Origin of the sequence: Rhodococcus sp. NPDC019647 (genome assembly GCF_044389235.1) — a bacterium.
Taxonomy (GTDB): Bacteria; Actinomycetota; Actinomycetes; order Mycobacteriales; family Mycobacteriaceae; genus Rhodococcus_F; species Rhodococcus_F oxybenzonivorans.
This window is the reverse complement of sequence record NZ_JBIRXS010000014.1, coordinates 1-55,305: the sequence shown is the minus strand read 5'-3', so window position 1 is coordinate 55,305 and position 55,305 is coordinate 1. Positions and strand designations below refer to the sequence as shown.

57 protein-coding genes and 6 pseudogenes are annotated in these 55,305 nt (G+C 66.0%); 35 read left to right on the top strand and 28 right to left on the bottom strand.

Annotated elements, in window-relative coordinates; all coding sequences use genetic code 11:
* Positions 1–167 precede the first annotated feature (167 nt).
* The gene (locus tag ACH49N_RS23180) at positions 168–992 is read left to right on the top strand and encodes an alpha/beta fold hydrolase (protein ID WP_011133506.1); all 825 of its coding nucleotides are present in this window, start codon (positions 168–170) and stop codon (positions 990–992) included.
* 240 nt (positions 993–1,232) lie between these two features.
* Here ACH49N_RS23180 and ACH49N_RS23175 read toward each other — a convergent pair.
* Positions 1,233–2,008, bottom strand: a pseudogene (locus ACH49N_RS23175) (IS701 family transposase); the annotation flags it as partial.
* A gap of 454 nt (positions 2,009–2,462) precedes the next feature.
* Between ACH49N_RS23175 and ACH49N_RS23170 the strand changes: the two are divergent.
* The gene (locus ACH49N_RS23170) at positions 2,463–3,812 is read left to right on the top strand and encodes a hypothetical protein (protein ID WP_358274832.1); all 1,350 of its coding nucleotides are present in this window, start codon (positions 2,463–2,465) and stop codon (positions 3,810–3,812) included.
* Between the two features lie 101 nt (positions 3,813–3,913).
* A complete protein-coding gene (locus ACH49N_RS23165) occupies positions 3,914–4,372 on the top strand; it encodes a hypothetical protein (protein ID WP_012687223.1) in 459 nt (152 codons plus the stop codon).
* On the opposite strand, the gene ACH49N_RS23160 is transcribed toward ACH49N_RS23165, so the two are convergent.
* Positions 4,319–5,041 (bottom strand): hypothetical protein, encoded by a 723-nt coding sequence (locus ACH49N_RS23160; RefSeq protein ID WP_012687224.1) that lies wholly within the window; start codon positions 5,039–5,041, stop codon positions 4,319–4,321. The two genes, ACH49N_RS23165 and ACH49N_RS23160, sit on opposite strands and share 54 nt — an antisense overlap.
* Before the next feature lie 321 nt (positions 5,042–5,362).
* Between ACH49N_RS23160 and ACH49N_RS23155 the strand changes: the two genes are divergently transcribed.
* Together ACH49N_RS23155 and ACH49N_RS23150 are read left to right on the top strand one after the other, a co-directional pair.
* Positions 5,363–5,620 (top strand): hypothetical protein, encoded by a 258-nt coding sequence (locus tag ACH49N_RS23155; RefSeq protein ID WP_012687225.1) that lies wholly within the window; start codon positions 5,363–5,365, stop codon positions 5,618–5,620.
* Positions 5,621–5,697: 77 nt separating this feature from the next.
* Positions 5,698–6,208 (top strand): annotated as a pseudogene (locus ACH49N_RS23150) (DUF6308 family protein).
* Between the two features lie 76 nt (positions 6,209–6,284).
* Here ACH49N_RS23150 and ACH49N_RS23145 read toward each other — a convergent pair.
* The 6 genes from ACH49N_RS23145 to ACH49N_RS23120 form a co-directional block, all read right to left on the bottom strand.
* Complete coding sequence (locus tag ACH49N_RS23145; protein WP_012687227.1) at positions 6,285–7,166, bottom strand: VOC family protein; 882 nt, start codon at positions 7,164–7,166, stop codon at positions 6,285–6,287.
* A gap of 7 nt (positions 7,167–7,173) precedes the next feature.
* Positions 7,174–7,653 carry a cupin domain-containing protein gene (locus ACH49N_RS23140; protein WP_012687228.1) on the bottom strand — a complete coding sequence of 160 codons (480 nt, stop codon included), beginning with the start codon at positions 7,651–7,653 and terminating at the stop codon, positions 7,174–7,176.
* 10 nt (positions 7,654–7,663) lie between these two features.
* The gene (locus ACH49N_RS23135; RefSeq protein ID WP_012687229.1) at positions 7,664–8,428 is read right to left on the bottom strand and encodes an SDR family oxidoreductase; all 765 of its coding nucleotides are present in this window, start codon (positions 8,426–8,428) and stop codon (positions 7,664–7,666) included.
* A complete protein-coding gene (locus ACH49N_RS23130) occupies positions 8,425–9,921 on the bottom strand; it encodes a 4-hydroxyphenylacetate 3-hydroxylase family protein (RefSeq protein ID WP_012687230.1) in 1,497 nt (498 codons plus the stop codon). Before ACH49N_RS23130 ends, ACH49N_RS23135 begins: the two co-directional genes overlap by 4 nt.
* Positions 9,918–10,832 (bottom strand): alpha/beta fold hydrolase, encoded by a 915-nt coding sequence (locus tag ACH49N_RS23125; RefSeq protein ID WP_358274836.1) that lies wholly within the window; start codon positions 10,830–10,832, stop codon positions 9,918–9,920. The genes ACH49N_RS23130 and ACH49N_RS23125 overlap by 4 nt, the downstream gene beginning before the upstream one ends.
* A 568-nt stretch (positions 10,833–11,400) precedes the next feature.
* Complete coding sequence (locus ACH49N_RS23120) at positions 11,401–12,042, bottom strand: GntR family transcriptional regulator (protein WP_012687233.1); 642 nt, start codon at positions 12,040–12,042, stop codon at positions 11,401–11,403.
* Positions 12,043–12,504: 462 nt separating this feature from the next.
* Here ACH49N_RS23120 and ACH49N_RS23115 point away from each other — a divergent pair, with 462 nt between their 5' ends.
* From ACH49N_RS23115 to dmpG (ACH49N_RS23100), 4 genes and pseudogenes are all read left to right on the top strand, one after another.
* Positions 12,505–13,017 (top strand): flavin reductase family protein, encoded by a 513-nt coding sequence (locus ACH49N_RS23115; protein ID WP_005253601.1) that lies wholly within the window; start codon positions 12,505–12,507, stop codon positions 13,015–13,017.
* Between the two features lie 54 nt (positions 13,018–13,071).
* The gene (locus tag ACH49N_RS23110) at positions 13,072–14,034 is read left to right on the top strand and encodes a 3-carboxyethylcatechol 2,3-dioxygenase (protein WP_012687235.1); all 963 of its coding nucleotides are present in this window, start codon (positions 13,072–13,074) and stop codon (positions 14,032–14,034) included.
* A 438-nt stretch (positions 14,035–14,472) separates the two neighbouring features.
* The gene (locus ACH49N_RS23105; RefSeq protein WP_012687237.1) at positions 14,473–14,685 is read left to right on the top strand and encodes a hypothetical protein; all 213 of its coding nucleotides are present in this window, start codon (positions 14,473–14,475) and stop codon (positions 14,683–14,685) included.
* A pseudogene (gene dmpG / locus ACH49N_RS23100) lies at positions 14,664–15,447 on the top strand (4-hydroxy-2-oxovalerate aldolase); the annotation flags it as partial. The gene ACH49N_RS23105 and the pseudogene dmpG (ACH49N_RS23100), both read left to right, overlap by 22 nt.
* Positions 15,448–15,999: 552 nt before the next feature.
* Here dmpG (ACH49N_RS23100) and ACH49N_RS23095 read toward each other — a convergent pair.
* Both ACH49N_RS23095 and ACH49N_RS23090 read right to left on the bottom strand, forming a co-directional pair.
* The gene (locus ACH49N_RS23095; RefSeq protein ID WP_012687240.1) at positions 16,000–17,811 is read right to left on the bottom strand and encodes an FAD-binding protein; all 1,812 of its coding nucleotides are present in this window, start codon (positions 17,809–17,811) and stop codon (positions 16,000–16,002) included.
* Positions 17,808–18,068 (bottom strand): rubredoxin, encoded by a 261-nt coding sequence (locus ACH49N_RS23090; RefSeq protein WP_005253614.1) that lies wholly within the window; start codon positions 18,066–18,068, stop codon positions 17,808–17,810. Before ACH49N_RS23090 ends, ACH49N_RS23095 begins: the two co-directional genes overlap by 4 nt.
* Positions 18,069–18,539: 471 nt before the next feature.
* Between ACH49N_RS23090 and ACH49N_RS23085 the strand changes: the two genes are divergently transcribed.
* Positions 18,540–19,232: a GntR family transcriptional regulator gene (locus ACH49N_RS23085; RefSeq protein ID WP_012687241.1), complete on the top strand. Its 693-nt coding sequence runs from the start codon at positions 18,540–18,542 to the stop codon at positions 19,230–19,232.
* Complete coding sequence (locus tag ACH49N_RS23080; RefSeq protein ID WP_012687242.1) at positions 19,229–19,900, top strand: V4R domain-containing protein; 672 nt, start codon at positions 19,229–19,231, stop codon at positions 19,898–19,900. Before ACH49N_RS23085 ends, ACH49N_RS23080 begins: the two co-directional genes overlap by 4 nt.
* Before the next feature lie 471 nt (positions 19,901–20,371).
* Here the strand turns inward: ACH49N_RS23080 and ACH49N_RS23075 are convergent, their stop codons facing one another.
* A complete protein-coding gene (locus ACH49N_RS23075; RefSeq protein WP_005253619.1) occupies positions 20,372–20,767 on the bottom strand; it encodes an SCP2 sterol-binding domain-containing protein in 396 nt (131 codons plus the stop codon).
* Between the two features lie 252 nt (positions 20,768–21,019).
* Between ACH49N_RS23075 and ACH49N_RS23070 the strand changes: the two genes are divergently transcribed.
* The 13 genes and pseudogenes from ACH49N_RS23070 to ACH49N_RS23010 all read left to right on the top strand — a co-directional run.
* Positions 21,020–22,426: a Rieske 2Fe-2S domain-containing protein gene (locus ACH49N_RS23070; protein ID WP_005569761.1), complete on the top strand. Its 1,407-nt coding sequence runs from the start codon at positions 21,020–21,022 to the stop codon at positions 22,424–22,426.
* A 3-nt stretch (positions 22,427–22,429) separates the two neighbouring features.
* Entirely contained in the window at positions 22,430–22,948 is a 519-nt protein-coding gene (locus ACH49N_RS23065) for an aromatic-ring-hydroxylating dioxygenase subunit beta (protein ID WP_005253626.1), read from the top strand.
* Between the two features lie 13 nt (positions 22,949–22,961).
* Complete coding sequence (locus tag ACH49N_RS23060; protein ID WP_005253629.1) at positions 22,962–23,234, top strand: hypothetical protein; 273 nt, start codon at positions 22,962–22,964, stop codon at positions 23,232–23,234.
* Positions 23,235–23,239: 5 nt separating this feature from the next.
* Positions 23,240–24,055 (top strand): 3-(cis-5,6-dihydroxycyclohexa-1,3-dien-1-yl)propanoate dehydrogenase, encoded by an 816-nt coding sequence (hcaB, locus tag ACH49N_RS23055; protein WP_012687243.1) that lies wholly within the window; start codon positions 23,240–23,242, stop codon positions 24,053–24,055.
* A 221-nt stretch (positions 24,056–24,276) separates the two neighbouring features.
* Positions 24,277–25,263 carry a dihydrodipicolinate synthase family protein gene (locus ACH49N_RS23050; protein WP_005570095.1) on the top strand — a complete coding sequence of 329 codons (987 nt, stop codon included), beginning with the start codon at positions 24,277–24,279 and terminating at the stop codon, positions 25,261–25,263.
* Between the two features lie 561 nt (positions 25,264–25,824).
* Positions 25,825–26,238: an SCP2 sterol-binding domain-containing protein gene (locus tag ACH49N_RS23045; protein WP_005253633.1), complete on the top strand. Its 414-nt coding sequence runs from the start codon at positions 25,825–25,827 to the stop codon at positions 26,236–26,238.
* A 105-nt stretch (positions 26,239–26,343) separates the two neighbouring features.
* Positions 26,344–26,799 (top strand): hypothetical protein, encoded by a 456-nt coding sequence (locus ACH49N_RS23040; protein ID WP_012687245.1) that lies wholly within the window; start codon positions 26,344–26,346, stop codon positions 26,797–26,799.
* Entirely contained in the window at positions 26,796–27,449 is a 654-nt protein-coding gene (locus ACH49N_RS23035; protein ID WP_012687246.1) for a hypothetical protein, read from the top strand. Before ACH49N_RS23040 ends, ACH49N_RS23035 begins: the two co-directional genes overlap by 4 nt.
* A gap of 10 nt (positions 27,450–27,459) precedes the next feature.
* On the top strand, positions 27,460–27,993 hold the full coding sequence (locus ACH49N_RS23030; protein ID WP_012687247.1) for a hypothetical protein: 534 nt from the start codon (positions 27,460–27,462) through the stop codon (positions 27,991–27,993).
* A gap of 48 nt (positions 27,994–28,041) precedes the next feature.
* A complete protein-coding gene (locus ACH49N_RS23025) occupies positions 28,042–28,746 on the top strand; it encodes a hypothetical protein (protein WP_012687248.1) in 705 nt (234 codons plus the stop codon).
* Entirely contained in the window at positions 28,746–29,393 is a 648-nt protein-coding gene (locus ACH49N_RS23020) for a hypothetical protein (protein ID WP_012687249.1), read from the top strand. The genes ACH49N_RS23025 and ACH49N_RS23020 overlap by 1 nt, the downstream gene beginning before the upstream one ends.
* A 52-nt stretch (positions 29,394–29,445) precedes the next feature.
* Positions 29,446–29,970, top strand: a complete 525-nt coding sequence (locus tag ACH49N_RS23015) for a hypothetical protein (RefSeq protein WP_012687250.1) — start codon at positions 29,446–29,448, stop codon at positions 29,968–29,970.
* 376 nt (positions 29,971–30,346) lie between these two features.
* Positions 30,347–31,003: pseudogene (locus tag ACH49N_RS23010) on the top strand (integrase); the annotation flags it as partial.
* 91 nt (positions 31,004–31,094) lie between these two features.
* On the opposite strand, the gene ACH49N_RS23005 reads toward ACH49N_RS23010, so the two are convergent.
* A complete protein-coding gene (locus tag ACH49N_RS23005; protein WP_012687255.1) occupies positions 31,095–31,826 on the bottom strand; it encodes a GntR family transcriptional regulator in 732 nt (243 codons plus the stop codon).
* Between the two features lie 52 nt (positions 31,827–31,878).
* On the opposite strand from ACH49N_RS23005, the gene ACH49N_RS23000 reads away from it, so the two are divergent.
* Positions 31,879–34,728, top strand: a complete 2,850-nt coding sequence (locus ACH49N_RS23000) for an FAD-binding and (Fe-S)-binding domain-containing protein (RefSeq protein ID WP_080512631.1) — start codon at positions 31,879–31,881, stop codon at positions 34,726–34,728.
* 86 nt (positions 34,729–34,814) lie between these two features.
* Here ACH49N_RS23000 and ACH49N_RS22995 read toward each other — a convergent pair whose 3' ends face one another.
* The 4 genes from ACH49N_RS22995 to ACH49N_RS22980 form a co-directional block, all read right to left on the bottom strand.
* The gene (locus ACH49N_RS22995) at positions 34,815–35,204 is read right to left on the bottom strand and encodes a hypothetical protein (protein ID WP_231869155.1); all 390 of its coding nucleotides are present in this window, start codon (positions 35,202–35,204) and stop codon (positions 34,815–34,817) included.
* A gap of 239 nt (positions 35,205–35,443) precedes the next feature.
* The gene (gene dmpG, locus ACH49N_RS22990; protein ID WP_012687257.1) at positions 35,444–36,463 is read right to left on the bottom strand and encodes a 4-hydroxy-2-oxovalerate aldolase; all 1,020 of its coding nucleotides are present in this window, start codon (positions 36,461–36,463) and stop codon (positions 35,444–35,446) included.
* Positions 36,460–37,443 (bottom strand): acetaldehyde dehydrogenase (acetylating), encoded by a 984-nt coding sequence (locus ACH49N_RS22985; protein ID WP_012687258.1) that lies wholly within the window; start codon positions 37,441–37,443, stop codon positions 36,460–36,462. The genes dmpG (ACH49N_RS22990) and ACH49N_RS22985 overlap by 4 nt, the downstream gene beginning before the upstream one ends.
* 5 nt (positions 37,444–37,448) lie before the next feature.
* Entirely contained in the window at positions 37,449–38,279 is an 831-nt protein-coding gene (locus ACH49N_RS22980) for a 2-keto-4-pentenoate hydratase (protein WP_012687259.1), read from the bottom strand.
* A 149-nt stretch (positions 38,280–38,428) separates the two neighbouring features.
* Here ACH49N_RS22980 and ACH49N_RS22975 point away from each other — a divergent pair, with 149 nt between their 5' ends.
* Positions 38,429–39,202, top strand: a complete 774-nt coding sequence (locus tag ACH49N_RS22975; RefSeq protein ID WP_012687260.1) for an IclR family transcriptional regulator — start codon at positions 38,429–38,431, stop codon at positions 39,200–39,202.
* A gap of 272 nt (positions 39,203–39,474) precedes the next feature.
* Here ACH49N_RS22975 and ACH49N_RS22970 read toward each other — a convergent pair whose 3' ends face one another.
* Together ACH49N_RS22970 and ACH49N_RS22965 are read right to left on the bottom strand one after the other, a co-directional pair.
* Positions 39,475–39,789 (bottom strand): ribbon-helix-helix domain-containing protein, encoded by a 315-nt coding sequence (locus ACH49N_RS22970; RefSeq protein ID WP_005264155.1) that lies wholly within the window; start codon positions 39,787–39,789, stop codon positions 39,475–39,477.
* Between the two features lie 61 nt (positions 39,790–39,850).
* On the bottom strand, positions 39,851–40,126 hold the full coding sequence (locus ACH49N_RS22965; RefSeq protein WP_005264154.1) for a hypothetical protein: 276 nt from the start codon (positions 40,124–40,126) through the stop codon (positions 39,851–39,853).
* A gap of 530 nt (positions 40,127–40,656) precedes the next feature.
* Between ACH49N_RS22965 and ACH49N_RS22960 the strand changes: the two are divergent.
* From ACH49N_RS22960 to ACH49N_RS22945, 4 genes and pseudogenes are all read left to right on the top strand, one after another.
* Positions 40,657–40,876, top strand: a pseudogene (locus ACH49N_RS22960) (response regulator transcription factor); the annotation flags it as partial.
* Between the two features lie 228 nt (positions 40,877–41,104).
* A complete protein-coding gene (locus ACH49N_RS22955) occupies positions 41,105–41,836 on the top strand; it encodes a hypothetical protein (protein WP_231869156.1) in 732 nt (243 codons plus the stop codon).
* A gap of 37 nt (positions 41,837–41,873) precedes the next feature.
* A complete protein-coding gene (locus ACH49N_RS22950) occupies positions 41,874–42,320 on the top strand; it encodes a hypothetical protein (protein ID WP_005264151.1) in 447 nt (148 codons plus the stop codon).
* Positions 42,310–43,194, top strand: a complete 885-nt coding sequence (locus ACH49N_RS22945) for a hypothetical protein (protein ID WP_005264148.1) — start codon at positions 42,310–42,312, stop codon at positions 43,192–43,194. The genes ACH49N_RS22950 and ACH49N_RS22945 overlap by 11 nt, the downstream gene beginning before the upstream one ends.
* A 162-nt stretch (positions 43,195–43,356) precedes the next feature.
* Here ACH49N_RS22945 and ACH49N_RS22940 read toward each other — a convergent pair whose 3' ends face one another.
* Positions 43,357–43,647 (bottom strand): DUF4193 domain-containing protein, encoded by a 291-nt coding sequence (locus tag ACH49N_RS22940; RefSeq protein WP_012687262.1) that lies wholly within the window; start codon positions 43,645–43,647, stop codon positions 43,357–43,359.
* A gap of 235 nt (positions 43,648–43,882) precedes the next feature.
* On the opposite strand from ACH49N_RS22940, the gene ACH49N_RS22935 reads away from it, so the two are divergent.
* Positions 43,883–44,014 carry a hypothetical protein gene (locus tag ACH49N_RS22935; RefSeq protein WP_358274845.1) on the top strand — a complete coding sequence of 44 codons (132 nt, stop codon included), beginning with the start codon at positions 43,883–43,885 and terminating at the stop codon, positions 44,012–44,014.
* Positions 44,015–44,249: 235 nt separating this feature from the next.
* Here ACH49N_RS22935 and ACH49N_RS22930 read toward each other — a convergent pair whose 3' ends face one another.
* The 8 genes from ACH49N_RS22930 to ACH49N_RS22895 all read right to left on the bottom strand — a co-directional run bounded on the left by ACH49N_RS22930 (position 44,250) and on the right by ACH49N_RS22895 (position 50,339).
* Positions 44,250–44,771, bottom strand: coding sequence for an RES domain-containing protein (locus ACH49N_RS22930; protein ID WP_231869160.1), 522 nt, complete (start codon positions 44,769–44,771; stop codon positions 44,250–44,252).
* A 201-nt stretch (positions 44,772–44,972) separates the two neighbouring features.
* The gene (locus ACH49N_RS22925; protein ID WP_012687265.1) at positions 44,973–45,479 is read right to left on the bottom strand and encodes a hypothetical protein; all 507 of its coding nucleotides are present in this window, start codon (positions 45,477–45,479) and stop codon (positions 44,973–44,975) included.
* Positions 45,480–45,892: 413 nt separating this feature from the next.
* Positions 45,893–46,528, bottom strand: coding sequence for a hypothetical protein (locus ACH49N_RS22920; RefSeq protein ID WP_005264139.1), 636 nt, complete (start codon positions 46,526–46,528; stop codon positions 45,893–45,895).
* Between the two features lie 397 nt (positions 46,529–46,925).
* Positions 46,926–47,438, bottom strand: a complete 513-nt coding sequence (locus tag ACH49N_RS22915; RefSeq protein ID WP_005264137.1) for a hypothetical protein — start codon at positions 47,436–47,438, stop codon at positions 46,926–46,928.
* Complete coding sequence (locus tag ACH49N_RS22910) at positions 47,435–48,028, bottom strand: hypothetical protein (protein ID WP_005264136.1); 594 nt, start codon at positions 48,026–48,028, stop codon at positions 47,435–47,437. The genes ACH49N_RS22915 and ACH49N_RS22910 overlap by 4 nt, the downstream gene beginning before the upstream one ends.
* A complete protein-coding gene (locus ACH49N_RS22905; protein WP_005264135.1) occupies positions 48,013–49,023 on the bottom strand; it encodes a nucleotidyltransferase in 1,011 nt (336 codons plus the stop codon). Before ACH49N_RS22905 ends, ACH49N_RS22910 begins: the two co-directional genes overlap by 16 nt.
* A 152-nt stretch (positions 49,024–49,175) precedes the next feature.
* On the bottom strand, positions 49,176–49,457 hold the full coding sequence (locus tag ACH49N_RS22900; protein WP_005264133.1) for a DUF3892 domain-containing protein: 282 nt from the start codon (positions 49,455–49,457) through the stop codon (positions 49,176–49,178).
* A gap of 147 nt (positions 49,458–49,604) precedes the next feature.
* The gene (locus tag ACH49N_RS22895) at positions 49,605–50,339 is read right to left on the bottom strand and encodes a MerR family transcriptional regulator (protein ID WP_231869157.1); all 735 of its coding nucleotides are present in this window, start codon (positions 50,337–50,339) and stop codon (positions 49,605–49,607) included.
* Between the two features lie 229 nt (positions 50,340–50,568).
* On the opposite strand from ACH49N_RS22895, the gene ACH49N_RS22890 reads away from it, so the two are divergent.
* The 4 genes and pseudogenes from ACH49N_RS22890 to ACH49N_RS22875 all read left to right on the top strand — a co-directional run.
* Entirely contained in the window at positions 50,569–51,768 is a 1,200-nt protein-coding gene (locus ACH49N_RS22890; RefSeq protein WP_050785292.1) for a type IV toxin-antitoxin system AbiEi family antitoxin domain-containing protein, read from the top strand.
* A 10-nt stretch (positions 51,769–51,778) separates the two neighbouring features.
* Entirely contained in the window at positions 51,779–52,696 is a 918-nt protein-coding gene (locus tag ACH49N_RS22885) for a nucleotidyl transferase AbiEii/AbiGii toxin family protein (RefSeq protein ID WP_005264128.1), read from the top strand.
* 775 nt (positions 52,697–53,471) lie between these two features.
* A complete protein-coding gene (locus tag ACH49N_RS22880; RefSeq protein ID WP_358274849.1) occupies positions 53,472–53,597 on the top strand; it encodes a hypothetical protein in 126 nt (41 codons plus the stop codon).
* 664 nt (positions 53,598–54,261) lie between these two features.
* Positions 54,262–54,426 (top strand): annotated as a pseudogene (locus ACH49N_RS22875) (hypothetical protein); the annotation flags it as partial.
* Between the two features lie 91 nt (positions 54,427–54,517).
* Here the strand turns inward: ACH49N_RS22875 and ACH49N_RS22870 are convergent.
* Entirely contained in the window at positions 54,518–54,640 is a 123-nt protein-coding gene (locus ACH49N_RS22870) for a hypothetical protein (protein ID WP_269454496.1), read from the bottom strand.
* Between the last annotated feature and the right edge of the window lie 665 nt (positions 54,641–55,305).

Here is a 55,305-nt window from a genome sequence, read left to right as displayed (position 1 = left end):
GATTCGCGGAACCCGATTTACACCACCCCATGGGACTCACCCTTGGAGTACTCGGTGGACTGACTTCGATGCGTGGGTATTCCGTAGTTTTTACGGATGTCCGGGATTGGGACCAAGCCCACACTGGTCAAAACAGCGCCACGGCAAGCTCGGTCGGAGGGAAAGTTATGAGCACGGAAGTGCCCCCAGAGGATAATTCAATCGTCGCGAACGGTATCAGGACGAACTACCTCGAGGCTGGTAGCGGTCCTCCTGTCGTGCTGATCCACGGGTCGGGTCCGGGGGTCACTGCCTATGCGAACTGGCGGCTCACGATCCCGGCACTCGCGGAACGGTTCCGCGTGCTTGCCCCCGATATGGTCGGGTTCGGTGGGACCGAACGGCCCCCTGGCGTGGTGTATGACCTCAAGACCTGGGCAGACCAGGTGGTGGGTTTCCTTGACGCGCACGGCATTGAGCGGGCGTCCCTGGTTGGCAACAGCTTCGGCGGGGCAATCGCGCTGCGGGTCGCCACGCAGCACCCGGAGCGTGTCGGGCGGCTGGCGCTCATGGGCAGTGCGGGTGTTTCCTTCCCGCTCACCGATGGCCTCGATGCGGCATGGGGTTACCAGCCATCGATTGAGAACATGCGTCGACTGCTCGACATCTTCGCGTACTCGCGCGAGCTCGTGACCGACGAGCTGGCCGAAGTGCGGTACCGCGCGAGCATCGAACCGGGCATTCAGGAGGCATTTTCCACGATGTTTCCCGAACCGCGGCAGAACGGCGTGGATGCACTGGTCACTCCCGAGGAGGACCTGGCACGCCTGCCTCATGAAACGCTCGTCATTCACGGCCGCGAGGACCGCGTCGTACCACTGTCGAGCTCCATTCGACTCATGGAAGTCATCCCCAAGGCCCAGCTACACGTCTTCGGCCGCTCTGGACACTGGACACAGATCGAATGGGCCGAGAAGTTCAACCAGCTACTCAACGACTTCCTCGCCAACTAGCCCAATATCGCATGCCTTGGGTTGCGTGTTCCCGTTCATTCCCGGCCCCCGGGGAGTGCGTGGGCTAGTACTGCAACGGCACTTATGGCAGGTGACCGCGGGTTCGATAGTGGGAGGTGCGGGCCTGGTGTTGTCGGCGTCTCCGCCAGTGTGACCAGGACCAGGTGTGCTCGTCGGGGTGGGCGTGTCGCAGGATCAGATACACGAGTAGGCGGCGGATCTCGGGTACCGTGTAGCCGATCATGTCCTGATCATCGGTTCCGATTCCCCTTTTATGGCTTCGGTTTTCGTGCCTGCGAGCCAGGCGAGGGCGAGCATCGACAGGGTGATGTGGGCGTACCAGGCCCGGTAGGTGCGTACCTAGACTGGTCGAGGCCGGCCTCGTTCTTGGCCTGTTGGAAGCATTCCTCGACCCGCCACCGCGAGCCGGCGACGGTGGCGAGTTCGGTGAGCGTGGTGCGGCGGGGTCCGGCGCAGATGTAGTACGCGATCTCGGTCGGATCCGACAGTGATCGGCGGGCGAGCAACCAGTGCCCGCGCCCGGGTGCCCAGGCGATCCGGATCGGGATCCGGACCCAGGAGTACTCGCGTCGGCCGTGGGCGCCGTCGCCGGCGGAGATGCGGCGCCACTGTTTCGGCGGGATCGCGGCGATCATCTCGTCGGCGCGGCCGGCGCGGCCATCCGGGGTGAACACGTCGCCGCCCAGGCGGGTGGCCAGCACGTAGGAAATGTCGCGTTCCTCGAGCCAGACCCGCAGGTACTTCACCTGCCCGTAGGCTTCGTCGGCGGTGGCCCAGGAGAATGGGACCTGTGCGTCGAGGGCGCGTTCGATCATGTGCTGCGCCAGAACGGGTTTGGTCGCGAACTTCACCTCGTCGCCGATCCCGGCGGCGCGGCACCGGTCCCGGTCGGAGGTCCAGGACTCGGGGAGGTAGAGCTCCCGGTCGATGAGCGCGTGCCCGGCGCCGGACGCGTAGGCGAGGAACACCCCGATCTGACAATTCTCCACGCGCCCGATCCTCGCGATGAGCGGAGGCGAACTGGCGGCGCGCGTATACGAGCTAGCTGCTGCCCCAGACCCTCGCAACGAATCAACCCCCGCCGTCATTGCAAGACATGCCGACGCTCTGGAAACGTATCTGCGACTGACCCTCTCCGAGTATGGATCCAAGAATCGCCTATTCATCCTCTTCGAGGACATCAAGCAACCACAACCGCGGCGCTACGCACAGGCGATGGTTCGTGCAATCGCCACCGCGTTCGACCACTGGGAACTCGACGACAACCTCGTCGAATCCATCCAGGTGCTAACCGGGGCACGCGCACCCCGTCCCGGTGCAGTCCACGACGACCACACTACCCAGACTGCGCACCAACAGACCATCGATATCGCACTCGATGCAGCGTGGGCCACAGCCACCATCGAACTCGCCCGAGTTTTACGCGCATCGTCGGCCCGCGACACCCTCATGCACATCGGCCGGGCCAGAACCGCTCTGGCGCCAATCACGGGTAACGAGGATGCGATCGATGCCATCGTTCTCGACTCGACGCTGAAGATCCTCAGTGACTTCCTTACTGGTGTTACCGAGTCCAGCACCGGCGAGTGGCCGATCGAACCTTCTGCGGTCGCTGAACTGGAACATCTCGTGACGCGCTACCGAATCGGTGCACACGGGCTCCACCACTGGGTGGGAGACCGCAAACAAAGTGTCCTCACCGGGTGGGGGCGCCTCGCCCAAGATCTGCTGTTCCTGCGAACCCACCTTGAACGCGCAAGCATCTACCGCGCAGCCGTCGTGCTCGACGACATCCTCGACATCTACACCGCCTCTCGGGCGGTCGAAGTCGTCGCCCGCGAATCCGATCTCGACGGTGTGCGGAGAATGCTTCAGCCGCCGATCGTCGGCAGCTTCGCTGCCCGCGCTGGATTACTCCGCAATCTCGAAGACCACGTCGATGAACTGCAAAAGTGCGTCGACAACCCGCAATCGAATAGCCACGGGCGGGCGGGGGAGGTTCTTCCTGTCGCGCGGATTGTCTTAGAAGCGGCCCGCGACCAGGTCGCGAAGCATGAGCCGCCGGGAAAAACTGTTGGGGCGTCGGCGCCGCTTCCGCCCCCGCTCGCTGACCTGTTCGGCGGCGGAAACGTGCCCAACGCTATCGCCGAACTCGATCCCGAAATCCTAAAGACCCTTGCGATCGGAATCACCGACGCGCGAGACTCCCGGGGCCCCTTCCAACATGTAGCCATCTCCGCGGTATGCGAGAGGATCAAAGACAACCTCAGCGCTAGCCCGGACTACAAGGGCGATATCAAGGACAAGGTCGACTACGTCCTCGAACTCCTCGTCCGATTTCTACACTCGCGCATCAACATCGAGAAAAAGTACAAACCCTACCTTTACAAGCCAAACGCGAGTGAAAACGACTTACACCTGGACCTGTTCGACTATCTCGTGGGTAGTGGTCTGGCCGGATTCGCCCAAATCGAACTAACGAATGTTGCCGGCGGTCGAGCCGATATTCAAGTCGGCTTCGGCGCCTTCCACATCTACCTAGAACTAAAGGCAGACGCGACCAAAGCACGACAGGCCGCCAAGACCGCCTACATACAGCAAACAGTCTCCTATCAAGGCGGCGACATTCGTATAGGATTCCTCATAATCCTCCGCCTCGGTGACGGCAAGGGCGCACCTCCACACCTCAGCGACCTGGTCACACACACCACCACGACAATCGCTGGAAGCGCCCACCCTCGCCACGTTGTCATCGTGGAACTGCCCGGAAACCGCACGGTTCCCTCAAACATGAAATAGAGCGACGACATCCGAATAACTTTCGGGCTCAACGCCGCGCGGCACGGCCGCGCGTTCGGAGCTCGGCCACGCCGAGGTCGTTTACCATCCCCGCGGAATCGGTGTGGCAGGCCACCTCGACGGTGCTGGCGGTCCTGGGGACCTACCCGTGGCGGTTGCGGTCGCTGCGGGTGCTTACCACCGCCGATTTCGACCGCCTCACCGACGCCTTGGACCTCCCGCCGCTCGGGGAGATCTTGACCGCCGACGAGATCGCGCGGTTCGTGGTTCGGGTCGCGTACCCCACGTGTCCGGTGGTGCTGGTGGACGAGGAGCTGGCCCTGATCGCCCCGGCGCGGGCCTACGGTGATTGGCTCGGCGCGCTGGGCCTGCCGGATCTGGCGGGGAAGGCCCGCACGCGCCTGCCCCGAAACGACCGGATTCGGCGCGCGCACCGGCCGCGGCGACAGGAGACCGCCCCAGTACGGTTCCCCGCCGCCTGCCCCGCTGTCCCCAGGGATGCTCAGCTACGCCTCTTCTGTGGGGGAGGAATCGTCTCGGGCGTCCTCGACGCGGGTTGATTCGATCGACAACTGTGCGCGGCTGAGTTGAGCGAACGCATCGGTGCGGTCGTCGGTGAAGAGTGAATTGATTATTTCGGGGCTGAGCGAGACCCCATCCTCGATGAGTTGCTTGGTGACGTGGGCGCGTATCAGCTTCCGAGTCTGGATTTGGTCTTCGTAGTCATCGTTTGAAAGGCGCTTTCGGCGCCGGTCTTGTTTCCAATCGCGGATCAGTACAAGGATCCGGTAGAGAATTTCGCCAGCGGGTCGTATGCCTGCAGCGCTGATGGCGGTGAGTACTGCGTCGAGGGGGTTGGCATAAGTGAGGCTGGTGACGTATATCTCCCCGTCGGAGGCCCAGCCTCGTTCGTTGATGATTCGACTTATCTCTGCCTCGACGGCATTCCTGGCAAGATCCTGTAACGGACCTAGGCTTAGGAAGTAAACCTCTCTTTCGATGTCGGCGAGATTCTTCCATCCGCTGGGAGGGTTGAACCTCTTGTCGACCATCAGTCGATACCACAAATCTTCTGAGTTGAACCTATAGAGCATGTTTGCGCGCGTGATCTGTTTCTCCAGGTCAGTGCTCAGCGCGCAAATGGTGTTGAGATCGGATAGGGCCGCGCTGAGGATCTGGATGGGAGCATTCGGTCCCAGGTTTATCGACACAGCGATTCGTGTGGACATCTGACGAACGTACTTCGGTCAGGTGTCAGGTGGGCCCTGGATGGCACCGATACCTGGGTGATCGATCTCGCCGTTGACGGAGACGGGCTGGTCTGGAGCTTAAATCATGCCCGCAACGTCGAGGTGGGAGGGCGAGAACCATGCCTGCCCCCGACCCCCGGGTGCTGGCTGTTTCGGGTGGTCCGGGCGGCGGGTTCGCAGTCCTCGAGCGGTCCATGCCGTCGAAGAAGCCAGTGGTGGTGCACTCGCCTTCAGGCCATCCTTTGCGCGCATCGATCACCGCGCATTCCTATCACTGAACTGGGCAGATGAAACGTCCCTGTGACGTCCGAAGGGCCACGCCCACAACGCGATACTGTCCACACAACGTCCGCCGACGAGATCGCCCGGTTCGTGGCGCGGGTCGCGTATCCCACCAGTCCGGTGGTGCTGGTGGACGAGGAATTCGCCCTGGCCGCCCTGGCGCGGGCCTACGGTGATTGGCTCGATGCGCTCGGCCTGCCGGACCTGGCGGAGAAGGCCCGCACGCTTCTGCCGGAGACCGCCGGCGGCCGCGCCGCGGCCGGACACCGCCCCTGATTCCGGGCCCGGCGCGTAGCGCCCACCTCGGTTCGGTTCCCGGTCGCCGGCACCTGGGGGGTGAGGGGGTGCGGGGTATGACATTGCGGCTGCCGACCACCCTCGCCACCGACTCGGACGCCGCGGCGATCGAGGCACTGACGAAGTATTACGACCGCCCGTACCTGGGCGACGACGCCTACGTCGGCGCGCACTTCGACTCCTGGTCCAGCACCGGTAATCGGGCCGGGGAGGCGGACCGGTTCACCGCGGACGACCTGGTCGCGGTGACGTTCCTGTCCGTGCAGGTCCCCCCGAAAGCGGCGCGGACGATCCTCGACACCCAGTCCGAGGCGCTGAACGCCTTTCTGACGGCGATAGGCCCGGACCGGGACCTGGTTCGACGAACCGGAACCGCTGACCCCGGGATGGCCCGCCTGGGACCTGGAAACGGCCCTGTGGGCGCTGCCGGGGATTGGACGAAGGAAGGCGACGAAGTTGATCGCCCGCAAACGTCCCCGGCTGTATCCGATCTGGGACTCACGGAGAAGTCCGCCAGCTCGCGGGTCTCCTCACCTTGGAATGGGCGGATCGGGATCCGCCCCTTGATGCATTGATCGACCTGTGCAAGGCATTGGTGCCGGTGCCGCCGCTGACGGGGAAGGTCAAGGGCGGCACCGGTTCCCTAGGAGGCGTGTCCGAACGACTCGGGTGGGGTCAGGCCCCAGGGGCTGAACGCCTTCGGGAAGTTGTCCCACATTCCGGGCGCACCGGGGCGCACCCGGGGCATTTCCGCGGACAGTTCGTAACGGTTACCCGCGACCCAGAAATATGTGTAGAGGTTGGCGCCCACACCGTGACGGCCGGGTCCGGTCTCGATCGGCACACCGTGCCGTGCGAGTTCGTCAGCGGCCACCTTGAGGTGGTCGAAGGACTCCATTCCCAGGGCATAGTGGTGCAGCGACTTTCCGGGCTCGGGTGTGGAGATGATTGCCACGTCGTGGTGCAGGTCGCTGGCGCGGAGCCAGGCAGCACCCATCACGCCGGGTGCGGGAGCGAAGATGTCGGAGATCTGGAAGTCCAGGATGTCGACCATGAACTCGACCAGTGGTTTCGGGTCCTGCGCCTGGAGTGTGATGTGGTCGAAGTCCAGTGCCCGGATCCCGCCGCGATGGGCGGCTCGCGCCGGATGAATGTACTGCGGCCCCTCGGCGTCGGTGAGCAGTGACAGCTCCATCACGTGGCCGGTCGGCGTCCGGAACTGCAAGGACTGGCTCACGCCGGGATCCTCGTCGCTGCGGGTGCTGTGTTCGACGCCGGCGTTGGCGAGGCGTTTGCCGTAGTGCTCGAGGTCGTCGTGCGAGTCCACCCTGAGGGCGAACCGGCGAACGCCGGTGCCACCCGAGGTCAGTACCAGGTCGCACCTTTCGTCGACGCCCGCGGTGAGCCGGACGGAACCGTCGGACCGGCCGAGTTCCTTCATGCCGAGCACGTCGACGTGAAGGCCGACCGCTTCTTCGAGGTCGCCTACGGCGAGTTCGGCGTGGGACACCTGTGAGATTCCCATGATTGGATCAACTCCTGTCAATGTTGTCGTGGTAGGCGATATTTCCGGCGCTCTCCCGCCGATTGATGCCGAGGCTGTCGAGCATCCGCGAGTTCTCTACGAGGATCATTCGGACGTTCGTCGTGCCGTCGTTGTAGTGCCGGTGCCAGACCCATGGCGGGGTGTAGACGAAGTCCCCTGCCGTCCAGCGCAGGGTCTTCCCGCCGATCTCGGAGTAGCCGCTGCCGTCAACGACGCAGTGCACGGATTCGTGCAAGTGCCGCTGAAGGTCGGTCGCCGTTCCGGCCGGAATCTCCTGGAGGTAGAACTCCATGGACTTCGCCGGCACGTCCGCGAGTACCCCGACCCGGCTGGGGTTGCCGGTGATCTCCTCCTCGAGCCAGCGCGCGCTGTCCGGGCCGGTGACCAGGCCGTCCGGCAGCGAACGCTCCGGGTCGAAATCCTTCATGTCGTGCAGCTTTTCCATCCACACGTCGAAATTCGTCATTCTTTCCGCCTTAGATCGAGGTCATTCCGCCATCGACGACGTGCGTCGACCCGGTCTGGAAGCTGGCGCGCTCCGAGCAGAGATAGGCCACGAGCTCACCGATCTCCTCCGGCCGCCCCCAGCGGCCGACGGGGAGCTCGGCGGCGAGCTGCCGCCGCTCCGTTTCCTCCACTGAGGTACCCGCCGACGTGGCGGCCGCCGCCACCAATGCCCTCCGCCGCGTGGTATCGACGTGCGCCGGGGCGATGACGTGGGTAGTGATCCCGTTCGGCGCAACCTCACCCGCGAGGGACCGAGCCAGCGCCGCCACGCCGGCACGCATCACGTTGGACGTGTGCAGGCGGGGCAGTGGCCGCACCACACCAACCGAGGTGAGGTAGATCAGCCGACCCCACTCCGAGGCCAACATGCCCGGCAGGACCGCGTTGGTCAGCGAGATGGCACTGTCGAGGATCAACCGGTAGGCCGACTCCCAGTCCGCTTGTGCGAGTTCGGTGGCCGGAGCGGCCCGCGAGCCGCCGGTGTTGGAGACGAGGATGTCCACACCGCCGAGAGTGTCGAGGGCAGACCGGACCGCGCCGGTGGCGGCGCCGGGCATGGTGAAGTCCGCGATCGCCCAGCCCGCCGCCCCGAGGTCCCGGGCGACGTCGGCCGTGTGCGGTCGGGTTCCGGTGATGAAGACTTCCGCGCCGCCCGCCCGCAGCGATGCCGCGACGGCGGCACCGATCCCGCTCGACCCGGCGGTCACCAGCGCCCGCTTGCCCGTGACGGTCATGCCGCGGCGCCCCCCTCGGTGCGGTCCGGCTCTGCGGAGCCGGCGGTCCGTGCGTGTTCGGCCGAGGTGGCCAGCAACCCGTCGATCAGTCCCAGCGGTTCCGTCCAGTCGTACTGGTTGAACTGGGTGTTGATGCGCAGGAACATCGGATCGCCGGCGTAGAAGCGTTCATAGAGTTCATGGCGTCCGCCGAAGGCGGAGACCGCCAGATCCGCTGCCACCTTGAAGACGGAAATGCGGTCGACGCTGCTGTTGTCGGGGCCGCGGTAGAACTTGGCCAGGTCCGACGCGATGGGGGAGTCGAACGCACTGACGTCGGCCGGCTGGTAGAGCAGTCCGCCGGCGAGGATCTGCTGGAGGATCTCGCGCACCCGTGGATACCAGCGGTTTCCGGAGTTGCGGATGGCGTACAGCGGCCGGAGGTCGGGGAAGAGGACACCGTCCTGGTTGGGCGTGGCGCCGGCCTCGGACGCGAGGATCGCGGCCCTTGTCAGTTCGATGTAGGTGCTGATCTCCCCGAGGGCGTCCCGGACCTGCGGGAACTGATCTGTCTTGACCACCTCGGTGGCCCGCTTCGCCAGCCCGGCGACGAACTGCAGCTTCGCCATCAGGCGGACCGAGGTCTGGGCTCCGGTGAAAGCGTTGGAGTTGATCTCCCAGATCCGGTTGACCCGCTCGTAGTCCTGGTTGATGAAGACCCGGTCCCAGGGCACGAGCACGTCGTCGAAGACGACCACCGCGTCCATCTCGTCGAACCGGCTCGACAGCGGCTGGTCGAACGCATTGCCGCCGCCGAACGGCTCCCGGCAGATCAGCCGCACGCCGGGTGCGTCGGTCGGGATGGCGAAGGCGATGGCGTAGGGCTTCTCCTCCGGGGCGAACTTGCGCAGCGAGAACGGCCAGACGAGGATCTCGTCGGAGTAGGGTGCGGCCGTCGCCAGCATCTTCGCGCCGCTGACGATCAGGCCCTCCGCGGTCTGCTCCTTGACCCCGAGATAGGTGTAGGGGTCGGGCTGCTGTGACGCGGGCTTGGACCGGTCCACGGGCGGGTCCGCGATCGCGTGGGACAGGAACAGGTCGTTGTCCCGCACGTGCCGGAAGTAGTCGCGTACCTTGTCGGCGTTGTCGCCGAAGAAGTCGGCATTGGCGTTCCAGGCCACCAGCATGGCGCTCACGAAATCCGTGGTGCGACCCATCATGCCCAGGGTGGAATCCGCCCACTTCTTGTGCATGGCGTGTCGTTGCTCCAGGTCCTCGCGGGAGCGCGGCTCGAGGAACTGCACTCCGACCGGGCCGTCGCCGTCGGCGGGTTCGAAGAGCATGTCCTCGTTGCCGTCCTCGAACTGGAGGTCGTACAGGCGGGCGATCTCGGCGGCGGCACCGGCCGTGGCCGGGTGCCCGACGACATCGACGATCTTCTCCGATCCCACCCACAACTCGGGACTGTGCGTGCGCAACCTCTCGAGGTACGCTGCGCCGTTTCGTGCGGTCATGACTTTCCTTTCAAGAATCGAATGTGTGCCTCGTTGAACTCGTCCGGTTTCTCCCACTGCGGCCAATGCCCGGCCCCCTCGATGACTTCCAGGCGACTTCCCGAGATGAGTGTTTCGAGCAGGGAGGCCTCTTCGACGGCGGCGGTCGGGTCGTGGTCGGTCCACAGCAACAAGGTCGGGGCGAGGATGCGGTCACACCATGTCGGTGACCACACGAAGGGGCGCCGGTACTCCCAGTCCTGCACCGCAAGGATGTTGGCCATCGCCGTCTCGAAGCCGGACTGGGAATAGATCCGCAGCCGCAGGCCCACGAGTTCGTCGGTGACCAGGGACGTGTCGTGGAAGAGCCACTCGACCCTGGCTCGCACGGTCTGCGGGCTGGCCTCACGAACCGCCTTCATGCTCGATTCCTTCAGGCCGGCCATCACCTCGGGCTTGTTGGTGATGTTCCCGGGTGTGTTGAGGACCATCCCGCGGACGCGAGTGGGGTGGTGCGCGGCCGTCCAGGCCGCGACCCAGCCGCCGAGGGACTCGCCCGAGAGGTCGGCCCGGTCGATGGACAGCGCGTCCATCAACGCCACGAGATGATCGCTGAGATAGTCGATGGTGTACGGCCGGTCGGGCTTGTCCGAGTAACCGTGCCCGGGCATGTCGTACAGGACCAGATGGAAATCCTTGGCCAGATCCCGCACGTTGCGCGCGTACGCCTCCAGGTGCCCGCCCGTCCCGTGCACCAGGATCAGGCTCGGTCCGCTCCCGGCCTCCACGACCCGCGTCGCGACTCCGTCGACATCGACCGTTCGTTGAACCAGGTCGACACCCGCGAGGTCTCCCCAGATGCTCACATGCTCTTCCACGGCAATCCTTCCTGTTGCAACCAGGCCCGGCTGGTTCGGCTCGGCGGCAGTCATGCCGCCCCGATACATTTCGCCGGCCGGATGCCTATCCCCGGTACCTGACTGATATCCGACCAGTGACTGCGATCACACGTAACATGCTGGCATACTAAGATCTCAATGACAAGATGCTGTTTTTCCGCCGCGGTGTCGCGTGGGGCCGCCAGGCGGATGCGGTGACCGACACAGCGATGCCCCACACATGCTTGCGCCGGTGCAGACAGCGGAGCGGCTCCGCGCCCTGCCCGGGCTCGGTGTCCGCGGGCGGATGCGGCGCACGGGGTAAGCCGTGCTTCCCCGGCCCGCACAGCGGAGTGTGCGCGCTACTCGCGTTCTGCTCTCGGAACGATCTCGGCGGTCGCCTCAGAGATCATCGCCGTCGACCTCCCCGTGTTCGCCCTGACGGGCACGCGCCATTCGGCCGGATTCAACTCACGGGGCGGGGACGCCGCTCGGGTCGGTCTTTCTCCGGCACTCCGGAGCCTGATGGCGCTTCGCCGCCCGGCTACGGCTGGGCCGCGGGCTTACACCCTGTCGAGGGTGACCCGCTGCCTCGCCTGCCGTGGACGTGACCGGCGAGTGGCTAGATGTGAACGCCCATCCAGAATCGCGAGAGATGCCCTTCCATGAGCTCTCGCGCAAGCCCTGGTTCCCGGCGCGAGATCGCCCCTGCAATGTCGGAGTGTTCACTCTGAGATCTGCGCAGGTCCGTGCTGACTCGGTTCTTCTGGATGTAAAAATCGCTCAGATCCCAGGCGTGTTTGGCGAGCTCGGTCAGTCGCTGGTTGCCGCTGGCTGCCAGCACGGCGGAGTGGAAGTCGCGGTTCGCGGCCGCGAAGGCCGCCGCATCGTCCGCCTCGGCTGGGCCGGCGCAGCGGCCAAGTGCAGCATCGATGTCGGCCAGTTGCACCTCGGTGGCGTTGAGGGCTGCCAGCTTGGCGCCCGCACCTTCGAGGATTCCGGCCAGGGCGAAATGCTCACGGACCCTCTCTTCGTCGGGGATGATCACCCGGCACCCCACCTGGGGGATGATGGAAATGAATCCCTCGGACGCCAGCCGCATCGCAGCGTCCATGACCGGCCGGCGGCTCACGCCGAACTCCTGAGCGAGTTCGTAGGTGCTCAGGACCTCCCCGAACTGGTAATGCCCTTGCATCAGCCGGGTGCGGAGGGCGTCGTAGATCTGGTCCGTCTTGCTCCCCGACGCGGTCATGGTCATGGTCATGGAACATCCAGCCTCTCGACGATCACTGCACGGGACCAAACCGATGAGGGTTGACCCTGTCAGATTCTAGTATTTCAATACCATATCTCGCTCGAGAATACGGCTCACACGATCGTACTCGAGGCGCTCGATGATGCGGTCCAACCGAACGCGGCGACGGAACAGATGGCGCCCAGAGGATCCATCAAACGCCCTCTGGGCTAGGTGAATGCGGCCGACCGTGGGGCTGCCTTACCGGCGGTCGACGACGACGTAGATCGCCGGTGGACCGGAACAGCTTCCGGTCGCCTTTGACGGAGAGGCTTGTCAGGTCGATCACACACCCCTAAGCTGACATACTAAGATCTCAGTTCGAGAGGTGGAGCAATGAGCACATCGACGTCGACTACTACTACTACTACTACTACTACTACCGGCCCGGATGCGGCGCCCCCTGTGGAACCCCGGCGTTTCCGTAATGTCATGGGGCGCTTCACCACCGGAGTGACGATCATCGGTACCAAACACGCCGATGGCATCCACGCCATGACCGCCAACGGATTCATGTCGGTGTCTTTGGACCCGGCTCTGGCGATGGTGTCCATTGCTACCAAGGCGAAGATGCACGAGATGCTGCTCGCCAGCGGCCGCTACGGGGTGAGCTTTCTCGGTGCCGACCAGGAAACCGTTAGCCGGCACTTCAGCGGGCGCCCCGACCTCCTTCCGGATTTCAGCTTCGACGAGATCGCCGGTGCCCCCCTGGTACGGGGCGCCCTGGCTCGCATCAGTGTCGAGGTGGTCGACGCCCACCGCGCCGGGGACCACACCCTCTTCATCGGGAAGGTCCACCATTTGGACGACGCCCCGGGCGACCCACTCGTTTTCTACTCCGGCGGCTACCGACACCTACTGCGCGCAGCGCACGACACCGAATACTCCGACGCCTGGTCCGGCTTCTGCCTCGAACCGACCGGCCCGCTCACCCTTGCCGGCTGAGTGCTGGCCCGCCGCTGAGGCGAAGACCATATTGTTCACCGAAGGGAACCGATAATGACGCTCGCGCTGGTCTGCACGTCACACAGTCCGCTGCTGGAGTTCAACAACCCCCCGCCCGAGGTCCGCACAGAGGTGGACAGGGCCTTCGCGCAGGCCCGGCAGTTCATCGAAGACTACGACCCCGACCTCGTCGTTTCCTTCGCCCCCGATCACTACAACGGGTTCTTCTACAAGCTCATGCCGTCATTTTGCATCGGCTTCGAGGCCTCGGGCGTGGGGGACTTCGGCAGCTCCGCCGGCCGGCTCGACGTGCCCTCGGCGCTTGCCGAGCAGATGGCGCAGTCGGTGCTGGACCAGGGCGTGGACATTGCAGTCTCCCTCGAGATGGAAGTCGACCACGGTGCGGTCCAGCCCTTGGAAATCCTGCTCGGGGGCATCGCGACGAAGCCGGTGATCCCGATCTTCGTCAATTCCGTGGCGGCACCGTTCGCGCCGATGAAGCGAATCCGCCTGCTCGGCGAGGCCGTGGGCACATTCCTGAAGAATTTCGACGGGAACGTTCTGCTCCTCGGGTCCGGTGGTCTGTCCCACGACCCGCCGGTACCGCGGCTCGAGGCAGCGACCGGGGAACAACGGAAGATGTTGCTGGGTGGCCGCCACCCCACCGCCGCGGCGCGAGCGGTCCGCCAGCAGCGGGTTATCGACACCGCCAAGGCCTTCACCAGGGGTGAGGCCGGCATCATGGACCTCGCCCCGGAGTGGGACCGGCAACTTCTTGACATCCTGGCCTCCGGGGAGCTGGAACGGCTCGATGCGTGGACCGCCAAGGAGATGGCCGCCACGGCAGGCAACTCCGCCCACGAAGTGCGCACCTGGGTCGCGGCCCACAACGCCCTGAAAGCGGCCGCCGGCCAGTACACGGTGACCTCCGAGTACTACCGGCCCATTCCCGAGTACATCGCCGGGTTCGCCGTGACCACGGCCGTACCCGTTCACACGACCGCCGGCCTCACGTAAACAGCGGTCGCTGCCGGAACGGTGCGCGCATGAATGACGCCGACACGCCGGAACACCATCGACCAGGCGCAGCCGGCCGACCTCGGCGCTCTCGCCGCGATCTCCTCGCTGCCGCAAGCAGGCGTATCCCGATCTCCCCGCTCTCCGAACGCTGTCCGGGCTGACCATCGACGGGGCCTACCTGGATCCAGACCAGCGTGCGCGCTCACCTGCTCGGCTCGGGCAGAATGCTGTGTGGGCACAAAGTGGGGGTGACCTCGCAGGTGATGCAGCGTCAGCTCGGGGTCGACCAGCCGGACTTCGGATTCCTGCTCGACGAGATGATCTTCGAGTCCGATCGGTGCGTTCCTGCGGACCGATTCATCACCCCACGTGTGGAACCCGAGGTGGCATTCATCCTCCAGGAGGATCGTGCGGGCGCGGGCCTCACCATCGAGGATGCTGCAGCCGCAGTGGGCCGGATCCGACGGACTGGCCCGGGCTACCCGTCTCGGAGTGCCCGCTACCGCTGCCGGTGTCGACGGTCTCATCGGCATGCCCGGCTTCGAAGACATCGACATCGTCTTCGACGTCACCTCGGCTGTAGCGCACATCGCGAACGCAGAAAGACTCGCCGGGTACGGGAACAAGCTCTCACGACGGCGCGGCTGACCACACTGTTGCTGCCCGGTATCGGAACAATCGACGAGCTGAAGCTCGTGCATTCACTCGGCGTTAGATCGGTCCGCGTCGCCACACACGCCACCGAGGCGGACGTCTCCGCGCAGCACATCAGCGCGGCACGAGAATTGGGCATGGACGTTTCCGGGGTTCTGATGATGAGCCACATGGCGTCACCGACGCACCTCGCCGAGCAAGCCAAGCTGATGTAAGCCTACGGCGTCCACTGCGCGTACATCACCGACTCGGGTGGCCGTCTGACCATGAACGACATACGAGCGCGGATGCGCGCTTACCGAGAGGTCCTCGATCCCGAGACGGAGATCGGAATCCACGCACACCAGAATCTGTCACTGTCCGTGGCTAACTCCGGGGTTGCGGTCGAGGAAGGAGCTGCCAGGGTCGACGCATCCCTGGCCGGGCAAGGAGTTCGAAGCGGGCAACACCCCCATCGAAGCGTTCATCGCCCTCGCAGACCTGACCGGATGGAAGCACACCGGTGATCTGTTCAAGTTGCAGGACACGGCTGACGGCATCGTCCGGCCGCTGCAGGACCGTCCGGTGCAAGTGGACAGGGAGACAATCACTTTGGGCTACTCGGGCGTTTACTCCAGCTTCCTCCGGCACGCGGAGCGTGCGGCCACCACCTACGTACTCGACACCCGCGAAATCCTCGTCGAGGTCGGGCGGCGCGGACTCGTCGGCGGTCAAGAAGACATGATCGTCGACATCGCACCCGACCTCTCGGCCTAGATCTTACGGGGCTTCGCCCGCCCGACGAGTCGTGTGGTGGCGGCTGCGCTCAGGGGCACCGGCGGGTCGGGGTGGTGACCCTGGTCGACGACGTCGATCGGGTGCATGGATCGTCGTAGCGGTTGGTTGGCCTACTGGCCGCCCGACCCACCGGAGCCCACCATCACCGAGAAAAGCCGCGACGCCGACGGTCGGAGCTATCCGTGGAGCGTCAGGTCCACTGGCATGGTCAACCACTACTACTTCTACTGCGTCGCCGCCGACTTCGGCCCGTTCTTCCTCGAGTTCTGCTCGTCCTTTTCCTGCAACGCCAAACTCTGTATCAACGGCCGCCACTGGGCCCAGCGTCAGGCCGCGGGGGCAGGGCTCGGGTTCACCGCACTGGCACTCGACAACGGGTTCGCCGCGGTCGACGATCCGGCCGTGCTGCAGGCGATCTGCGACCGGCTCACCGGGGCACGGATCGATGCGCTGCTGCGCAAGTGGCTGGCGATGCTGCCCGATCCGTTCACCGGCGCCGACCGGGACGGTGAGCCAGTTCCGGAGGAGGGATTAGTGCACCGCCGCGACAAGCTCCAACAGATCAGCAAGTACCGGTTCGATATCCGCGGTGACGACTGCGTCGGCGAGGCCGGACAGTTCGTCGAGCTGGGCGTCGGGGTCTACCACGACGATCTGCCCTGCTCCACTCACCGCACGGAGGGTCCCGGGGTCGTGTCTCCCCAGGCCCAGATAGATCGAGGGGGCGATCGTGCGGGCGAGTGGCCCGATCTCGATCTGCCGCGGTGCGTCGCCCGCGGCCACCGCCGCTGGGGTGGCCGCCACCGCGCCGCCAGTCGCCTGAGCCAACCGCTCGGCCGCCCGGCGCGTCGCCGCATCGAGCCCGGGGCCCAGGCCGATGACCACCCGCGCCGCTGTCAGATGGGGAGCGTCGGGATTCTCGACGCGCCGCTCGATCGGCGTGCACCGGTCGTCGGCGGCCTTGGCGGCCGGCCCGAGGACGTCGACCTGCGGATCGCCCTCGTCTCGGACGGCGGCGACCGGGAAGGACCCGGGGCGCAGTGTGCCCATCGATGGGGTGGTGTGCGCGATGACAGGCGCGAGCACGTTCCCCGCGAGCGCCGGCTTGAGCCAGAGCAGGTCCGGGTCGTCGCTGTCCGCGCCGCGTACCTCGAGCGCGACGAAATCCCCGGTGAGCCCGAGGCCCAACCGGGCCGCGACGCGCGGCGCGTAGTCGCGGCCCCGGGCGCTGAACGGGGCGATCACCGCGAACGGCGAGCCGGCGATGATCGCCGCACTGAGGGCGCTCGTGAACGGCTCCGTGGCGTACTCCTCGAGCCCGGCGTCACCGAGCACGATCACCCGGTCCGCCCCGTGCGCGTGCAGGACGCGCGGCGCGTCGCTGCTGTGCGCACCGGGGAGGACGGCAACGGTCGTGGAGTGCAGCTCGGCAGCGATCGAGCGGGCGCAGGCGAGGGCCTCGAGGCTGGTGGGGTGCAGCCCGCCACCCGGCAGCGGCTCGGCGACCGCCCAGATCTCCCGCGGCGGGGATGCCGGACCGGCAGCGTAGGTCGCGGGCCGGAGGTCCTCGCGGGCCGCCGCGAACGCGGCGGCCAGCATGCTGGCGGCGGCGGGGGCGTCGGCGCCGTGCTCCGTGGAGCGCATACTGCGGCCGGGACGGATCTCGACGACGAAGGTCGGCGAGCCGCGGGTCCCGAAGTCGCGGGGCCCTCCTCCGAGATCATCGGCGGTGACCGTCTCGATGGCCGCGGCGTCGGCGGCGTCGACGACCCAGGGCGGCTCGATTCCACGTCCGACCGACACCAACCCCGGCAGCTCGATGGCCCAGTCCTCCGTGCCGACATCGGTTTCCACCTCGGCCCGGATGCGACCGTCGTCGCCGGTATGCAGGGCCACGACTTGCGTGAGTTGCGGCAGCCCGGCCAGTTCGGCGACCTGCGGACCGACCTGTGCGGTGGCGCCGTCAAGCGTCCAGCGGCCGGTGAGGACGAGGTCCGGCGCTTCACGTTCGACGACCCGGGTGATCGCGCGCGCCGTCGCCAGCGTGTCGGCGCCAGCGAAACGCCGGTCGAGAAGATGGACGGCGCGGTCGGCGCCTCGGCGTAGTGCGTCGACGAGGGTGGCCTGGGCGGCGGGCGGCCCCATCGTGACGGCGACCACCTCCCAGCCGAGCGCGTCGCGAAGCGACAGCGCGTGCGCGAGAGCACACAGATCGGCGGGGTTGGTGATCGCGGCGTCGGAATCGCGGCGAATGCGCTTGGTGCGTTCGTCGAAGGAGACCGCCCCCGGGGCGGGTACCTGCTTGAGGCAGACGAGGACGCGGCCGCTGCCGGAAGCGCTCATCCCAGCTCTCCCGTCACGAGGTCTTCGCTCACATCCTGGTATTCCTCGCCCGGCCTGAGCTTCCGGAATTCCTTCTTGCGCGCCCCGCAGACCGGACAGACCCAGTCGTCGGGGATGTCCTGGAAGGCAGTTCCCGGGGGGATGCCACCGTCCGGGTCACCCAGCTGGGGGTCGTACACGTCTTCACAGACCTCGCAGACCCACAGCTCGGTTGCCGGGTCCGCCTGTGTCTCTTCCGTCGCGATCAGAATCTTCATGAACCCTCCACGGTGCGTTTGATACTAGTATGCTAGCGCGCTATTGGACATAGTGGAAGGCAGTTTGCCACAGACCTCCCCGTCGGTGGACACGGCTGGTCCACGGATCGGGGGTGGGGACTCGGCAGGCATCGTGCGGCGCTCCGGCGGGCGCACGGATGCTTGCTCGCGGACGTCGATCACCCGGGAGGCCCTCGACCTGGCCTCGGCGAAATCACACCCCCGCCACGCACCCTCGGCTCGGTTGTCCCTAGCGGCGCGGCATCGAAGAAGCGTTGCAGAGCTTGATGTTCCGGCGCGTGTGACGTTCATGGTGTCGGCCAAGCCGTCGGCGTGGGTTCGGGTGATCCACCACACCGCAGTGGCATCAACCGCACCCAACTAGCGTAGTAACATTCTAGCCGGATCGGGTACGCGTCCACCGGTGCAATACACTGGAGTGAATCGATCACTTCGCACACCTAGGATCCCATGGTCAGTCAGCGCCTCAATCGAAGCGGTCAAGCGTATGAGCAGCTCACCGCGGAGATCCTCCGCGGTCGCTGGCAGCCGGGCGACACGCTCTCGACTTACGCGCTGTCCGAGGAGCTGCAGATCAGTCGCACGCCGGTGTCCGAGGCCCTCAAGCGACTGGAGTCAGAGGGACTCGTGGAGATCATCCCGCAGGTCGGGTGTCGCGTTGTTCGGCCGAGTTCCACGACCGTCACCGAGCTGTTCGCGATACGTGGCGTGCTCGAGGGCCTCGCCGCCGAGGTGGCCGCCAAAGCGATGAGCGCCCAGCAGCTCGCTGAGCTCGGTGGCGTGCTCGAGCGGATGGAAGCGGCCATTGATCATGGGGACGAAGTGGCCTACGGTGACCTCAACTACGAGTTCCACCTGAAGATCATCGAGGGTAGCGGCATGCCGCGGCTCATCCAGACCGTCGAGGGCGTGTGGTCGCTGCTGCGCTATCAGCTTGCGCGGCTTCCGTTCACGGGCGACCAGATGGGGGAGTCGATGACGGAATCCAGAACCGAGCATCGGGCCATCTTCGAGGCGCTCGAGCGACGTACCGCCAAGCGTGCCCGGACCCTCGCAGAGCAGCACACCCGTCGGTGCGGCGACCGCTTCGTCGCCTACCTGGAGGGTGTCGCCGCCCCGCGGCGAGGAGGAGAGAAGCCATGACCGAGCTGTCGGCATTGATCGCTCGTGCCCTCGACGACATGTGTGAGTACCAGGAGCGCTTCACGCGCGACCCGGGCCATGCCCAGGTGTCGCTCGCCGGCATTCCACATGCCCTGGTTCCGACCCACGTCGTGGCCAGCGACCTGCCGCGCGAGCTGGTCGAGATCCTCGGTGCCGAGCTGGCACCCGCGGTGATGTACCGGTTCGGTCGGCTCATCGGGCTCAGCCACGCGGCGGCGTTCTTCGCGGACCGCAAGATCGGCATGACCGAACCGCAGTATCGCGTGCTTACCGGCCCGTTCCACTTCGCATGGGCGGGCTACGGAGACGTGCAACTGCTCCTATGGGAGCCCAAGCTCGACGAGGACTTCCTCGTGCTGTGGGAGTCGGACAACTCGTTCAGTGCGCGAGAGGCGCTGAACGACGGGCACCGCAGCCGGGCCTGCCATCTCCAGGCGGGATACGCGGCGGGCTGGGCCTCGGAGGCGACAGGCCTCCCAATCGATGTGCAAGAGATCGCCTGTCGGGCAGAGGGCGTGTCGTACTGCCGCTTCGCGATGGCCCACCGCGATCGTGTGTCGCTGTGGATGCGCGATCCGCGCCTGCACCGCCCGACCAAGCAGTACAAAGTGATGCCGGCCAGTATGCCCCGCGCCGCGTCCGTCTGACGACGCGTCGGCAAGGTCGCCGGCTGACGAGCGGCGACCCCTTGCGTGCGCCACAGTTCATGCGAGCCCTGGGTACTGGAGCTGACCACACGCCTTTCACCCTGACGCAGCAGCGTCCAACCGCGGCGCGCGCAAGGGAAAGACGAACGATGTGGGCAGCCGACGAGCACGGGCACGCGCTCCGCCAACGAGAGGTCCGCACCGCCCGCCCGTCGCTTCAGGTTGGAATGATCAAGGGCCGCAGCGGGTCCCAACCTCGCTGCGGCAGGGCGAGGAAACGCGCCCTCGGCATCATCGGTGGAGTGCCGTCCGTACACGACCCGCGCATGTCCAATGCTGATGATGTGACCTGGCCCAGGGCGGCGTCCCGGTCGCGCGTCGACCGGGACGGTCCTCATCTGCTGTTCCGCGGCGGCGTCGGATGCTCGATGCAGGGCGGACATTTCACCGTCGTGCGCGAGGGCTTTCCGGTTACACCGACCAGTCGGTGCCGTCGATCTGGCCCATCATCTTCATCGCTGCTTCCAGGGATGGAAGGTTCGCCATAGCGACCGACATGGGGCCGCGGAACTTGACCTTGCGGGTGACCATCGCCTTGGCTGCCGGGAGTTCGCCCAGGCCGAGGCGCTGCCAGGTGTCCGTATTGGCTGTCAGCACGAACTCGGGCTTGACGCCGTCAGCCGGGGCGCCCGCCCGGACGACCTCGCCGAGGACCACCTGGATCTGACCTGCGCGGCTCTCGTCCTCGGCGAGTCGGTACTCGATGACCATGCTCAGTTTCTTGAGTCCCTGGCGTGTCGCCTCGGTGTTGTTCCACAGCTCGCCGTATGTCTGCATCCACTCGGGGGAAAGGACGGGTGTTGTCATGTTGCGCTCTCCTTGTTGGTGGCCCACGACACACAATCCGGTCGTCGGTGACCTACGACACAAAAATACGTTGACCGATGTGAGCAAAGATACTAACATGGTAGAACGTCAGTCAAGTAGCTGGCTTTGCGCGGGATCGAATTCGCTTCGTAGGACCACACTTTCAGGGTTCGATGGCCCGCACTTTCAGGGTTCGTAGGCCCGCACTTCCAGAAGGAGAAAGAGAATGTCTGACTCGAGAAAGCCGAAAGCATGCTGAGCAACGAACTCCGGCAGACCCTCCAGAAGGGTTTGCACGACGTGAAGTCCGACTGGACCGTCCCCGCCTCGATCATCAACGATCCCGAGGTGCACGACGTCGAGCGCGAGCGGGTCTTCGGTCACGCGTGGGTCTTTCTCGCGCATGAGAGTGAGATCCCCGAGCGCGGTGATTACGTCGTGCGGTACATCTCCGAGGATCAGTTCATCGTCTGCCGCGACGAGGACGGCGAAATCCGCGGGCACCTCAACGCTTGCCGCCACCGCGGTATGCAGGTGTGCCGCGCGGAGATGGGGAACGCCTCACACTTCCGGTGCCCGTACCACGGCTGGACCTACAGCAACACGGGAAGTTTGGTCGGCGTGCCGGCCGGCAAGGACGCGTACGGCAATCAGCTGAAGAAGTCCGACTGGAACCTGCGGCCGATGCCGAACCTGGCCACCTACAAGGGCCTGATCTTCGGCTCGCTGGACCCGAACGCCGATTCGCTGGAGGACTACCTCGGCGATATGAAGTTCTACCTCGATATTGTTCTGGACCGCAGTGACGCCGGGTTGCAGGTCGTCGGCGCCCCGCAGCGGTGGGTGGTCGACGCGAACTGGAAGCTCGGCGCAGACAACTTCGTCGGCGACGCCTACCACACCATGATGACCCACCGCTCGATGGTCGAGCTGGGGCTCGCCCCGCCCGACCCGCAGTTCGCGCTCTACGGAGAGCACGTCCACACCGAGCACGGTCACGGCCTGGGCATCATCGGTCCGCCGCCGGGTATGCCGCTGCCGGAGTTCATGGGCATGCCGGAGAACATCGTCGAGGAGTTGGGGCGTCGGCTCACGCCGGAGCAGGTCGAGATCTTCCGGCCCAATGCCTTCATCCATGGCACCGTGTTCCCGAATCTGTCGATCGGCAACTTCCTGATGGCCAAGGACCACCTCTCCCCACCGACGCCGTTCCTGACGCTGCGCCTCTGGCACCCGCTCGGACCGGACAAGATGGAGGTGATGTCGTTCTTCCTCGTCGAAAAGGAGGCGCCCGACTGGTTCAAGGACGAGAGCTACAAGGCCTACCTGCGCACCTTCGGGATCTCCGGCGCCTTCGAACAGGACGACGCCGAGAACTGGCGCAGTATCACCCGTGTTCTGGGTGGTCAGTTCGCCAAGACAGGGGAGCTCAACTACCAGATGGGGCGCGGCGTTCTCGAGCCCGACCCGAACTGGCCCGGACCCGGGGAGGCCTACCCGCTGGACTACGCCGAGGCCAACCAGCGCAACTTCCTCGAATACTGGATGCAGCTCATGCTCGCGGACACACCGCTGCACGCCGGCAACAGCAACGGCAACGGCAAGGTGGAGACGTCGGCGCCGGCCGCCCCCAAGACCCCAGCGAAAGCGGAGGCGTAGGCCATGAGTACGCAGACACAGATCTCGGCCACCACCGTCCGTGAGATCACCGACTGGCTCTACATGGAGGCCGGGCTGCTCGACGCCGGTAGGTACCGGGAATGGCTGGACCTCGTCGCCGAGGACCTGAGCTACATTGTGCCCCTGAGGGTCACCCGGGAGCGTGAGGCCGTGACCGACGTCGTCGAGGGAATGACCCACATGGACGACGACGCGGACTCGATGGAGATGCGCGTGCTGCGCCTCGAGACCGAGTACGCGTGGGCAGAGGACCCGCCGTCGCGCTCACGGCACTTCGTCACCAACGTTCAAGTCGCGCCAGGCGATAGCGAGGACGAGTTCGAGGTTACCTCGAACCTGCTGCTCTACCGCACCCGCGGTGACGTTGCTACCTACGACGTCCTCTCGGGCGAACGTAAGGACGTGCTCCGGCGCGCGGGCGACGGCTTCCGTCTCGCCAAACGTGTTGTGCTGCTTGATCAGACCACGATAATGACACACAACCTCGCCCTGATCATGTGACGGAGGAGCCTACATGAGCATCATCCACAACGACCGCGGAGAACCGATAATCCAGATCGCCAACGAGTTCACGGTGATCCAGGTCGGCTACACCCGCACCGGCAGTGGTGAGCGCCTCGTCATCACCTCGCCGCGCCTCGGATTCCAGACCCATCTGGATCCGCTGCAACTCGAGAGCCTCACCTGGCAGACGCCGGACATGTACTCGGCGCTGCTCGACACGCCCTACGGACCGGGCTCGGAACTCAAAGCGAGCCCCCTGTCGGCTCTATTCAGAAAGGACTGATTCCCTTGGGATTCCTGGACGGCAAGGTGGCGCTCGTCACCGGCGGCGGATCGGGTATCGGCCGCGCTGTGGTCGAGCTCTACGTGCAACAGGGCGCAAAAGTGGGGATCCTCGAGATCTCCCCGGAGAAGGTGAAGGACCTGCGCAACGCACTGCCCGCCGACTCCGTCGTGGTGACGGAAGGCGACGCCACGTCGATGGCCGACAACGAACGCGCCGTCGCCGACGTCGTGGACGCGTTCGGGCCGCTCACCACGCTCGTCTGCGTGGTCGGCGTATTCGACTACTTCACCGAGATTCCGCAACTGCCCAAGGACAAGATCAGCGAGGCGTTCGATCAACTCTTCGGCGTCAACGTCAAGAGCAACCTGCTCAGCGTGAAGGCGGCGCTCGACGAGCTGATCGAGAACGAGGGCGACATCATCCTCACCCTCTCCAACGCTGCGTTCTACCCCGGTGGCGGCGGCCCGCTGTATGTGTCGTCGAAGTTCGCCGTACGCGGCCTCGTGACCGAGCTCGCGTACGAGCTGGCGCCGAAGGTGCGCGTCAACGGCGTGGCACCAGGCGGCACCATCACCGAGCTGCGCGGCATCCCCGCTCTGGCCAACGAGGGCCAACGTCTCAAGGACGTGCCGGACATCGAGGGTTTGATCGAGGGCATCAATCCGCTGGGCATCGTCGCCCAGCCTGAGGATCACTCATGGGCATACGCGCTTCTCGCCTCGCGGGAGCGGACCTCGGCGGTGACCGGCACCATCATCAACAGCGACGGCGGTCTCGGGGTCCGCGGTATGACGCGGATGGCGGGTCTCGCGCAGTGAGGGTCGGCGCGTGGGCGGGCCACTCCTCCCACGCGCCGTGACGGGTTCGGGCGTCCACCAGCACGGCGACGGTCCCCGCCGTCGGGCTGGTGTCCGCTGCGATCATTCCTGCCCAGCCCGACCGTTCCTGACCTTCAGCGGCCACCGTGGAGGGGGCGCTTCCCGAACCGTTAGGACGTCAACGACGACATTGGAAACGACACCTTCACATCGGAGATGGCATGGCACAGAAATTCGGAGTCAATGACCTGCGCGGCGTCGTCGCGGTCACGCCGACCCCGGCGCTCCCCGGCGCGGGGGAGCTCGCCGGGCGCGACACGGTCGACCTCGAGGAGACGGACCGGATGATCCGGCGGCTGATCGCCGACGGCGTCGACGGCATCATCACCAACGGCACGCTCGGCGAGATGGCAACCCTGACCCTCACCGAGTGGCAGGCATTCACACGGCGCGTGTCCGAAGTCGTGTCCGAGGTCGCCCCCGACCTGCCGCTGTTCATCGGGGCGACCACACTGAACACCCGTGACACCGTCGACCGGATCCGCTTCCTGGAAGATCTCGGGATCCAGGGGGTGTTCCTCGGTCGTCCGATGTGGGGCGGACTCGGCGCCGACACGATGGCCGCCTTCTACCGCGATATCGCCGACACGTTCCCCGACATGGCGATCGTGCTCTACGACAACCCTGAAGCATTCAAAGGCCCGATCCCATCACCGGTCTACGCCGAGCTCGCCACGCTGCCCCAGGTCATCGGCGCGAAATACATTGCGCTCACCCCGAAGTTCGCGGTGGACATCGCCGCGGTCGACGGCAAGATGCGGCTGCTGCCGCTCGAAAGCGACTGGCTGGCGACCCGCACCCTCTACCCGGACGAGGCGCTTGGCTGTTGGAGCAGCAGCGCGCTGTGCGGCCCGGAGCCCGTGCTCGCCCTCCGGGACGCACTCGCATCCGGAAACCTCGATGCGGCGCGACATCTGACCCATCGCATCGACTGGACCTACGAGCCGTTCCTCGCCCGTACCAACTTCCCCGAGTTCTCCAAGTACAACGTCACCCTGGAGAAGCTCCGCTTCGACGAGGCTGGCTACATCAACGCCGGGCCCGCCCGTCCCCCATTTCTGACAGCACCCGAGGCCTATGCCGAGGGCGCGCGCGAAAACGGACGTCGGTGGCGCCATCTCGTCGACGAAATCACCACCACGAACTAGCGGCCCGTGCTAGAAGTTCTTTAATGGTACGCCTGGTCCAGTTTCCCCCAGCAGATACCGCGTTCGCGACGTAACCGATGCCTCGACTCGGGACCTCGCCGAAAGCCTGGAAGGTTCGATAGATGCCCGTACTCATCCTTCATGCTGCGATCGCATGCGCCAGACTGCTGACGCCCCGGCGTCCCACGGAGACGATCCAACGCATGCTCACGAATATCGCGGTCGCGCTGGCCACTACGAGATGGGTGGCCATGGCTGCGAGCGAACAGCAGGAGGGCCCTGTGTCCATCTCGATTGAGAGATAGACCTTCCGAGTTCGAACAGCACGACCCAGTACGCCGACCACTGCCTGGATCGCGACAATTGGTCGGCGATGCTCAAGCTGGACGGAGAGGCGCGAGGCCGTGATGCCTTCGCTGGTATGAACGGTCTCAGGGTGATTGAACGGTGGGTCCAGGGAGGCGCCGTGTCCCCTTCGGCGGCACGGCAGGTCCGCACAATCCGCGCAGCACGACCAGCGTAATTGCCGCGCTGGCCATCAAGGACAAGGAGATTGGATCGATGACCGACAAGCTGAAGCTCTTCTCACAGGAGTGGTGTGACGCAGCACTCGACGCGGTCAATGCCAACGATGCGGTGTACGAGGGTTTCAAGGATCCTGACACGTTCACCAACAAGTTGGAATTCGGCGTCATCGGCCGGGACGATGTCGCCTGCCATCTCGAATTCAAAGAGGGCAAGGTCGTCTCGTTTACGCCGCGGACGTTCGACGAGAGTGAGCTGTGGCTGATCATCAACGGCAGCCTCGAGACCTGGCAGGCCGCCGCCGCGGGTAAGGAAGAAGGCGGAAAGCTGCTGATGAAGGGGCAGATCAAGTTCGCCAAGGGCCCGATGTCCGCGGCGATCGAGAACGCGGGAGCACTCAACAACTTCCTGCTTACCTGGGGTCAGGTCCCCACCGACTGGGACGTCTGATCCCACGAAACTCTCGCACGGGGCACGCGCCCGACCCCTCATCCGGGTGAGTCGTCCGTGCAGGACCGCACGAAACGCCGTCACCCTGTCTGAAAGGCCCACTCCATGACTACTGTTGAATCCGGCGCGTACCCCGTCAGTTTGTTCGATGGTGAGGACGCGAATGGCGTCGCCAACATCGTCGGGATGTTGCTCGGGCAGAACCTCGAGAACTTTCCGTCGCGAATCAAGTTCGCACGCAAGATCGCTCGACCGGTCTCCATTATCAGCACGGACACCGACAGCGCCTGCACAATCGTGTTCGGCACCGACGAGGCGGTCGTCTACAACGACGTCGTCGGGAAACCAGCCGTGACCGTCATCGCCACCGTCGATCAGATCCTGGATGTGTCACAGTTGCCGATGAAGGCCGGCGGGCTGATCCCGGTGGGTTTCTTCACCGGCCGGGGCATGACGGTGCTCGGGGAAATCGTGAAGCACAAGCTGGTCGTGAAGGGTCTACTCACCCACACCGTGACCGCGCTGCGCACCATCGCGTTGGTCTCGGTGATCGAACCATGACCTCGCTCTCGGGCCGCAGCCGCCCGGCCAGTCACGCCTCCGAGGACCCGGCGATGCAGTTCGAATTGCCCTATGCGGACGACGACGTCGTGCAGGGCGGGGAACCGCCTCGGGCGTCGAAGGCCACGAACATCGCCAGGGGGTTGCTCCTGCTCGCCCTGATCCCGGTCTCGGTGTTCTACCTGGGCCCGCGGATCTACAACCTGACCGCCACCCCCTACCGCCTGGACCAGGCGGTGGTTTCCGCCGGGAACTACAACCCGGCGCTGGACAAGATCGTCGAGCACGAGAAGGTGACCCTGTCCGCGTTCGCGTCGCTGGAGAAGATGAAGACCGCGCTCGCGAGTGTTCTCGTCACCGATGCGACCGTCACCGCCGAGCTCCATACCTTGACCGGTCAGATCAGCGGCGATGTGCAGGCGACGCTCGATCAGGCCGGCGCGAACGTGACCGACCTCATTGCCTCCCTCGACACTCTGACCACGCACATCAACTCGTTGCAGCCTCCCGTCGACGGCGCCACCGCGGCCCTCGCGGCCGACAGCGCCACGTTGGGGGTCATCCTCGACGACGCCCGTTCGACGGCGGCGAAGGTGCACAACGCCCGGGTCTCCGCGGAGGAGTCCGCGAACGACCTGTCAGGAAAATAGGAGAAGTTCTGTGATTTTCTTCGGACGCCGCGGCGGTCCCGCCCGGATGGTTCTGGCGATCGTGGCGGTCGGTGTACTCGGTCTGCTCACGTTCGTGGTGTTCAACCTCAACACCCGCCTCGACAATCAGCAGCGCGCCAACGTGACGAGCATCGCCGCTTCTCAGGACATCGTCGACGTCAACGACAAAGTGACCGGCCAACTCCGGCAACTGACCGAGCTCACCCACACGGCACAGACCGCGCTCGATGCCACCTCCGCGCTCGGTCCACTGCTGACGAAGTTGGATGAGGCGATCGCCCCGGCGGCGGCGATGCTGGCCAGCAGCACCGCGGGCGCACAGATGACCAACGACCAGCTCACCAACATCCAGTCCATCCTCGGCGAGGTCCAGAACACCGTGCTCCCGTTGGTGTCCTCCGCGGAAGCGTTCGGGGAGCAAGGCAACCAGCTGCTGGTGATCGTGCAGGGGCTGGTGAGCGACCTGAGGGTCTCGGTCGAGGCGGCGAAAACGATCAACCAGATGCTTCCACTTCCCGGCTGAGCACCCTTTCACCGTCGACGATCCGACACTACTTCCACTGGACGTGATATGCAGCAGCGCAACGATCTACCTCCCGACGTTCTCCCACCCCGAGGTGTGACCAAATATCAGCGATTCGATGTGCCCGCGGCGGCGCTGCCCTACCGGAAAGGCACCAAGCCGCATCGGCCGGATGTGCTGGTGCCCGCGATCCCCGACGCGACCGGGTTCTCGGTGGCAATCGAGTGGCTGGGCCGCCTCGCCGCGGTCATCGCCGTCGTCCTGTTCGCACTGGTGGTGGCCTCCATCCACAAGGGGCTGCAGGTGCAACACAGCGCGCGCACCGTCGTGGACAACTTCCGCCTCACCAACGACTTCTTCGCCCAACGCGCGGACCTGACCGCGCCCGCCACCGCCCGCAAACAACTCGACGAACTGACAGGAGTCTTGACCCAGCTCAACACCGCGACCGCGACCGACGTCGACCACCTCGACGCCCTCCTGCCGAACGCGCGCACGTTGCTCGCCGCCGGCCAAGGTGACACACAGATCGCCGGCCAACTCGAGGGGGTCGCCACCACATTGCAGGGCTCGGCGGCATCCCTGCATCAGATATCGGCAGGCGCGAACACGACCGTGACCGGCGTCGACAACGAACTCACCCAGGCACTCGACCTGGTGAACCAGCTCAACGCGGAACTCACCCGCACGACGAACAAGCTCGCGCTCGTTCCCGCCACCGACGCCTTCATTCCTGCCCCCGGAGGGAACTGATGATCACCAGAAAGTTGTGGACCGCGATCGTACTCGTGCTGGGTGCGGGGTCGGCGGTGGTTCTGTGCGCCCTCAACGGGTTCTTTCCCGCGCTGCGTGATGTGAGCGATCCGCTGGGGCGGCCGTCGAAACTCAGTCTCGAGCTGATCGATTCCGCAGGCCAATTCGACACCCTGACCGCGATTCTCGTCCCCAAGCACGCGCGTCTGGCCTCCGACATCCAGACCTTGACGCCGCTCGCGAACGATCTCGAAGGACTCACCGACAAGGCCAGCGAACTCTCCGGTCAAGCCAAGACACTGAACGCCTCCACCAGTACCGTCAGCGAGATCGCGGCGCCGCTGCCCGACCTCATCGTGAAGGTGACCGGTCGTGCCGACACCGCGAGCCCGACGGTGGCCGGATTGTCCACTGCGGTGGGATCGGTTACCACCCAGCTGGAGGCGATCAACCACGGATTGACCACCGTCCAGGGATCCCTCGGTGCGCTCGGCCCGAAAGCCTCCGCCATCTCTGCGACCCTCGCAATCGTTCGGGAAGAGGCCGCACACGTGCAGGAGTTCGGCCCCCTCCTCGCGGTAATCGGCCCCCCGGTCAATGACCTGAACCTCCCCGCCCTCGGTGTCGCACCCGCACCGCCCTCATGACCGCCCGCACCGGCTTGTGGCCGACCACTGAGCGAGTGAAAGGCAGAACTTGATGTTTCGGCTCTCCTGGGCGATCGCCCTGTCCTTTACCATTGCGGTTCTCGCTGGCATCCTGATCGTGACGCGCGATCTGAGTATCTCGAACGACATCTTCAAAGAGGGAGTGGCACAAGCGAAGATCGTCGACAGTACAACCGACCAGGCACTGGACGGTGCGCAGCAGTTGCCCCCCGCTGATCAGGCCCTCCACGAGGGTCTACCCCAGGTGGTGGGGGTACTCGACTCCCTCGCCAGAGCCGACCGGACTCTGGGTTCGCTCGGTGATCACTTGCAGTCTCTGGGGGACGCCTTGAAGTCCGCGGACGCCCCGCTCGGCGGGATCATCGATGCCGGCCAGTCCGCAACCGATCAGGCGAACGCGGCGGCCGCCCCGGCCGCGGACATCGTGAACACCCTGTCCGCGGCCGATACGAAGGTTCAAGCCTTGGGCCCGTTGCTCGACCGATCACTCGCCCTCAGCCAGACGATCGACTCGAAACTGCGCATCGCGCTCACCCTGCCGAAAGTAGGAAACTGAGGTCCGACGATCCGATACGCAGTCCGAGCGGTCGCGCTCCCCGGCTTCTACGGTAGGCATCCACGGTGAAGCGAATGTGCGCCCCTCTCCCGTGCTCGTCGCGCAGGAGCGCATCCTCGAATCAATACGCTCACAACCTATGTCTGCCTGGGCCGAACAAGAACTCTCAGCGTCGACCTTCTACGACTTCACAGAACTCGATCGTGCTCGCGACTGTGTGCCGGGAGTGTCGGCGAGATGAGCAACCTGCGATTCCATTCGCGTAGTTGGTCGATTGTGTCTTTGCCTTGCTAAAGCTAAAGAGTCGGCCGCACTCAATTGGACATAGCGGTTTCCCGCCGGACCGCCTGGGGAGCTGAAGGACTGGGCGGAAGACACTGGCTGGGCGGCCGAGGTGTACGAGCGGCGTGAGAGTGCCCTGATTTTGATGGGGTTCACCGGCGCCTTCTGGCGCAGCGAACTCGTCGCCCTGAACTGCGGCGACGTCAGCGTGCACCGGCTAGACGGTATCCACATCCGCCTGCGCCAATCGAAGACCGACCAGGAGGGCGCCGGATCGGTCAAGGCGCTGCCGTTCACCACCTCGCCCCAGTGGCACACCGTGCCCACACTTCCGGTGGGCGCAGGTCGTGGCCGCCTTCGACACCGCCAACCGTCCCGGGGTGATCCGGATGCTGCGCCGCACCGCCGTTCGACAACCAAGTCTGCCGCGGCGCGCTGCCGCGGATGAGGGCCCGGTCGCCGTTGTTCCGGTCGATCCGCAAGAACGGCAACCTCGGGGGCACCGCCCTGTCCGGGCGTCGGTGCATGCGGCAATCCGCCGCCGCGCCGCCCTGGCCGGGTACGACGAGAACATCGTCGCCCAACTCGGTGGGCACTCGCTGCGGGCCGGGTTCGTCACCCAGGCCTTCCGCAACGGCGCCGACGCGCACGCGATCATGCGCCAGACCGGGCACATCCGGCGACCGTGGAGATCTACGCGCGGGAGAACGCCCCGCTGATCGGCAACGCCGTCACTGAGATCGGACTCTGACGCCGATGAGCACGGACTGTTACCCGCAAGCACCGGCGGGTAACAGTCTGGTGGTCGCGGGACGGTACGCCCCGTCTGGGGACGGCTACCGTCAGGAATTGACGGTAGCCCAGATCTCCTCCGTGGACAGGCTCGGGTCGTCAACGCTGCGGATAGATTGTGTCACCAGCAGTCTTCCTGTGTTCTCCAGATGTGCCCGCATGGCCGCCTCTGCCTCGACTGGATTGCCGGCGATGATCGCGTCGATGATGGGCGCGTGCTCGTTGTCGATGTCGGTGAGTGTTCTGGTCTTGTCGGCGGTGTTGGCCCCGAGTAGCCGGGTGGTCTCGCGAAGGGTCTTGACGATCGCGCGGGCTCGGGCGTTGTCGGCGGCGTCGAGAATCAGGTCGTGAAGCCCGAGATCATGATGGGCGAACTCGTGTTCGTCGCCGCCGGCGGCGGCGTCCTGCATCAGGCGTCGTTGCCGCTGCAGTGCGTCCGAGAGCGTGGGGTCGGCCACGGCTGCGGCCTTGCGGACCGCGGGTAGTTCCAGGGCCAACCGGACTGCGAAGATCTCCGCGATCTCCTTCGGCTGGGGGAGAAGAATGCGGAAGCCCTGGCGTGCTTCGAACTTGATGACTCCCACTTCTTCCAGGCGCAGCAAAGCGTCCCGCACCGGGGTTCGGGAGATCCCCAGACCCTCGGCGAGTTGGTAGACCGAGTACTTCACTCCCGGTTTCATGCGGCCGTCGTCGATGGCCGCCCGCACCGCCGCGATCGCCTGCTCCATCCGTCGTCCCGCGAACGGGGTGAGCGGTTCGAGTTCGAGCGCTTCGTCTGCCACCCGATCACTGTAACAACACGGGGCTGTTCGTAGCATGCTAGGTGCATGTAGCATGCTACGAATGATCTCCGCTGAATCACTGGCCGCTGAGCTGCGCAGTTCGGGAGTGAGCGACGTTCTCTCCGACGGCACCACCCGCGCTGCCTATTCGTCCGATGCGTCCCTGTACCGGGTGCGACCGCTGGTCGTCGCGCGGCCGCGCCATGCCGACGAGGTGGCGGCCGCCCTCGCGGTGTGCCGCCGAGAGGGCGTGCCGCTGACCTCTCGCGGTGGCGGCACCTCCGTTGCAGGTAACGCTGTCGGGACCGGACTGATTCTCGACTTCAGCCGGCACATGAACCGGGTGCTGTCGATCGACAGGGACGCACAGACCGCCACCGTCGAGCCGGGCACGATTCAGACGGTGCTGCAGCAGGCCGTCGCACCGCAGGGCCTACGATTCGGGCCCGACCCATCGACGTTCACTCGATGCACCATCGGCGGCATGATCGGAAACAATGCCTGCGGTTCGCGCACGCTCGGATACGGCCGGACCTCGGACAACGTGAAGGGCTTGCACGTTCTGACCGGGACCGGGGAGTCGTTGCAACTGGGTTCGGCCGGTGAGGTGACGGCCTCCCCGGCGCTGAGTGCACTACAGCAGGTCACCCGCGCCGGTTTGGCGACCATCCGCACCGAGCTCGGGCAATTCGGCCGTCAGGTGTCCGGATACGCCCTGGAACACCTGTTGCCGGAAAATCGGTTCGACGTGACCCGCATGCTGGTCGGCACGGAGGGCACCCTCGCGGTGGCAACCCGCGCGACGGTCCGCTTGGTGTCCGAGCCCGCCCACCGCGTCCTGGTCGTGCTGGGGTACGCCGACATCGCGTCGGCGGGTGACGCGACCCCGCTGGTGCTGAAGTTCGATCCGACCGCCTGCGAGGGTATCGATTCCCGGATCGTCGACGTGGTGCGCGAGCGCCGCGGTCCGGATGCGGTTCCGCCGTTGCCTGCGGGGGCGGCCTGGTTGTTCGTCGAGGTCGTCGGCGACGACCTCGACGAGACGATCGCCAGGGCCCAGCAGGTCGGACGGGACTGCGGAGCCGTGGACAGCCTCGTCGTCACCGACGAGGGCCGCACGGCCCAGCTGTGGCGGATTCGCGCCGATGGCGCCGGACTCGCCGGCCGCAGTCCTGCCGGCCTTCCCGCACACGCAGGATGGGAGGACGCGGCCGTGCCACCGGCCATGCTGGGCGACTATCTACGCGACTTCGACGCCCTGATGGACGAGTACGGCGTTACCGGCCTGCCGTACGGGCACTTCGGTGACGGATGCATGCACGTGCGCATCGATTGGCCGCTCGACAAGCCCGGCGGGGACCGCATCTTCCGGGACTTCCTGGTCGCGGCGAGCACACTCGTCGCCGGCTACGGCGGATCCCTGTCCGGTGAGCACGGGGACGGCCGCGCCCGCAGCGAACTATTGCCGCTGATGTACTCACCCGACGCGATGAAACTCTTTGCTGCCGTCAAGCACGTCTTCGACCCGGACAACATCCTCAATCCCGGAGTCGTGGTCGACCCCCGCCCGGTCGACGCGGACCTGCGCATTCCCGCAGCCCCACTCCTGCGCCGCAACCTGGCCCTGGCCTATCACCACGACGACGGAGATTTCACCCAGGCGGTGCACCGCTGCACCGGCGTCGGAAAATGCCGGGCCGACAACACCGCCACCGGGGGAGTGATGTGCCCGTCGTATCAGGCGACCCGGGAGGAGAAGGACTCCACCCGCGGCCGCGCGCGCGTGTTGCAGGAGATGATCAACGGCACCGACATCGACGGTGGCTGGCGATCGCCCGAGGTTCACGACGCCCTCGACCTGTGTCTGTCCTGTAAGGGGTGCTCCTCGGACTGCCCGACCGGTGTCGACATGGCCGCGTTCAAATCCGAAGTGCTGCACCAGAGCTACAAGGGCCGCATCCGCCCCGCCTCGCACTACTCGCTGGGATGGCTTCCGCGTTGGGCGAAGATCGCCAGCCACGCGCCCGGTCTGGTCAACGCCACGATGCGCGTTCCCGGCATCGGACCGCTGGCGTTGTCGTCGGCCGGAGTGGACAAGCGCCGCACCATTCCACCGTTCGCGAAGCAGACGTTCCGGTCCTGGTTCAAGGCCACCGAAAACGACCGTGCCACGACCGGTGACCCGGTGCTGCTGTTCGTGGACTCGTTCACCAACTACTTCACCCCCGAGGTCGGGCACGCCACGGTGCAGGTGCTCGAAGCCGCCGGCTACCGGCCGCAATTGACCGACAAGCAGCAGTGCTGCGGACTCACCTGGATCTCCACCGGGCAACTCACCGCGGCGAAGAAGATCCTCGGCCGCACCGTGGACGCACTGTCCGGTAGCGCCGCGGCCGGAATTCCGATCGTCGGAATGGAGCCGTCCTGCACGGGTGTGCTGCGCTCGGACGCCGCGGAACTGCTCGGTAGGTCGGCGGCCGAACCGGTCGCCGACGCAACCCGTACCCTCGCGGAACTGCTGACGGAGCGCGGCTGGGAACCGCCGTCGCTCGAAGGCAAGTCCGTTGTCGCACAACCACACTGCCACCACCATTCGGTGATGGGGTGGAGCCCGGACGCGCAACTCCTGGAGAAGGCCGGTGCACAGGTGCAGCGGTTGGGCGGATGCTGTGGTCTCGCCGGTAACTTCGGTGTGGAGAAGGGACATTACGAGGTGTCGGTGGCCGTGGCCGAGCAGCAGTTGCTCCCCGCGGTGGCCGGGGCGGACGCGGACACCACCATCCTCGCCGACGGATACTCCTGCCGGACGCAGCTGTCGGATCTGACCGACCGCCGCGGTGACCACCTGGCGCAATTGCTCGCCGCGCAACTCGAAGGTGGGGCCGCGCGCCGGCGGGACTGACCCTCGTCGACCGCTGGACACACGGAAAGGGGCGGTGGCGGAGACCACAGTCGGTCTCACTCGCCACCGCCCCCGGCGGTCGTGCGTTACCCCGGAGAAGACTCGGTGATCGTGTGCGGAGCAGGATCGGAGATGTTGTGCGCGAGCGGATTTTCCGGATTGATGCGGCGCCGAATCTGGTAGGCCACCAACGCCAGGATCAGGGCTGCGACACTCAGCGAGATCTGCGAGCGAGAGGACTCGACGTAGAACATCGACACCAGCACCCCGACGATGCCGGCGGCCGCGAGAACGGACAGGGTCGGGAACCACCACATCTTCAACTTGAGCTGCGCGACCTCGTCACGGCTCATGCTGCTGCGCAACTTGATCTGCGACAGCGCGATCATGAGGTACACCATCAGGATGGTGGCGCCGGACGCGTTGAGCAGGAAGGCGAAGACCGTCTCGGGCGAGAGCCAGGGTGTGCGCACCACCAAACGTGCGGTGAAGAAGTTTCGACACCAACGAATCGCTCGACGACGCGACCCGGCAGGGCATCGACCACGCCAACGCCGCCGCACTGTTCACCCGCTGAATCCCTGCAGCTGCCCGTCCCCTCGACACTGTCGTCACGGTGACGGTCGCCAGCAGATCCCGCCGCCGCGTACCGGAACAGGTATCTGCATGATCGTGCCGTGACGGTAGACCTCGCCACCGTCACGGCGCCGCAGTCTCAGTTGCCGCCTGCTCGGCTACGCAGGTCGAGGGCGATGTCGACGATGAGGTCTTCCTGTCCGCCGACGAGGCCGCGGCGGCCGACCTCGAGGAGGATGGTGCGCACGTCGATGCCGTACCGCTGGGACGCGGCTTCGGCGTGCCGGAGGAACGACGAGTACACACCGGCGTAGCCGAGGGTGAGGGTTTCCCGGTCGACGCGCACGGGCCGGTCCTGCAGCGGCCGGACGAGGTCGTCGGCGGCGTCCTGGAGGGCGAACAGGGCGCTGTTGTGCTTCCAGCCCTGCAGGTCCGCGACCGCGATGAACGGTTCGATCGGGCAGTTGCCGGCGCCGGCGCCGTGCCCGGCCAACGAGGCGTCGACCCGGGTGACACCCTCTTCGACGGCGACGACGGAGTTCGCGACCGACAGCGACAGGTTCTCGTGGGCGTGGATCCCGATCTCGGTGCCCTCGTCGAGCACGTCCCGGTAGGCGCGGACCCGGTCGCGGACCCCGTCCATGGTCAACCGGCCACCGGAGTCGGTGACGTACACGCAGTGCGCGCCGTAGGACTCCATGAGCTTGGCCTGGGCGGCGAGCTCGGGTGCGGTGGTCATGTGACTCATCATGAGGAAGCCGGACACGTCCATGCCGAGTTCCCGGGCCTTGCCGATGTGCTGGGCGGCGACGTCGGCCTCGGTGCAATGGGTCGCGACCCGGACGGACCGCACGCCCAGTCGGAAGGCGTGTTCGAGTTCGGCGATGGTGCCGATGCCGGGCAGCAGCAGGGTGGTCAGCCGGGCGTGGGTGAGGTTGGCGGCGGCGGCTTCGATCCATTCCCAGTCGGTGTTGCTGCCGGGGCCGTAGTTCAGCGATCCGCCGGCGAGTCCGTCGCCGTGGGCGACCTCGATGCCGTCGACCCCGGCGGCGTCGAGCGCGGCCACGATCTTTCCGACGTCGTCGGGGGTGATGCGGTGGCGGACGGCGTGCATGCCGTCGCGGAGGGTGACGTCTTGGATGAACAGCCTGGTGGTCATCGGGTGGCTCCCTGGGTTGCCGCCGGGGCGGCGATCGTGTCGGCGACGGACTCGGCGTAGCGGACCGCGGCCGAGGTCATGATGTCGAGGTTGCCGGCGTAGGCCGGCAGGTAGTGTGCGGCGCCTTCGACTTCGAGGAACACCGACACCTGGTGGGTGGGTGCCGCCGTGTCCCCGGACGCGAGCAGGGTGTGCACGGGTTGGCCGTCCGGGACCGGGGTGATCTGGACCTGCTGCTTGAGCCGGTAGCCGGGCACGTAGGTCGCGACGTGCTCGACCATCGCCTGGATCGAGTTCCGGATGGCGTCGTGGGTGGCCGGGTCGCGGGCGGAGATCAGGCACAGGACCGTGTCCCGCATGATCAGCGGCGGGTCGGCCGGGTTGAGGACGATGATGGCCTTGCCGCGGCGGGCGCCGCCGACGGTTTCGATGGCGTGGGAGGTGGTTTCGGTGAACTCGTCGATGTTCGCCCGGGTGCCCGGTCCCGCGGACTTCGAGGCGATGGAGGCAACGATCTCGGCGTAGGCGACCGGTGTCACGCGGGAGACGGCGGCGACGATCGGGATGGTGGCCTGACCGCCGCAGGTGACCATGTTGACGTTGGCGGCGTGACGGTGTTCGTCGAGGTTGACCGCCGGCACCACGAACGGGCCGAGGGCGGCCGGGGTGAGGTCGATCAGCCGTTTGCCGAGCGGTTCGAGCAGGGCGGCGTTGGCGGCGTGTGCCTTGGCGGAGGTGGCGTCGAAGACCACGTCGATCTCGTCGAAGTTCGGCAGCTCCAGCAGGCCGTGGACGCCGACGGCGGTGGTGGGGACGCCGAGGCGGCGGGCGCGGGCGAGGCCGTCGGAGTCGGGGTCGATGCCCACCATCGCGCCCATCTGCAGGACGTCGGAGTGGCGGATCACCTTGATCATCAGGTCGGTGCCGATGTTGCCGGATCCGATCACCGCGACGGTGACCTTACGGGTGTTCTCGCTCATGGTGCTCACTCCTGGGTGAAGGTTGCGGTGACCGATCCGAGACCGGTGATGTCGGCGCGGACGGTGCCGGCGCTGTCGATGGCGGCCATCGGCCCGAGGGCCCCGGACAAGATCACCTGACCGGCCAGTAGTGGTTGGCCGAACTCGCGGGCGGTGCGCGCGAGCCAGGCCAGCGCCCGCACCGGGTCACCGAGGCAGGCGGCACCGGTGCCGGTCGACACCTCGGTGTCGCCGATGAACATCTGCATCTGCGCGGCGACCGGGTCGAAGGAGTCGAGGGTGCGCCGATCGGCACCGAGGACGAACAGCCCGCTCGACCCGTTGTCGGCGACGGTGTCTCCGAAGGTGATGTCCCACCCGGCGATTCGGCTGTCGACGATCTCGAGGGCGGCCACCGCGTAGTCGACGGCAGCGCGGATCTGGGCGTCGTCGAGCGGCCCGTCCACCAGATCGCGGCCGAGGACGAACGCGATCTCCGCCTCCACCTTCGGCTGCAGCAGACGAGACAGCGGGATCGGGCCGGCCTCCGCGCAGCGCATGTCGTCGAACAGCACCCCGAAGTCCGGTTGGTCGACGCCGAGCTGCTGCTGGACCGCCGGGGAGGTCAGCCCGATCTTGCGGCCCACCACACTCGCACCGGCGGCGATCCGGTCCGCGACGATCCGCTCCTGGACGGCATACGCCGCCGCGACGTCGTCGGCACCGATCAGGTCGCGGACCGGGGTGCACGGCGTGGAAGTTGCGGCGGCGGTGCTCAACCGCTCGGCAGCGACGGCGATAGCGTCGGCGGTGGCTCGCGCCGTGGGGGGCAGGCTGGTGCCCTGAGGTGTGCTCATCTGACTTCCCGATGTGATCGTGGCGAATGGACTGTGGGTTCCACTGTCGCCGCGGGGTGATCGTCCGCCAAGCATTGCGTTCCACTGAGCCGAACACGCGCCGTATCGTGGACGACGTCGCCGGTAGCAGCGGAAGGGAGGAGCCGGCAGTGTCCGATCAGGAGTTCGACCGCACGACGGTGCTGGGCAAGGTCATGATGGTGCTGCATGCGTTCACCATCGACGACTCGACCCTGTCGCTGGCCGAACTGGTCCGGCGGACGTCCATCCCGAAGGGCACGCTGCACCGGGTCCTCTCCGACATGGTGGCGGTGCGAATGCTGGACCGCACCGATGCCGGTTACCGGCTCGGCGGCTCGTTATTCGAGCTGGGCATGCGGGCGTCGGTCGAGCGCAGCCTGCTCGAGGTGGCGATCCCGTTCATGGAGGACCTCTATGTCCGCACCCACGAGACGGTGCACCTGGGGGTCCTCGACGGGACGGAGGTCGTGTACCTGTCGAAGATCGGCGGCCATCGGCAGGCGAGCGCACCATCGAGGATCGGGGGCCGGATGCCGGTGCACTGCACCGCAATCGGCAAGGTGCTGCTCGCCCACGCCGACAACGCCCTACGGGAGCAGGTGCTCTCCGCTCCGCTGGCCCGCTACACCCCGCGGACCATCATCCTGCCCGGATCGCTGCGCACCCAGCTCGACCGCATCACAGAAGAGGGCATGGCCTACGAATACGAGGAATCCGCCACCGGAATCGTGTGCGTGGCCGCCCCCGTCCGCGACGGCGAGGACGCCGTCGCGGCGATCAGCGTGACCGGCCCGTCCCACCGCTTCCGCCCTGACACGCACGCCACGTCGGTCCGCGCAGCGGCTGACGGCATCGGCTTGACACTTTCTCGCCGTACTCAGCTTGTTGCCGACACTCGATGAAGTTCGTACCACTCTCTGCGTCTTCAGGAATCCAGTGACCCGTTCCGACCCCGTCTGGCCCAAGCCACACTTGGCATGAAACCGCCGCAGCGGCCGCGGGTGTATAACGCCGTCACCTGAGGGAGAGCGTGTCCGCGTGGATAATTCGTGGTCGTGGCGACGCGCGGTGTGCTGCGCGGTGGCTCACCGAAGCGAGGGACGAGGGCAGAGCGAATCTAAATTTCACGCCCACATTGACCGCCTCGCTGATACGGGTCGGTCGCGGGTTGTGGTCAGGCGGAGTGCCTCTGGATGTACTCCTCGACGGCCTCACGCATCAGTTCGCTGGGCTTACGGTGCTGGCGTTCAGCGAGTTCGTCGAGCTTGTTGCTCAGCGGCGCCGGCAGTCGGACCTGCCGCTTGGGTGATTCGCCGCTGGCGCCGGCCAAGGACGGACGGCCGGCGCCCACCCTCTCGAGCAGTTCGCGCCCCGCTGCGGCGGCCTCGGCGCCCCGCTTGGCAGTGGCCGAGTTCTTCGGCAGCGTCATCTCGTGCTCCGCCCACTCGGCGAGCCCGTCGTAATCGGAGTTCTTATCGTTGCTGTTCATCGGTATTTCACCCCTTCGAGTGTGGTTGGACCGGATGCCTGCGCAACCGGGGATCGGGCGGTCACGGCTGGTCCTTCATGCGGTCGAGATGCTTCTGCCGCGCCTGCATCACATGGAAAACCACCATGCCCCGCGGCGGAACGATCTCCACCATGACTTCGAGCAACGGACCCCCAAGTGTGCGCGGAGGACCGATGAACAGCCAAGGCTTTGAGTGCCCGGGAACGCGTGGTTCGTCGAACTCTTGCTCGACGTACACGGCGTTCTCGATCGCGTGCAACGCGTCGTCGCGGTCGATGCCGTGTTTGTCTGCGCTGGTCGCCCATTCGATCGCCACATCAATACTGTACTACAGAAATAGGTATTCTGTACTACGAAATTACAAGTTCGACCCTTGGATCGAGTGAGAAACCGCCTGTTGGAAAGCCGTTGGGTCATCGGGCGTGAGGTCTCGTTGCGGCAGGTCCCGCACCGTCTGTCGTCTTGGAGTTGGTCGAGGGGCTTGGCCTTCGCGAAATCGCGCTACTGGTTGCTAATGGCGCCCTGCGTACGAAGTTCTTCTCGTCTGCTCGTGGCGACGATCTGCGGTCGTGCAGTCCACCCGTGTTTCGTGGGGAGCGGTTCGTGGGGTACATGATGTTCCTGGTGGTGGAGGGGAACTACTCACCGTCACTTGCCTGCTCGAGGCGCTCCCGCTGTCGTGGAGCCGTCGATCCCCGTCCAGCGGATTCACACACGCACTAGTCGGGTGGGACTTGCTCGGGTAGCGCTCAGGGCGTGTCGGCCGGCTCGTCGTAATGGTTCTGTGACCTGGTGTGACGACATGTCCCTGGTTTGTGGTGTGGGGGTGCCGGCGACGGTCAGCACTCCGCGGGATCGGGGCCCACGAGTCTGACCCGCCGGGAACAGCAGATAGCCGAACTTGTCGCCGAGGGCTTCACCAACAAGTCGATCGCCGACAGGCTCGTCATTTCGCAAACGCACCGCGCAGGGGCATGTCGAGCGCGTACTCTCCAAGCTGGGATTCGCCTCTCGTACTCAAATCGCGGCCTGGATCATCGTGCAGAAGCAGGGCCAGAAGTCCTGATCGCACCGAGCCGAGGCCGACTCGGCGTCCTTCGCCGAACCGAATGGGTCGATCATCGGCAACAAGCAGATGCGCGACGCGTTGTAACACGACATCGCAGGCGAAGAGTGAATCAACCTTTGTAGCAACAATATTCGGACACCTATTCGCTAGAGCGTGTACGCGAGGTTGTGTCGGTCTGGGCGTGGCGCCGGGGAGTTGGCCGGCGCGGTGGTTAGGCTCTGGGAGGTGAGCGGTAGTGAGCGGGTGGTGATGTTCGACATCGATGGTGGGCTGGCGGACCTGTCAAAATTCGCTCACATCTTGGCCGGCGACTCGGCGGCGAGTCGCCGACGGGCATGGCAGCGGTTCTTTGAACATGTCGGGCAAGCGGCGGTGGTCGAGCCGGGCCGGGACCTGGTGGAGGCGGTGGCCGGTCTGGGATTCGTTCCGGTGTACTCGACGACCCGACCGGTCTCGTGCGCGGGGCAGACCCGGTTGTGGCTCGGCGAGCACGGATTTCCGCAAGGGCGAGCGTTGCTGTGCCGCTCTCGTGATGATGTCCGGCCGGCCGTGGAGGTCAAGGCTGGCCATTGTCGGGCGGTCGGGCGGTGGTTGTCGGCGTTCGTCGACGACGAATCGGAGGTGGTGGACGCACTACGATCCCGCGGTGTCCATGCGCATTCGTTCGACGGTTTGTCCGAGCTCGGGGTGCGCGAGTTGCGAACGACGCTGTCCGCGGGGACAGGCGCCACGCTGCCCGTCGTGGGCCGCGCCGACCGCGCGGCCACGATCGCCGTGGTGTCCGCACCGCAAACGCGGCACGATAAAGCGGGGAACGGACTGAGCAGGTGTGCCGGCAGGGCTGAACCACGGCGGAACTATGCGGGCGGTGCTCCGCGTACACGACGGCGCTCTTGTGTCGCAGTGTGGCCGGGTAGCCGCCGAGCCGCTCGGCCGGCGAGGCTAACTCTGCGGTGATACAATTTTGTATAACTGCAGTTGGAGGTGGTGCACGGTGGCGTTGACGGATGTGGAGCGTGATCTGCGGGCGATCCCGGCGGAGAAGGAACTGCTGCAGATCAAGTTGCTGCGTGCGGTGGCGCACGCGACGGACAATCAGGTGCCGCAGCGGGTGATCGCGAAGAACCTGGCCGTGACGCAGCCGGAGGTCAGCCGGATCGTGAAGAAGCTGCGGTTGAACCCGTCGGCCCGGGACCGCTCCCCGCGGGAGGTGCTGCTCGAGCATGCGGCGAAGCGGATCGATCATGATCGGATGATGGCCGAGTTGGTGGCCTGGGATTACACCTTCGGGCATGTCCCGGCTGACGACCCGCTCGGTGCCAGTTATCTGAGGGGGACGTGGGATCAGATCGAACGCTCCCGCGACCTGCTCGGTGACGACGACTATCGGGTGCTTCTCGCGGCCACGGCCGACCGGCGTGCGCGGGCGAATGCACTCTGATCCGGCCACCGCGGTCGCCGCCGAGATCGAGGCCTGGTGCCGGCCCGGCGGGAAACTCGACAAGGACGGTGCCCGCGCCTCGATCCATCTCTTCGGCCCGGTTGCCCGTCGCCGCACGCGGGATGCGATCGTCGATGCCTACCTGGCCGAGCAGACCAACGTCGGTGTCGGCCGTCAGTTCCTGGCGTTGGCGACCGCCGGACCACCGGGGGTGGGGAAGTCGTCGAGTATCAACCGCCGGCACCTCGCCGGGCAGGGATGGCGGGTGCTCGATGCGGACAAGCTCAAGGACTTTCTGCTGCGGGACGCCGTCGAGCAGGGCATCTACACCGACCTCCTAGAGATCGACCTCGCGGACGGGCACCGCCTGATGCCGCGTGAACTCGCCACCCTGGTGCACACCGAGTCGACGAAGCTCCTCGACATCATCACCGAGATCTGTCTGGCCCGTGGGGAGAACCTGGTCCTCGAGGGCACGTTCAGCTGGCCCGGCCTCGGCCCGCGGCTACTGAGAGATCTCGCGTACGCGGAGTATGAGAAGTTCACGATCCTCGACGTCGAGGCACCGGCGCACATTGTGCGGGCCCGTGCCCTCACCCGTTGGTGGCGGGGCAGGCAGGAAGCGCTGCGTGGCGGTGACGGGTTCGGTGGCCGGTTCACCCCGGGGTTCGTCATCGACGCCCTCTACGCCGGCGACTCCGAAGAGACGGTGTGCGCGCGTAACGCGCGGGCTGCGTTCGATCATCCACTGTCCGCGGAGATCCCGACGGTCGAGCTGCTCGTCGAGCACGCCGATGATGGAGATGAGACGTGGGTGAAGGAGAACGGTGTCGTGGTCTACCCGCAGATTCCGGCCGACCGACCCGAGCCCTGACCTTTCCGTCCGTGCCACGTGCCACCCGCCAGGATTTGAATCCGCAACGCCTCGGCCGCGAGCCCACGGGCGACGTGAGAGGTTGCTCGGCGACGACGATGACGTCCGAATCCGGGAAGCCGGGATTCCGGAGATGCGAGGCACTCCGATTGATCGACGTTCTCAGGCGCAGTCCCGGCAGATCAGCTGCTGATGTTCGGCGAGGCGGCTGCGATGGTGGACCAGAAAGCAACTGGTACAGGTGAATTCGTCCGACTGCTTGGGGATTACGCGGACGGTGAATTCTTCACCGGACAGGTCGGCGCCGGGCAGTTCGAAGGACTCGGCGGTGTCGGCGTCCTCGACGTCCACGGCGGGGGACTGGGTGTCTTTCCGGCTGGCGGTCAGCTGTTCGAGGGACGTGTCCGGCTCGTCGGATTCGGTGACTCGGGGGGCGTCGTAGTCGGTGGCCATGACTGCTGCTTCCTCATGCTCTGCGGGTTTGGACCCGCCACACTAGAGGGTCCGGCGGCGCGACAGGCTCTCGGGGTGCGGCGTGCGGGGGCTCAACATCCTGGGCGGTGAGGGGATTTAGGCGTCGGTTCGGCTCCGTATACTGGTTTGCCGTCGTCTGGGGCGTGCAGGTCGTTGCCGGTGCTTCCATGCGGTCAGTGCGCGTGTCGGTGCTCGCGCTCGCTAGCTTGCTCTGATGGGAACCGGGACTGGGAGACTTCCTGTCATGCAGCAACTTCTCGCCGATCACGAACCCCTCGTCACCGTGGTGATGGTTGTGGTCGTAGTAGCGCTCGCCGCCGCCGCGGTGTGGACGATCTTCCGCTGACCGGCACGGTGCCGGATCGTATGGCGCGGCGACCTGCACCCAGGACCCTGCGTGAGAGCGCCGGCCACCGCCCGGGCGACCAGATCGTCGGCTGTTCCCGCCGAACTCGGCGTCGGGGGTCTCAGAGTCCACCGGAGAGCTGCTCGACCTCCTCGTGGACAGTGCACTCCTTCACGCGATCGCAGAGTCGGATGGGTGGTTCGGTGACCACCGTTGTTGCGTTCTCTACGGCTCTCTAGCGCGCACGGCCCGGGGTCGCGCCTTCGATGCCACCCCGAGACGCCCATCCCGAGACGCTCAGCGATGTCTCGGGACGGCCTGGCTTTAGATGCTGCCGGGGATGTCCAGGACTTCGATCCCGGCCGTCTCGTACAGCGAATCCCAGAGGTCGGTGCGATCCGGCAAACGTGTCGGTGCCCACCACTGTGAAGCCGCTGGGGACTGCCACCGTGCTGGTCTGGTCCCCACTGGGTGCGAACAGGGCGACGCAGGCGTGCACGTGGGTCATTTCGTCCCGCGCCCAGTATCGGATTCCATCGAAGCCGGCTGCGTGTAGTGCCTGTGGCCATTGCTGGGTGAGCGCGTAGTCAGTGGTTGTCGAGATCTCGGACGTCATTCCGAATCCGATCGCGGCGTTCGAGGTCGCGTCGGCGAGGTGCAGTTCTCGGTTGACTACCACCGCGGAGATGACTCGTTGTGCGATCTCCGGGCTCGGGATGAGTTGGATTCCGCACCAGGTCTCGAGGAGGGTGATCAGTTCGGACTCGGCGGTGTAGCAGGTCCCGTCGGGGCCGGGAATGTCGAAGCGGCCCCCGAGGCTGGTGCCGAACCCGAGCGAACTTGGCCCCGTGCGTGCGGTGCATCGTCGTGCCGGCGGGCACAGCGTAAACAGGGAACCGTCCCCGGAGCGTGTCCGGGGACGGCGGGTCGGCGAGGTGTTGTGTCGCTCGGGAAGCGCTCACGAAGCCAGCCGTTCGGCTACCTGCCGGGCGAGCGTCACGACATCGACGGTGTCACCGTCGAGGAGGGCCTGTCTCGGGGTGCGGTCGTCGAGTTCGGGTCGTGGGCTCGACATCCACGAGGCGATGGTCCAGGACTGGACGTCGGCGTGCGCCCACACTTTCAGGACGTCTTTGATTCCCCGGATCGGGACGTGGGGTGCGGTGTCGGTCAATCCGCCCGACCAGTAGCCGATCGTCCCGTCGGCGGCCTCGAGGCGCAGGACCCGAGACTCTTTGACGGCTTGGCTGAGGGCCTGCTTCGTCCAGCCGGTGGCGTCGACGGCCTGCTTGTGGGTCAAGATCGCGCCGATGTGGTTCTCCCATGCGCGGCGGGCCTTGAGGTTCGAGAGCACGTTCTTCACGCCGGCGGCGACGTATTTGGCGTCGACGTCGTCGAGCTGCTCGGCGGCCATCCCGCTGGCAGTGAGCTGGTCGTCGGCGACTTTCTTGAGTGGTGTGCTCATGCCACCGTGATCCTCGGTCAAGGAGGTCAAGTCAAGGGGTCAAGCATTCCTCTGAGCAACGACCCTGCAGCGGTCTGAACGGGCAGTTTCTTCACAAGCAGCGGGTGAGTGAGGGAACCGAGTAGGGCGAGGTGAACCCTCGTGGTGCAGAAGACTTGTCAGTCCTGGCGGATCCGCGCCGCGCTGACGTCCGCCCGCAGCGTGACGGGTGAGGTGTACGCAGTCAGCGTGGAAGGTCGGTCGTCGCTATTGCGGCCAGCGGCTGTTCTGTCACACCGCATCGTCGCGTCCCTTCAGGGGTAGGCGGCTCTTCGTTGCGGCCCGCTTCCGCTGCCGCCGCGGCCCACGATCCGCAGGCTCCGCTGATCGGCGCTGATGGACAAGCCGTCGTGCACCGACAATGGGACCCGACTTCAGAGACGGGGATGTGTGATCTCGGCGGTGATGAAGCAGATGTGGCCCGGAGTGTCGACCAGGAAGACGGAGGGGTCGCCGGCGTCCTGCGATCCGATGAAGAAGGCCCAGGTTTTCGATGCGGCATGGTTGAGGTAGTCGTCCTCGGCTTCGTCGCGGGCATCGCGCAAGTCGCGCCGAAGGGTGCGGATGCGGCTGTCGGTCCATCCGGTGTGGTCGATGAACAGTCGATACGGCTCAATGAGCCGATTGGCCGCGGGGTCGCGTCGACCGGCGTAGAGGGTGACGACCGTGCGGTCGTCGGTTTCGTCAGGCCGGTCGAAGATACGCAGGGGCGCGTAGAAGACGCGGCGGTACCGCTCCCGCGGGAGGGACTGGCGGGTGTCGCGGAGCCGCTTGAACGCGAATTGGTAGTGGGTGGCCTCGACGCCGGGGATGTCGATGAGCATGTCCCTGCGGTGGTGGGGGTGGGCAATGAAGGCGCGGCAGAGCGGGCGGATGGTGCGGGCGATTCCCCGGGTGTGGTGATCGACCGTGGTGGAGCCGTCGCCTCTGGTCCGGCGTGAGGATGACCCGCCGCGGGAGTGGTTGACGGCGCTGTTGTCGTCGGGTGTGGTGATGGTCCGCTCGGTCATGGGTACCAGCCGGCTTGGGTAAGAGTGCTGGCCGGTGAGTGGGTTGTCCGGTTCGCCTCCCGTTGCTGGTGGATTCGATGACGACGTCGGCGTACAGACAGTGCGGTTCGTGCACCGAGTCGGGGTGGGACCGGAAGTGCGGTGCACGGCGCAGGGGTGGGGTGCGGCCGATGACGGCGATGACGCGTGCGTGGCAGCCGTCGGTTTCGCAGACGAAGTTTTTCCGGACCGATTCGACCCAGTCGCTGTCGAGGTTGACCAGGTCGTCGGCGAGGAGGACGCCGAGGGCGGGCATTGTGATGATGTGTGCGCTGTCCATTGGCCCGGCAGTGTATTCGGCTGGTCGGACACGCCCGGGCAGGTGGGCTGCGTTGCGCCCGGGACGTTCCCGCAACGGCTACGGGAGGGCAGGGGTGAAGGGGATGAGGCGCAGGATCCCGAATCGCCACCGGACTGCCCGTTCGAACGCGGTGATGTGGTCGTCTTGGCTGCCTGGGCCCCACCCGTTGAGGTTCATCTGGTTGCCGCTGGTGACCGGTGGCTGCGACCAGGCGTCCTGGGTTGCCGGACCGACTGCGGCGTCGATGTTCGCGATAGTTTTCGCGTAGATCTTCCCTAGGCGGAGGCTTTCGGTGCTGACCCAGATCCGGGAGGCGGTGAGCTGTTCTTGGATATCGCCACCGAGTTGGGTGAGTGCGGTGAGGGTTTCGGGGTTGTCGGAGGTGCGTCGTCGGATGCGGTAGGGGTATTCGGCTCGGGCGACGAGGGTGCGGGTGGCCAGGGTGTATCCCTCGCGGCGTTTTCCGGCGGTTTCGCGTAGGCCGCTGATGCCGGCGGTGAGGAGGCCGCCGAGCACGGAGGAGCCGAGTGCGAGGGGGACTACTTGTACGAGGCTGGGTAGGTCGGTCATCGGCTCTTCCGGAGGTCGTCGTGCTCGTGGTTGGTGGGACGGCGGTGTTGCCATGTTCGGACCGCCCTGCGCAGTGCTCGGCTGGCGATTGGGTAGGTGTCCATCGCCGAGGGGGTCGGAAGATTGTGCGTGGTGGGGGTGCCGTGTGGTGCGTCCTCGGTAGGCCAGTTGTCTGTGCGGCGCCAGTGCTGTTCGAGGAACAGGTGGCGGTGCACGCGGTCGACGTAGTCCTCGAGTCCGTCCTCCGGAACCCATTTCAGCGGTCGCGGATCGTTGGGAAACCACAGGCAGAGCTGCCCCCAGTAGTCGTTGTCCGCGCCGAGCGGTGCGGGATAGCGGTGCTTCCATCGGCGCTCGGGTCCGAGGGGAAACGTCAGGGGGTCGCCGTACTCGCGGATGCTGATACGGGCCCGCTCCTTGTGGTAGCCGGCGGTGGCGGTTTCCGGGGGCGGGGCGAAGGTGAGGTCGAGAACGTATCCGCCGATGCGTGGTGCCCAGGCCCGGTCGACGACGATGCCGGCCTGCATCGTCGTCAGCCGGGCGATCGCCCGCCCGGGATCGGCGAACAGGTCGGTCAGCGCGGTGCCCATGCCCGCCCCGGACGGGTCGGTTGCCGGCCACTGGTGGAGGTTGTCGGCCGGCCGGTGCTGGTCCGACTGCCCACGGTGTTCCACGCCGCGAGCGCGGCGCCGGGTGACCGGGGTGTCGCGGCGGGGAAGCTATCGCCGAAAAGGCTGTGCCAGATGTCGATCGCGGCTTCGGTATCGCCATCTGCTTCGAGGTCGAGTGCCTCGGCTGCCCGGGCGGCGAAGTCGGAGAACTTCCCGGCGGCGACTTCACGCTCAGACTGGGACCACTTGACGGTGACGTCGTCATCGCCGGCGGGTTCGATCACCGCACCGCGGACCGCGTTCTTCGCGTGTTCGAGAGACTCCGCGACGGCACGTTTGTCGGTCTTCGTGGTGTGGATCGCCGCGTACGCGAGGGATTCCACCAGGATCCCCTTGACGAAGCCGAGCTGCTCCTCGTGGTTCTTGACCAGCGCCTTGAGCTGGCGGACCTGGTGGACGAAGCGTCCGCCGGTGGCCTGGTTGCGGGTGGCGACGGCGCGGAGCTGGCGTCGGGTGTTGCTGGGCTCCCAGTGCTGCTGATCCCGGTCGCCGATCAGCACGTCGGCGCCGTCGAGGTCGAACGCGGGGACCAGGTCGATGTCGAAGCTGATGTCGGGAAAGGTCACCCGCAGGGCCTTTCCGGACGGCTTGTCACCCTCGTCGAATTCTGCTTCCGGCCACACCGTTTCGATCGCGCGGCGGAACCAGGCCATCGCCGTGGCGGGACCGTCGGGGCCTTGGAGTTGTTCCCAGTGAGTGTCTTTGAGGACGATGACGATATCGACGTCCTTGAGCGGTGCGAGCATAGTCTTGCGGGCGAAGGACCCTTGCAGGAAGCTCGTCGCGACGAAGCCGGCATCGTCGAGGACGTCGCGGATGGCGGTGTGCTTGTGCTGAGCCTGCTCGCGTTGTTGCGGATCGAGGTTGAGGTTGCGGTCGAATTCGGCGAATGCGCCGTCGACGGTGTGGCCCATGGGGCTATTCCTTCCCAGAAAAGAGGGCCGGCCAGTGATGTGGCCGGAAGGGAGAACGGTGTTGTGGGGCAGCAGAACTGATCTGGCTGCTCACCGGAATGTCCGGCGACGCGGACGGGATCCTGTCTGCGTCGCCGGTGTCGGTGTCGGTGCTACCGCCGAGGCAGGGCGAGGAGGTTGTTGGTCCACACCCGATCTGCGTAGGTCCGCAGATACTTCTCACCCCGGGCGGGGCTGACGACGCCGACGTCGACGCGGTTGCCGCGGGCGTCCTCGACGTAGGCCTTGCCGTCCTCGTTCTCGATCCACGCCACGATCTGTGCGCGGGTGTTCTCGCCGGTCTTGCCGGCCGACGGGTTCGTCCACCACAGGCGGGCGATGTGCTGGTGGTCGGTGCCGCCGGACAGGCGGATGCCGGTGATGTTGATTGCCACGAGAATAATTTCCTCACTCTTGTGTGCCGATGTTTCGTCGGGTGAGTGAGGGCGTTACGCTGGGTCTGCGAAGACGGGTTGCGTAGCGGCCCTCGGGTTGAGGCGGTCATGTCCAGTGCCCGCCTCACCTGTTACTCCGGGTTGATGTCACATGTGTTCCTCCTCTTCGGTTGAGGCTTGATTGTGGCCGGGGTGGTCGCTCGGGTCCGGAGGTAGCGCCTCGTTCGGTTTCACCCCGAGGATGACCGTCGTGGGGTCGGTCGAGTGGTTGCTCGGAATCGACAGGGCGATCCGGGCCGAGGCCCACCACTGCGGCGTCCCCGCCGCCGCGTCGTCGGCATCGTCTGTGGGGGTTCGGGCGATCGCGAAACCGATCGTCGCGTCGGCGTCGTTGAGGGACCTCTCCGTCCCGTCCTTGTACACGACCCGGATCTTCCCGCGGCACGTCGGGCAGCAGGCGCGCATCAGCACGTAGGACACCACCCGCGGCACGCCGAGGGACGCCTCGTAGGAGGTGACGTGCTGGCGGGCGACGGATTCGAGTCCGCCGATGTCGAGTAGTTCGTCCCGTTGGGCGCGGATGAGGAACTTCCACACCGGCAGCAGTTCCTTGAGCGCCTCGATCGATACGCCGGCGTCACGGGCCTGGAGGATCCACTTCATCAACCAGACCACGCTTACCGGGTACGTCCCGGCCCGCGTCCCGACCCGCACGCTGCGGGGTACGAGACCTTCGGTCACGTAGAACGTCAATTGCCGATCGCTCAGCGAGAACCCGGCCTCGCGGACCTGCGCCAGCAATTCCGACTTGGTGACCTGGTCGGGGAGGTCGCCCTGAAGATCCAGATACTCGAGGAAGCCGTTCTCTTCGTGTACCACCACCCTGATCACCCCCTCGCATTGTCTATCTACAGTGCTGCTGTAGTCGCCTACCTGACTCTGGAGTAAGGGTACGCTTCGCTGTCGAGACGATGTTACCGACAAGTAGTTATGTGAATCACATCCGAACTTGAGCCCTGCGGGGCACCCCCTCGAGACGTGCGCAGCACCCCGACCGCACCGGAATAGGGCAAGAAAATTGCATTCTGGGTGATATTATTGTGCCGTGAAGATGAGTGATGCTGCCGTGGCGGTGGCGGAGTTCGGTGCCGAGCAATGGGGCCTGATCACCTCGGCGCAGGCCCGGATGCTCGGTGTCACCGCGGTGCAGATGAAACGGCTCGCGGACCGCGGCGCGCTCGAGCGTGTGCATCACGGGATCTACCGCATGACCAGACTCCCGTACGACCCCCGCCAGGACCTGCGCGTCGCGTGGGTCGCGCTCGACCTGCACACCCCCGCCTGGGAGCGCCTGTCCCAGCCGTTTCCCGGGGGAGTGGTCTCCCATCGCAGCGCCGCGCACCTGCACGAGGTCGGCGACCTCGACGCCGACCTGACCGAGCTCACCTGCCGGCGACGGATCCGGCTGCGCCTGCCCGACATCCGCATCCACACCGGAACCGTCGCCGTCGACGACTGGACCGTCGTCGACGGGCTCCCGGTGACCACGGCACGGCGCACGATCGCCGACCTCGCCGCCGAGGGAATCGACGGCGGCCACCTCGCCGGCATCGTCCGTGACGCCCTCGCCCGCGAACTCGTCTCGGTCCCGGAACTCGAGAGCACCCTCGCCTCGTCCGCCTTCGACTACGGCCACGTCCTCGGCGACGGCAGGCCCTTCCTCGACTCCCTGATCGCCCAAGCCGGGGTCTCCCAGAACACCCTCGGCCTCGCCGACGCGTACCGGAGAAGCACGAAAGCATCAGCTGCCCACTTCGCTACCGACCATCGGGCGGGTCCGCGCCTACCCGACCGCCCCTCGGCCGCACTCGCGACCCGGTCGGTCGCCGACCTCGACCGCGATGACCGTGTGCTGCCCTTCGCGTTCGCCGCCTCCACCGGCCGGTTCGATGAGCTACTGAAGAGGTCCAACGACGCGCGCGTCGCGGACGCACTCGGGGGCCTCGCGGTTACCCAACTCGCACCACTGGGCGAGCAGCTCCGCGCTCTCGCCGCGGCCGCCGCCGGCCCTCCCGAGATGGAGGCGGCCCGCACCGCGCTCCTGCAGAGCCTGCAGACACCGTCCACAGACATGATGACGACATCGGTGGCGAAGGCCATCGAACCGGTGGCCCGCCGTGCCGCCGCGAACATGGCCGCGCGGCTGCGTGGCGAACAGCAACCGCCGAACCAGGCGGCGGGCACCGGGGACCCGACTCCGGATGCGCAAGATGGCGATACCGAACGCACAGGCCGGCCTCGACACGAATGAGACTCCCTAAATGACGCAGTCCCCCCATCAATTTCGGGCCTCGATCCAGCAACGACTGAAGAACCGCTCCGCGAGCAGCGGGCAACCGCTGCAGCAACTGCGCCGCACGTACGTCATGACACGCTTTCTGGCCAGGGTGTTTGACGCCGACCCCGACGGCTGGGTGCTCAAGGGCGGCACCGGCATGATGGTGCGGCTCCCGAAGGCCCGCTACAGCAAGGACGTCGACCTGATGTCCACCGCCTTCACCGACATCGCAGACGCCATCGACAAACTACGAGAGATACTCCGCCACGAGGTCGACCCGTTCACCTACACGATCGCGCGCAAGGAGGACATCGCCGACGACAAGGGCGCTCGGATCAGTGTGCAGGTACGGCTCGGGACGACGGTGTTCGACAACTTCCCCATCGACCTGGTCACCCACCGAGGGCTGGTCGGACCGGTCGAGATCCATCCGATCCCGCACGTGATCGACCTGGGCGATACCGTAGAACCCGTCCGGGTCCGCGTCTACCCGATCGCCGACCAGATCGCCGACAAACTCTGCGCCATATACGAATACCACCTGCGCAACGGTCAACCGCCGCCCGGTGACACCTCGACCCGGTACCGCGATCTCGTCGATCTCCTCCTCATCAGCCAGAGCTTGCCGATCCCTCTGGGACAGGCAGTCGAGGCGCTCGAGAACCAACGCCGGGTGCGCAATCACATGGAACTTCCACCGGAGCTACGAACACCCGGGCCCGACTGGCACGACAACTGGCCAGCACAGGCAAAAGGCAGCCCGCTACCCGATTCCCTCCACGAGCTGAATGCTGCACTGACCGCGGCCGCCGGGTGCTACAACAGCATTCTCGCCGGGATACCCACGACGAGCCGAGAGGCAACGTGGGATCACCTGCGCCAGCAGTGGGCCGAGCGCTGACCCTTTCCGACGAATCGGAGGCGAGCCCGCGCAACAGGGCCACTTGCCGGCGAATGTTGTCGATGACAATCGATGACAATGGGACAGATGAAGGGGTTCAAGCGCGTTTAGGGGCCGTAGCGGCGACAACGTGATTGGCACTACCGTCCCCCGCATGCCCAGACTCACGGAGGAACAAAAGAAACAGCGCGCCGCCGACAAAGTCATGCGTCACGCACTCGAAGCCGAGGAACGGGATCGGCGCGAAACCCTGAAGCGACTCGAATGGGAGAAGAACGGAACATACCTGACCCGTGCCGAGTTCGAAGCGAACATGCCCTGCCGAGGATGCGGCAGGCCGTTCATCGACAACCGCGGTCCATGGCCGGCACAGATCCATATGACCCCGGCTGAAAGTGCGGAATACGCTGCCGAGAACAAGTATTACCTCGATAGACACCGCGACTGCCAGGCCTACCGAACCGGCATCGATAGCTCACGGATCACACACTGTGGATTCTGCTTCCCGCCACCGCCGCTCAGCTCCCGGCAGATTGACGTCATCAGAAAAGAGTTCGGGAGGGCCTCGAAGACGCCCGAACACGAACTCGACATCTGGAAGTCCACACTCACGTGTGGACACACAGTCCAGGGTAGACAGCACCGCACTTCCACATCCCGGACGATCGCAGTCGAGGATTGCCCGGAATGCTCGGCGCGACGAGGGGTGGTCCGGGCCGAACGGATCGGGCCAGCAGCTCCGCCACCACATCAAACAGTTCCTGATCAGCCTATTGTGACCGCAGCAGAGTTCGACGCAATCAAGTTGGTGGAAGAACACAAGGTGGCCTTGCGACTAGCGGAAGATCGGCTGAAGCAGATCCGCCGCGATGCCCATCGTGGTGTCAGTTTCGAAGACTGAATTCAACCAGAGCCCCAGATGCGAACCCGGCTGTAGAGCGGCGACGTGATCGACTACCGCGAAAGTTGCAGCCAGCTGGTGGCCGCCGGGGATCTTCGCGGCTCGAGGCCGCCGACAAGATGACCTACCGACTGTCGCCGGATCCCGATGGTGGAACGCGAACTGCTTCAGGTCGCGACCCGCAGACCCGGCCCTTGTCCTCGCCGGGTGAGTGCAGGGGTGCGGGCGGATGCAGACGTCGTCTATTTGTAACCGCTGCGGGGTTGTTGCGGCCGGGTCCGCCGCGACCGCTTGCCCTGGACCACGGACATCCCCGCGGAGCCGGTCGATCACCTCCGCGAAACCACACGAATTACTCGGACGCCCAGGTCGGTGGGGTGTGCGACCGCATCATCCTGGTGGCCCCGCACGGCCGCACTTCGGCTCGGCTCCCGGTCGCCGGCACCTGAAGGGTGGGAGGGTGCGGGTATGACATTGCGGCTGCCGACCGCCCTCGTGACGGATTCGGACGCTGCGGCAATCGCGGCCCTGAACCGGTATTGCGACCGCCCGTATCTGGGCGGCGACGGCGCCTACGTCGGAGTGTACTTCGACTCGTGGTCGAGGACCGGGGACCGGGTGAGGGAGGCGGACCGGTTCACCGCGGACGATCTGGTCGCGGCGGGTGTTCCTGTCCGTGCAGGTCCCACCGAGGGCGGCGCGGGCGATCCTGAACGTCCTTCTGACGGCGGTGGGCCCGGATCGGGTCTTGGTCGACGAACCGGTCCCGCTGACCCCGGGATGGCCCGCCTGGGACCTGGAAACCGCGCTCCGCGGCCTGCGGGACGTGGGCTGGACGAAGGCCACGAAGTTGATCGCCCGCAAACGCCCCCGGCTGTATCCGATCTTCGGTTTCGGGGGCAACGCTCCGACGGTGTCGATCAGGACAGCTCAGTCAGGTGCTGGGCACCGAGCGGGCGCATGTGAATCCGGTGCGGGAGGCCCTTTGCGCCGACGGCGGCGATGGTGGCGTGGTTCATGATCGGGATGGAGCTGTTCTTCACCCCCGACTGAACCGCCGGCGAAGCTAGGGGATCTGCGTGGGCTGGCGGCGGCCCGCGCCCGACTTCCGGGGTGCGGGCGGTGTACTTGTGTGGGGGCGTAATGGTGCTGTGACCTGGTGTGGTGACATGTCCCCGGTTTGTGATGTGGGGGTGTCGGCGACGTGCCGGGGGAGTGCCGGCGCCGGGGTGCGCGTGGGTGTCTGTTTCATGTGGTTTTGGGCTGATTTTGAAAGTTGTTGATTAGCAATATATTTGAGTAATCAGTTGGTGAATAATCTTTTACATGAGTTGTGCACAAATGGCAGATTATAAGATTCGTAATATGTTGTAAATCAACAAATTTGGAGATTATGAGATTTTCGACTGTTTCGAGTTGCATGAAGGATGGGTGGTATGCTGTGGGTATGACAATGGGTGGCGCGGGAAGGCGAGTGGTCGGTGGGGAGGGCCCCCGCCCCCAGCCTCGTTGGGATGTGGGGGGACTGAATCGAGCTTTCCGATGAAAAGAGCAGTTGAGAACCTAATTTCGGAAACTCAGAGGAGCGAAGCGACTCGATCGACGGCAACGGGAATTGACCCACTGCGAGCCGCGCAGCGGCTCCCTGGCGGGGAGCGCAGCGACTCGCCCCGTCTCCCGGTGCGGAGCACCGGGAGCAGCGCCGCGG

Coding starts and splice junctions, on each gene's coding strand:
- ACH49N_RS23015 (WP_012687250.1), top strand. CDS start 29,446: ATGTTTCGGCTCTCCTGGGCGATCGCCCTGTCCTTTACCATTGCGGTT.
- ACH49N_RS23180 (WP_011133506.1), top strand. CDS start 168: ATGAGCACGGAAGTGCCCCCAGAGGATAATTCAATCGTCGCGAACGGT.
- ACH49N_RS22890 (WP_050785292.1), top strand. CDS start 50,569: ATGAGTGATGCTGCCGTGGCGGTGGCGGAGTTCGGTGCCGAGCAATGG.
- ACH49N_RS22985 (WP_012687258.1), bottom strand. CDS start 37,443: ATGAGCGAGAACACCCGTAAGGTCACCGTCGCGGTGATCGGATCCGGC.
- ACH49N_RS23115 (WP_005253601.1), top strand. CDS start 12,505: ATGGGGCGCTTCACCACCGGAGTGACGATCATCGGTACCAAACACGCC.
- ACH49N_RS22970 (WP_005264155.1), bottom strand. CDS start 39,789: ATGAACAGCAACGATAAGAACTCCGATTACGACGGGCTCGCCGAGTGG.
- ACH49N_RS23070 (WP_005569761.1), top strand. CDS start 21,020: ATGCTGAGCAACGAACTCCGGCAGACCCTCCAGAAGGGTTTGCACGAC.
- ACH49N_RS22910 (WP_005264136.1), bottom strand. CDS start 48,028: ATGGGCACCGCGCTGACCGACCTGTTCGCCGATCCCGGGCGGGCGATC.
- ACH49N_RS23020 (WP_012687249.1), top strand. CDS start 28,746: ATGATCACCAGAAAGTTGTGGACCGCGATCGTACTCGTGCTGGGTGCG.
- ACH49N_RS23105 (WP_012687237.1), top strand. CDS start 14,473: ATGCTGCAGCCGCAGTGGGCCGGATCCGACGGACTGGCCCGGGCTACC.
- ACH49N_RS22980 (WP_012687259.1), bottom strand. CDS start 38,279: ATGAGCACACCTCAGGGCACCAGCCTGCCCCCCACGGCGCGAGCCACC.
- ACH49N_RS22885 (WP_005264128.1), top strand. CDS start 51,779: ATGACGCAGTCCCCCCATCAATTTCGGGCCTCGATCCAGCAACGACTG.
- dmpG (WP_012687257.1), bottom strand. CDS start 36,463: ATGACCACCAGGCTGTTCATCCAAGACGTCACCCTCCGCGACGGCATG.
- ACH49N_RS23085 (WP_012687241.1), top strand. CDS start 18,540: ATGGTCAGTCAGCGCCTCAATCGAAGCGGTCAAGCGTATGAGCAGCTC.
- ACH49N_RS22920 (WP_005264139.1), bottom strand. CDS start 46,528: ATGACCGAGCGGACCATCACCACACCCGACGACAACAGCGCCGTCAAC.
- ACH49N_RS23000 (WP_080512631.1), top strand. CDS start 31,879: ATGCTACGAATGATCTCCGCTGAATCACTGGCCGCTGAGCTGCGCAGT.
- ACH49N_RS23060 (WP_005253629.1), top strand. CDS start 22,962: ATGAGCATCATCCACAACGACCGCGGAGAACCGATAATCCAGATCGCC.
- ACH49N_RS23140 (WP_012687228.1), bottom strand. CDS start 7,653: ATGACGAATTTCGACGTGTGGATGGAAAAGCTGCACGACATGAAGGAT.
- ACH49N_RS23125 (WP_358274836.1), bottom strand. CDS start 10,832: ATGACTGCCGCCGAGCCGAACCAGCCGGGCCTGGTTGCAACAGGAAGG.
- ACH49N_RS23120 (WP_012687233.1), bottom strand. CDS start 12,042: ATGACCATGACCATGACCGCGTCGGGGAGCAAGACGGACCAGATCTAC.
- ACH49N_RS23075 (WP_005253619.1), bottom strand. CDS start 20,767: ATGACAACACCCGTCCTTTCCCCCGAGTGGATGCAGACATACGGCGAG.
- ACH49N_RS23025 (WP_012687248.1), top strand. CDS start 28,042: ATGCAGCAGCGCAACGATCTACCTCCCGACGTTCTCCCACCCCGAGGT.
- ACH49N_RS23095 (WP_012687240.1), bottom strand. CDS start 17,811: ATGAGCGCTTCCGGCAGCGGCCGCGTCCTCGTCTGCCTCAAGCAGGTA.
- ACH49N_RS23110 (WP_012687235.1), top strand. CDS start 13,072: ATGACGCTCGCGCTGGTCTGCACGTCACACAGTCCGCTGCTGGAGTTC.
- ACH49N_RS22925 (WP_012687265.1), bottom strand. CDS start 45,479: ATGAGCACACCACTCAAGAAAGTCGCCGACGACCAGCTCACTGCCAGC.
- ACH49N_RS23065 (WP_005253626.1), top strand. CDS start 22,430: ATGAGTACGCAGACACAGATCTCGGCCACCACCGTCCGTGAGATCACC.
- ACH49N_RS23160 (WP_012687224.1), bottom strand. CDS start 5,041: ATGTCCACACGAATCGCTGTGTCGATAAACCTGGGACCGAATGCTCCC.
- ACH49N_RS23080 (WP_012687242.1), top strand. CDS start 19,229: ATGACCGAGCTGTCGGCATTGATCGCTCGTGCCCTCGACGACATGTGT.
- ACH49N_RS22945 (WP_005264148.1), top strand. CDS start 42,310: ATGCACTCTGATCCGGCCACCGCGGTCGCCGCCGAGATCGAGGCCTGG.
- ACH49N_RS23035 (WP_012687246.1), top strand. CDS start 26,796: ATGACCTCGCTCTCGGGCCGCAGCCGCCCGGCCAGTCACGCCTCCGAG.
- ACH49N_RS23170 (WP_358274832.1), top strand. CDS start 2,463: ATGCACATCGGCCGGGCCAGAACCGCTCTGGCGCCAATCACGGGTAAC.
- ACH49N_RS22905 (WP_005264135.1), bottom strand. CDS start 49,023: ATGGGCCACACCGTCGACGGCGCATTCGCCGAATTCGACCGCAACCTC.
- ACH49N_RS23130 (WP_012687230.1), bottom strand. CDS start 9,921: ATGACCGCACGAAACGGCGCAGCGTACCTCGAGAGGTTGCGCACGCAC.
- ACH49N_RS23040 (WP_012687245.1), top strand. CDS start 26,344: ATGACTACTGTTGAATCCGGCGCGTACCCCGTCAGTTTGTTCGATGGT.
- ACH49N_RS22915 (WP_005264137.1), bottom strand. CDS start 47,438: ATGACCGACCTACCCAGCCTCGTACAAGTAGTCCCCCTCGCACTCGGC.
- ACH49N_RS23145 (WP_012687227.1), bottom strand. CDS start 7,166: ATGGGAATCTCACAGGTGTCCCACGCCGAACTCGCCGTAGGCGACCTC.
- ACH49N_RS23045 (WP_005253633.1), top strand. CDS start 25,825: ATGACCGACAAGCTGAAGCTCTTCTCACAGGAGTGGTGTGACGCAGCA.
- ACH49N_RS22940 (WP_012687262.1), bottom strand. CDS start 43,647: ATGGCCACCGACTACGACGCCCCCCGAGTCACCGAATCCGACGAGCCG.
- ACH49N_RS23050 (WP_005570095.1), top strand. CDS start 24,277: ATGGCACAGAAATTCGGAGTCAATGACCTGCGCGGCGTCGTCGCGGTC.
- ACH49N_RS23135 (WP_012687229.1), bottom strand. CDS start 8,428: ATGACCGTCACGGGCAAGCGGGCGCTGGTGACCGCCGGGTCGAGCGGG.
- ACH49N_RS22935 (WP_358274845.1), top strand. CDS start 43,883: ATGGGAACCGGGACTGGGAGACTTCCTGTCATGCAGCAACTTCTCGCC.
- ACH49N_RS23090 (WP_005253614.1), bottom strand. CDS start 18,068: ATGAAGATTCTGATCGCGACGGAAGAGACACAGGCGGACCCGGCAACC.